Origin of the sequence: Hahella ganghwensis DSM 17046, from assembly GCF_000376785.1 — a bacterium.
Taxonomy (GTDB): Bacteria; Pseudomonadota; Gammaproteobacteria; order Pseudomonadales; family Oleiphilaceae; genus Hahella; species Hahella ganghwensis.
Window position 1 is genome coordinate 1 of record NZ_AQXX01000094.1, and the last position, 47,770, is coordinate 47,770.

Consider the following 47,770-nt stretch of genomic DNA (forward strand, 5'->3'; position numbering starts at 1 on the left):
CTATCTGTTGGCGGCCTTCAGCAATCTGCTGATGGCAAGGAAAGAGCTGCAGGTATAGGGGCAGTGAGCCCAGATGACGCCCCACAGGGGGGGAAGATCCAAAATGGCCGGAAAAACACTCTGAATATTCGGCCATATATCGTCGAGAGTTTGAATTACCTCAGAACCTTGGGGTTATTCAGACTCTCCCTAGATCTTTAATGAAGATTAATAACCTAGTGCCCATCATGCCCTGGCTTTGCCGGAATTTTGTCAGTCGCGCGTTAGTACTCCGGAAAGAATAAAGTATTGGCGTGAACGATGATGTAATTCGAGGTGCAGTATGGTGTGGGAGTATGGAGGACTCTCTCAAGGGGGAGTCGAATCCCATGTGATCAATAATGCGGTGGTGGCGGCTCATCAGCGGGGTTGCCGATATTGGGCTGTGTGTGCTTGATCTGATCCGTCAGCCTTTCCAATTTGCGAGTCAGATTCTCTATTTGTTTTTGCTGCTGATAAACGGTGTCACTTAGAGAATGTATCAAATCATCCTGAAAGGCGACTTTTGTTTCAAGGTCAGTAATTCTTTGGTCCATATACCGCGTCCCAATGCTGAGCATGACAAGAAAGTTTGCAGGGTTCCTGCTATCATATCCCAATCTGTTGCGTCGGTAACTCTTTGACGCCAGATTTTTTACTCACTAACAGTTTGAATATGCTGGAAATTCGTCAGAACACGCTACAATTACTGTACTGGCGGATGTTTAGCTGGTGAGTTTGCCATGAACGCTGCAGAAACAGAGGTATGAGATCTGTGGATCTTGTTGTTCGCCTGGCAGTTACGATAACAGAAAACTTGCATCCAACCGGAGGGATCCCGGATATGATTGCATATAGTCCATTCAGTTAGAGGTTGCCGGTGTTGTTTGAATCTGCGGTGGTCTGGTTGTCTGATTACGTTTGTCATTCAATTCAGCGTAGAGTTTTAGGTAGATGAAGCAAAATCAAATAAATAAATCTATAGTCATTGCAATTGTTTTGGGCTTGGTTGCCCCGTTTGTGTTAACTGGTGTTCTTTCTGCTCTTGGTATGACTCCGCAGTATCTTGTGGATGGAGAGATGAAAGGTTTGACCTCAATGATAGGTAGTGGTGCAGGGATTACTATCTATCTGATTTCTGCAGTTATCTTTGCTGTAGTATCTGTTATCCCGGTCTTCATGGTGGCAAATGTCTCCGATGCGGAAGACGAAGCTGAGCTGGATGACGGAGAAAGCGGTGATGATGATCGCGAAACCGGTGAGGTTAAGTGGTTTAATCCGAATAAGGGATTTGGTTTTATAACCCGCAATAACGGAGAGGAAATTTTTGTTCACTTTCGCTCTATCCGGGGACGGGGGCATCGCTCCCTGAGACAGGGACAAAGTGTGAAATTCCGTACTGTGGAGGGAGATAAGGGCTTGCAGGCGGAGGATGTTTCTCCAGTTCGGAGCTAGGTTGTTTAAGGAACTTTAATTGCCCTGGGTAAAATAATTTAGCAACCGATTTTCAAACAAGGGTAATTTATTAAAAGCAAAAAGGCCCAATCGGGCCTTTTTTTATCGCCAATTGATTTTCTTCTCTCCCTGACTGTTTACTTTCCACCAGAGTTCTGGGGCATCTTCTGCTTCATCTTCTACCCAACTGCTGGCTGAGCAGCGAACCTCAGTTTCAAAGAAAGTGAACGCGGCCTGGGCACAGTCAAGATCTGTGGCCCATGGAGTGGCATCGCTGTCGAAAATAATGCTGGTGAATTTTTTGCCGGCCGCTTCAGGGGTGATAGTGATGGGAATATTCTGATTGTTGAATTGGGCTGAAAGTTTTAATACAGCCCCCTGGGGGATCGGCGATGATACTTCGGACATCTGCGTGCCAAGCCATTCGAGAATACTCTCCAGGGTGGTATTTAGTATGTAAATTTCGATATCGGGGAAACGCTCTGGGATGTTCATGATTAATCCTTGCGTGAAGTCTGTATCAATCGGAGTAGCAGTAGGCTGAGGTATCCGGTCACCGCCATAACGATTCCTGTAATGGAGATCAAAAGCGCCAGCAAGGCAATAATTTCGGAAGACAGAGTCTGCGTCTGGTTGTTAACCAGTAGTAGGGTTCCCATCCCGCAAATCCCCGTAATCCCACCTGTTACAAAGCACTGAAATGCGCGACTTTGATCAATGCCTATTTGTTCCAGCTTGCCGGCAATTTGTCGCCACTTTTGAGGAATCATATTTCCCTTCTTACAAGGAATCAGTCCAATAGGAGGTATTCCATCATGGTTTCATAGATATCTGACAGCTGATCAATTTCATTTGCCAGTACTTGTTCATTTACCCGATGAATGGTGGCATTAATTGGCCCAAGCTCTACAACCTGAGCCCCCGTAGGCGCGATAAAACGCCCATCAGAAGTGCCTCCGCTGGTTGATAGCGTGGTATCTATACCTCTGACCTGACTAATGGCTTTCTGAGCAGCCTCAACCAAGGGGCCCTCGCTGGTGAGAAACGGGATGCCGAACAGGCGCCAGTCGATTTCATAGTTCAGGTCATGTGAATTCAGGATGGTTTCGGCTCTTTCTTTAATGATGTCTGCGGTCAATTCTGTTGAGAATCGCAGATTAAACATCACATCCAACTCACCGGGGATGACATTGGTTGCACCTGTGCCGCCATTAATGTTGGATATCTGGAAGCTGGTAGCTGGAAAGAACTCATTTCCTTCGTCCCAGTGTTCAGAAGCCAGAGAGTGCAAAGCGGGTGCTGCACGATGAATGGGGTTATCTGCGAGGTGGGGGTAGGCAACATGCCCCTGGATTCCTTTGATCTTCAGGTTGGCTCCCAGCGACCCTCGGCGACCGTTCTTGATCACGTCACCTACAGTATGGGTACTGGAAGGTTCCCCGACAATGCACCAATCAATTTTTTCATTGATGGATTCCAGGTATTCAACCACCTTCACTGTCCCATTGACAGCGTGACCTTCTTCGTCACTCGTTATGAGCCAGCCAATAGATCCTTTATGGTTGGGGTGCTTTGTGATGAAACGTTCACAGGCCGTCATAAAGGCAGCCAGGCTGCCTTTCATGTCTGCCGCTCCTCGCCCATGCAAGACACCATCAATAACCGCGGCTTCAAAGGGAGGATGCTCCCAGTGTTCCTCTGGGCCGGTGGGAACAACATCCGTATGCCCGGCAAAAACAAGCAGAGGGCCTGCAGTACCTCTTCGTGCCCAGAAGTTTTCCACTTCCCCAAAGGGGAGGTCGGTCACCTTGAAATCCAGTTTTTGCAATCTCTCGGTCAGCAGTTTCTGACAGCCCGCATCATGCGGAGTGACGGAAGGCCGACGGATGAGTTCCACGGCCAGCTGCAGAGTTGGGGATAGGGTGTCTGACATGGGGGAATAAATTTCCTTTATTTCCGTAGGGGAATTAGTTTCTAGTTGTTCGCGTGCAGAGCTTCGTTCAGCTGAATCGCTGTTTTGTTGGTCACGACTTCCACGCGTCCTGAAACTGAGTTTCTGCGGAACAGCAGGTCATGCTGATTTGCCAGCTCGCGTGCTTTGACTGTGTCAACAACATTGCCCGAATCGTCAATGACTGCCACTTTGGTGCCTGCTGTGATGTACAGACCGGCTTCAATCCGGCAGCGATCGCCCAATGGGATGCCGATACCGGCATTGGCGCCAATCAGTGAATTCTTGCCGACGGAAATGATGATATTACCGCCTCCGGACAAGGTACCCATAGTGGAGCAACCGCCGCCCAGGTCAGACCCTTCTCCGATCATGACACCGGCAGAGATACGTCCTTCGATCATTGAAGTGCCTTCAGTGCCAGCGTTAAAGTTAACAAAGCCTTCGTGCATGATTGTGGTGCCTTCACCAATGTATGCACCCAGACGAACTCTGGCGGTATCGGCAATGCGTACGCCTTTAGGTACAACATAGTCTGTCATTTTGGGGAATTTGTCGACTGAGTTGACCTGCAGATATTCGCCCTTGGCCCGGCTGGCCAGTTGTCTTGCAGGCAGCTCATCCAGGTCGATGGCCCCTTCATTGGTCCAGGCAACATTGGGTAACAGGCCAAATATGCCTTCCAGGTTTATGCCATGGGGTTTAACCAGGCGATGAGAAATAACCTGCAGCTTCAGATAGACCTCAGGTGTGCTGGAAGCCTTATCGTCTGACTCTACAATGGTAATAACGGCTGGACGGGCGGAGCCGATTAGTGATTTTGCGATGGCTGCCTGAGCGGGATCTACGCTTTCAAGTGTCTCGCTAAGGGAGGAGAGCAGGTTGTTATCTGCTTCCATGGCCCGGTTGCCAGAACCTGGAATCAGGTCTGAAGCGACTTGGGAGATTGCTGCTGAAGGCTGCCAGAGTGGCTGGGCGTAAAACACTTCCAACCATTCGCCTTTGCTGTTTTTAGTGCCTACGCCAATGCCAAATGCCAACATATTTAGTACCTTTGATTCTTAACTTGATTGCTTGTAATGGGTTGGAAGTTTACTTCAAACTGTCCAGTTGATCAGGATTGAAACCGACAATTAGCCGTTCCTCTGACTCAATGATTGGGCGTTTGATAACGGAGCTGTTTTGTTCCAGCAAGGTTATTGTGCCGTCAATGGTCTCAATGCTGGACTTTTCTTCCTCGCTTAGTTTGCGCCATGTGGTTCCACGTTTGTTGATGATGCTGTCGGTACCAGCCTGCTCCAGCCAGCGCCGGAGTGAGTCGACAGGGACACCTTGCTTCTTATAGTCGTGGAACTCATGCTCAAGGCCTGCATCATTCAGCCATTTGCGGGTTTTCTTCACTGTGTCGCAGTTGGGGATGCCGTAAAGTTTGATCATGCTTAATCCGGTTTCTACATCTCGGTTATTAATTTCTTAATTCTGTTTGCAGCTTCGATACACTCTTCCACTGTTGCTACCAATGCCATGCGGACATGTTGATCGCCTGGATTGTGTCCTTCTATGGTTCTCCCCAGATAGCGTCCGGGTAAAACAGTGATATGCTGCTCTGCAAATAGTCTTTGGGCAAAAGTTTCATCATCAATCGGCGTCTTCGGCCATAGATAAAAGGCCGCTTCAGGTGCCGCGATTGGCCAGACCGGGTTTAATATTTCGATGACTCGTGAAAACTTTTCCCGGTACAGGTCGCGATTTTTGAACACATGTGCTTCATCCTGCCAGAGAGCGATAGAAGCCAGCTGAGCTGGGATTGGCATAGCGCAGCCATGATAAGTCCGGTATTTCAGGAATTTTGCCAGGATGTCAGCGTCGCCCGCGACAAACCCTGATCGCAATCCGGGCATATTGGAACGTTTGGATAAACTGTGGAATACAACGCATCGGCTGAAGTTATGTCGACCCAGGCTGGTGCAGGCTTGAAGTAAGCCGACCGGCGGTTTTGCTTCATCGAGATAGATTTCTGAGTAGCACTCATCAGAGGCAATGATGAAATCATGTTCGTCTGCCAGAGCGATCAGTTTTTGCAGTACTTCCAGTGGTATGACGCGTCCTGTCGGATTACCTGGGGTACATACGAATAAAAGCTGGCAGTTTTGCCATACTGATGCTGGGACTGATTCAAAGTCCGGCATGCCATCAAGGTGGTCTTCACAGGGGATAAAATGTGGCTTGGCGCCCGCCAGAAATGCTGCGCCTTCATAAATCTGGTAAAAAGGGTTGGGACTGACAACCAGAGGGTTGTCGGCCTGTCGATCCACCATTGCCTGAGTAAATGAGAAGAGTGCCTCTCGGGTTCCGTTAACCGGAATCACCTGATTGTCTGCGTCTACGCCGTCTAAACCGAATCTGTTGGTTAGCCAGTCGGCTATTGCGCTTCGCAGCTCGTCGCTCCCTTTGGTGTTTGGGTAACTGGCCAGCAGGTGAGCATTCCTGTTGAGTGTTTCCAGGGCAAACACAGGAGGTGCATGTTTGGGTTCACCAATGGAGAGCGCGATATGTGGCAATGACGAAGGTGGTGTGACCTGACTTTTGAGCCTGGCAAGTTTTTCAAAAGGATAGGGCTGAAGAAGGTTCAGGTCTTGATTCATAAGGGTAGTGAGTCCCGTGAATTATTGGTCGATATTGTTTTGTTCGTCCAGCTGGGCGCACAAATCATCACGAAGCGCCCGACACAGGTCTGGGTCGCTCAAAGCATCTCCGCCTGGAGTGGTGATGATGAATACGTCCTCAACCCGCTCGCCGAGTGTGGCAATTCGGGCTTTCACCAGCTCGATCTTGTGGTCCAGCAAAATGCCTCCAATTCTCGCCAGTAATCCGGGGCGATCAGGAGTAATGAGTTCCATCACGGTTCGTTGCTGGGTGGTGTCGTTGCTGAAGGTCACTTCTGTAGGGAAGGCAAAATGCTTGAGCTGTCTGGGAGTTCTGCGTTTGACGATCGTTGGATCGTCAAAATCTTTCAGCTGTTGTTTCAGTTCTGCAGCAATAAGGTCTTTGCTGGTATCAGTGCCAGCCTCTGAGGGGGTGACCACAAAATTGCACAGGCTATATGTATCCGAAGAGCTGCTGATTCTTGCTTCATGGATGTTCAGGTGAAGGGATTCCAGAGCGCCGGTGATCGCGGCAAACTGTCCCAGCCTGGAAGGTTGGTAAACCATGATTTGAAGGAATCCTTCGGCTTCACCACCTCTGGCTTCGCGTACCCGGACCAGTGGCTGAAGTGGATCGGGGTGTTGTAGTATGACGGAGGTCTGCCAGGCGATTTCACTGGTGGAATCCTGTAGAAAGTAATCTTCATCCAGCGTTTCCCACAGCGCGTCAATGCGGGAGTCCTCAAAATCCTGTCGATGCAGAATTTCTCGGGCCTCTGACTGGGTTTCTTCGACCCATTTAGCCCTGTCTGGAGGAGCGTCCAGGCCAAGTCGTATTGCCCTTTTGGTTTCGGTATAAAGCTGCCTAAGAAGAGCGGCCCGCCAAGTGTTCCAAAGTTTCGGGTTGGTAGCGCTGATATCGCAGACGGTCAAAGTGTAAAGGTAATCCAGATGCACCTGCGTGTCGATTTTGTTGGCAAAGTCGTGGATCACTTCCGGATCTGATGGGTCTTTTCTCTGGGCTGTCATCGACATCAGCAAGTGGTTCTTGACCAGCCAGGCAACCAGGCTGGTGTCGCGTTGGCTCAGGTGATGGCGCTTACAAAACTCTTCGACATCCACAGCGCCGAGTTCCGAATGATCGCCGCCGCGTCCTTTGGCAATATCATGATAAATGCCGGCAATATAAAGAAGTTCAAGCTTGGGGAGCCGGTGAACTAGTCGAGCTCCCAAGGGAAAATCTTTTTGGCTGTCAGGGCTGCGCAACCGGACCATGTTCTGCACAACGCGTATGGTGTGTGCGTCCACCGTATAAATATGGAACAGGTCATGCTGCATTTTACCGGTGATGCGACCAAACTCTGGCAGGTAATTCCCGAGAATGCCGTAACGCTTCATGGAGGATAGTGTGCGATGCAGTGGATGTGGTGTCCTCAAGATCTCCATGAAAAGTGAGGTGTTCGCCAGGTTTTTGCGGAAGTTGTCGTCAATCAGGTGCCTGTGGGCTCTGATGGATCGAATGGTGCTTGCCCGGATGCCTTTGATTCCCGGATTTTGGGCCATCAGCAGAAAAATTTCGATCAGGGCAAATGGCTGATAGGCAAACACCGGACTGTTAATGGCTTCAATGTAATCATTCCGAACCTGGAATCGACGGTTAAGAGGGCGAATATTTTCCTCGTCGTCAGGATGCAGGATAGCTTCATCATAATACTGAAGTACCACGTCATTCAGCTCACCAAGTGCCAGGGCAAACCGGTAGTATTTCTGCATCATCTGTTCCACGCCCAGGCCTTCTTCATTGTCTGAGTAGCCCAGAAGTGTTGCCAATGTGCGTTGATGGTCGAAAAGCAATCGATTTTCGCTGCGTCCGGCAATCATCTGCAAGCCGTAGCGTAGCTGCCACAGAAAGGTTTCACCCTTTCGCAGCATGGTAAATTCGTCGTCGGTCAGGAAGTCGTAAGTGGCTTCATTACCGGTGCGCTCGAAGCCAAAATGTCGTTTCGTAATCCAGCCGATTGTCTGTATGTCTCTCAGACATCCTGGAGAGGTTTTGACATTGGGTTCCAGATTGTAGTCTGTGTCGCCATATTTACGGTGGCGGGCCAGCTGTTCCTCCTGCTTCGCGAGGAAAAACTTTTTATCTGACCAGGATTCATCTGAATAGGCACGTTCACTTAGGTGGCGACGTAAGGATTCTTCGCCGGCAATTGTGCGGGTTTCCAGCAGGTTGGTCGCAATGGTGATATCTGAGCGGGCCTTTTCGATGGACTCGGAAATGCTGCGAACACTGTGCCCGATATCCAGATTGAGATCCCATAAAGAAGTGACAAAGCGCTCCAGTGTAGATCCTACTGTGTCCAATTCTACATCGTCGCTCAGCAATATCAGTAAGTCGATATCAGAGTGGGGGAGTAGTTCGCCACGTCCGTAGCCGCCAACAGCCAATAGAGCAATTCCGGTATTTTGATGGAGATTGCATGCAACCCATAAAGCTTTTAGTACCTGATCCATGAAGTAGGCTCTGGCGAGAACCAGCTCACGGATAGGGTAGCCGGATTTGTATAGCTCATTCAGGTGCTTGTTGGCGTTTTGGAGAGATTTCTTCAGAAACGCAATGGCGTCTTTCTTGCTGCAAGTAAGCTCGGCGTAGTCATCTGCTGCGAACCGCAGATGGGTTCGCAGGCTTTTATCTACGCTGAGGAAAACTGAAGAAGGCGTGGCTGGACCTGCGGACGGAGAAGTCACTAGACAGTTTCTTCCTTACGTAATGTCAGAATTTCGTGGCCGGTGGCCGTGACCAGAATCGTGTGTTCCCATTGCGCAGAAAGCTTATGATCCTTGGTGACGACAGTCCATCCGTCAGGGAGAAGCTTCGAATGCCGCTTGCCCTGGTTGATCATGGGTTCGATAGTGAAAGTCATGCCTTCTTTAAGTACCATGCCAGTGCCTGGGGTGCCGTAGTGCATGACCTGGGGTTCTTCATGGAAAACGGCCCCTATTCCATGACCGCAATATTCACGGACGACAGTGTAGTGGTTTGATTCCGCATGTTTCTGGATGACGTTTCCGATATCGCCGAGGCGGGTACCCGGTTTTACCAGTTCAATGCCTTTGTACATGCACTCCTGCGTGATTTTTACCAGGCGCTCTGCTGCGATGGACGGTTTGCCGACAAAGAACATCTTGCTGGTGTCGCCATGATATCCGTCTTTGATGACCGTAATGTCGATATTGATAGCGTCGCCGTTTTTCAGGATCTTTTTATCGCTGGGGATGCCATGGCAGATAACATGATTCACGGAGGTGCAGATGGACTTTGGGAATCCTTTATAGTTCAGAGGAGCAGGAATGGCATTCTGCACCTCTGTGATGTATTGATGGCAAATACGATCCAGTTCCCCGGTAGATATCCCTGGCTGTACGTGCTCTTCGATCATTTCCAGCACTTCAGCGGCCAGACGGCCGGCGACGCGCATTTTTTCAATTTCTTCTGGCGTTTTAATCGTTACTTTCATGTCTCTGAGTCGGATTGCGCTAAATCTGGGCGGGCTGACAAGCATTCCGACAGATTCAGTAGGTTATTTCAGGAGGCGTATTGTACCTATATCGTATCCCGATGAGAAATAGGCCAGGGAATAACATTTTTTATCGGGTTGATTGATTTTTTTGGGGGGCGATGCAAAAAGTTGTAAAGGGGGTGGTTTCGGCGTTTTTCTTTTAATATGATCTCCTTTGTGGTATAAAGCGCGCCGGAAATTTGTAGGTGATGCCCCTGGTGGCTCTATACTGTTATTTCCAAAAAAACACACATGTATCGACACATACTTCGGGTGCCTTACGGGTTGGAGTATGGGATGCATGGAGGTTTAACCCAAACTAAAAGAGTAATTAAACATGGCAGAAGTAAGTATGCGCGACCTGCTGAAGGCAGGCGTTCACTTCGGGCACCAGACTCGTTTCTGGAACCCAAAAATGCGCAAGTATATATTTGGTGCGCGTAACAAGATTCATATCATCAACCTGGAGCATACTGTTCCTGCGCTGAATGATGCCCTCAAAGTTGTAGCAGGTCTTGCTGAGAAGAAAAACAAGATCCTGTTTGTTGGAACCAAGCGTGCAGCCAGCAAGATCGTGAAAGAAGAAGCGGCTCGTGCTGGTATGCCTTATGTCAACCATCGCTGGTTGGGTGGCATGCTGACCAACTACAAAACGATTCGTCAGTCCATCAAGCGTCTGCGTGATCTGGAAACCCAGAGTCAGGACGGTACCTTTGATAAGTTGACCAAGAAAGAAGTTCTGATGCTGACCCGTGAAATGGAGAAGCTGGAACGTAGTATTGGTGGTATTAAAGACATGGGTGGTCTGCCTGACGCTCTGTTCGTGATAGATGTGGATCACGAGCGTATTGCCGTTAAAGAAGCTAACAAGCTTGGAATTCCTGTTATCGGCGTTGTGGATACCAATAGTGACCCTGATGGCGTTGACTATGTTATCCCTGGTAACGATGACGCTATTCGCGCAATTCAGGTTTATACCAAAGCTGTCGCGGATACCTGTCTGGAAGGTCTGTCTGTAGCTGCTGGTAGTGGCGATGAGTTCGTTGAGATCAACGAAGCTGCTGAAGCGCCTGAAGAAGCGGCAGAAAAGTCAGAGTAATCTTTGACGTATAGAATCAAAAAAGGGGAGTACTCCCCTTTTTTTTCACGATTTAATACCTGACAAGTGAGGAATTCAAAATGGCGGCTATTTCAGCATCCATGGTAAAAGAACTCCGTGAGCGTACCGGCCTGGGTATGATGGAGTGTAAAAAAGCTCTGGTTGAAGCTGATGGTAACATCGATACAGCTATCGAAAATCTGCGTAAGAGCAGTGGCATGAAAGCGGCTAAAAAAGCTGGTCGTGTTTCTGCGGACGGTGTAGTGGCTGTTAAGGTTGACGATAACAATAAGCAGGCGCTTGTTGTTGAAGTTAATAGTGAGACTGACTTCGTTGCGCGTGATGACAACTTCCTGGCTTTTGTCGATGCTGTTGTGAATAAGGCATTTGAGTCCAAGCAGACAGATGTGGCTGCTTTGATGGAAGGTGAGTTAGAAGATAAGCGTTCCGGTCTGGTGCAGAAAATTGGCGAAAACATCAGTGTTCGTCGTCTGCAGATCGTTGAAGCAGATACTGTGGGTGCATACGTTCACGGTAACAAGCGGATTGCTGTATTGATTGGTATGAAAGGTGGCTCCGAAGATCTGGCTAAGGATCTTGCTATGCACGTTGCTGCGGTGAATCCTCAGTACGTGTCGCGTGAGGATGTTAGTGAAGATGTGATCGCCAAAGAGCGTGAAATTTATTCTGCACAGGCTGAGCAGAGTGGTAAGCCTGCAGAAATCGTTGCCAAAATGGTTGACGGCCGGATTAACAAGTTCCTGGCAGAGATCAGCATGCTGGAGCAGCCTTTCGTTAAGGATCAGGATGTTAAAGTTAGTGACTTGGTGAAAAAAGCCGGTGCCGAAGTGACTGCGATGATTCGTTACGAAGTGGGTGACGGTATCGAGAAAGAAGAAGTAGACTTCGCTGCCGAGGTGGCTGCTCAGCTGAAGAGCTAATACCTTAGCTTGCTTGGATGTTGTGGCGGGAGTGGACTTGTCTGCTCTCGCCACTTTAGTATTGGGGCCGGGAATCATCAGACTTGGTCTCAAATTATTGTATTGGTTTGTCTTGCATCTCAGGGCCAGGGTGGTTTTCCTGGAATCCTGCCCAAGCTGATGTAAACTTACGGCAGCCTTGTCAACGCCAGCTCCATTTCCGGTAAAAAACACGGTTATGTGGGAATGGTTCTGCATAGAAGTCGCCAGACTGCCAAGTATCTCTCATGATGAGTGGCTCCTGTAGTTGTGGGGGGTGTGAGAAAGCAGCCGAGGCTGTGTCAAGCCAAAAGAATTGATGCCACCTGCGTTTTGTGGGTAGTGATCTACGCTGTATAGATTTCAGAGACTTTATTAGCCAGGTTAAAAAGTATGCCATCTCCTACACAAACCCAACCCAAGTATAAACGTGTTCTGTTAAAGCTTTCCGGCGAAGCCCTGATGGGGGACGAAAATTTCGGTATTGATCCAAAGGTATTGGATCGTATGGCGCTGGAAATTGGTCAATTAATTGGTATCGGTGTCCAGGTTGGGTTGGTAATCGGCGGCGGTAATCTGTTTCGGGGAGCTGCATTGCAAACAGCCGGAATGGACCGGGTAACTGGTGATCATATGGGAATGCTGGCGACCGTAATGAATGCGCTGGCAATGCGGGATGCTCTTGAGCGGTCAAATATTTCCACCAGGGTGATGTCCGCAATTCCAATGAGTGGCGTGGTTGAGCATTATGACCGTCGTCGGGCGATCCGGGACCTGAAAGAAGGTGATGTGGTAATATTCTGTGCCGGAACGGGAAATCCGTTTTTTACAACTGATTCAGCGGCCTGTTTACGGGGCATAGAAATAGATGCTGATTTGGTTCTTAAAGCTACAAAAGTGGATGGGGTGTATTCTGCAGATCCCATGAAAGTGTTGGATGCAGAGAAGTACGATCATCTGACTTATGACGAGGTTCTGGAGAAAAAGCTGGGCGTCATGGATCTTACAGCGATTTGTTTATGTCGTGATCACGACATGCCTGTGCGGGTTTTTAATATGAATAAGTCCAGTGCCTTGATCAATATAGTTGTGGGAATGAATGAAGGTACGCTGATCGAAAGAGGGGAATCAGGTGATTAACGATATTAGAAAAGAAACTGAACAGAAAATGAAAAAGGCACTGGAAGCTTTGGGGCATGCCTTCGCCAAGATTCGTACCGGACGGGCCAATCCTGCAATTCTGGATTCGGTGATGGTGTCCTATTACGGTAGCGATACACCTCTGACTCAGGTTGCCAATGTTGTCGTCGAAGACGCCCGTACTTTGTCGGTGACTCCATGGGAAAAATCTTTGGTACCGCAAATTGAAAAAGCGATCATGAAGTCGGATCTCGGTCTCAATCCGTCTACTGCCGGCACGGTTATTCGTGTACCTATGCCGATGCTGACCGAAGACACTCGTCGCGAGCTGGTCAAGCAAGCAAAGAATGAAGCTGAAAATGCACGGGTTTCAGTACGCAACGCCCGGCGCGATGCCAATGGTGATGTCAAAGAGTTGTTGAAGGATAAGGAAATCTCTGAAGATGAAGAAAAGCGTGCACTGGATGAAATCCAGAAGTTGACTGACAAGTATGTTGCTGAAGTTGAAAGGCTATTCAGCGATAAAGAGAAGGACCTGATGGCTGTTTAAAGTCTTAGACCCTCCCAAGCAGGAGCTGGAGGGTCGTTTGTGCGGACAGCCTGACGATGGCTTTCCGTGGAGTTAAGGTTAGTATTGTCGTTCCAAATAAAAATTAGGCCGAGCATTACTACAAAAATAAGCTGGACCCAAGGGTTTAGTGAGGGAGTATTTGATGGTCTCCGCTGAAATTCCAATGACTGCGGATTCGAAGCCTCGACATGTTGCCATCATCATGGATGGCAACAATCGTTGGGCCAAGCAACGCCGGTTGCCGGGCATTGCAGGGCATAAGGCCGGAGTCGAAGCAGTAAGAGCTGTGGTGGAAACCTGCGCGAAACAAGGGGTCGAGGTGCTGACTCTGTTCGCTTTTAGCAGTGAAAACTGGCGTCGCCCTGAAGATGAAGTTGGCGCGCTAATGCGTCTGTTTCTAATTGCGCTACAAAGAGAAGTAAAAAAGCTTCATCGCAACAATATACGTCTCAGGATTATTGGTGATCGGTCGAGGTTTAATGCTGCTCTGCAGTCTCATATGGCTGAAGCGGAAGCTTTGACTGCAAGCAATGACGGCATGACACTGGCTATTGCTGCCAACTATGGTGGGCATTGGGATATCACACAGGCGACCAGAAAAGTGGCGCAGCTGGTTTCTGATGGACAACTGGAACCCAGTGAAATTACTGACGAGCATATTCAACAGTTTGTTGAATTGGGGGACTGTCCTGCCCCTGATTTGTGCATTCGTACTGCCGGAGAGCAGCGCATCAGTAATTTCCTTTTATGGCAGTTTGCCTATACAGAGTTTTATTTTGCGGATGTTTACTGGCCAGACTTCCGTCAAGAGGAAATGGAAAGAGCCCTGCAGGCCTATTCGTGTAGAAAACGTCGGTTTGGGCAGACGGATGATCAGATTGACAGAAAATCTGATTCGGAAGAACCTTTGATAAGTCCACTGGCTAAGTCCTCGTCGTGTTGAAGCAAAGGGTTGTCACTGCCTTAATTATTGCGCCATTATTTCTGGTTGGGGTTTTTGCAACTAATATCCTCGGATTCGCCCTGTTTCTTGGTGGGATCGTAACCGTTGGCGCCTGGGAGTGGGCGAGAATTGCCGGCTGGAATGATCAATTGCCGAGAGTCTCTTTTGCGATCGCAACGGCCGTATGTCTCGTTCTTGCCTGGCACCTTCCGGCTATGGTGGTGTTGGGTGTTGCGCTTGTCTGGTGGATGTTTGCGTTTTATCTTATCCTTCAATTTCCTTCTTCTAGTTCTATATGGCAGCCGGTATGGTTGCGCTGTCTGGCAGGGTTGCTGGTCCTAGTTCCTGCCTGGAAGGCGCTTGTCAGTCTCCGGGCGGGTGTCATGCAGGTTAACCCGGAGATATCTACCGTCTGGCTTGTTCTATACATCTTTCTCATTGTGTGGGCTGCAGATATCGGTGCCTACTTTGCTGGTAAAACCTTCGGTCGGCGAAAGTTGGCACCTGCGGTGAGTCCAGGTAAGTCTGTTGAGGGAGCATTGGGTGGACTGGTTGCTGTCTCCGTACTGCCGTTTGTGGTAGCTCCTTTGCTTCAGATTTCCCCTTCGCAAACAGGTGTTTTGTGGATGATGACGCTTTCTGCCGCAATCTTTTCTATTGTCGGAGATTTGCTTGAAAGCCTTGGAAAACGTGTTGTGGGCATTAAGGACAGTAGTCAGATACTGCCCGGCCATGGCGGTATTCTGGATCGCATAGACAGTGTGACTGCTGCGGCGCCGATATTTGTTCTTTTAGCATTGGCTACGGGTTGGATTCATAGTTGATGAGTGCCAAGAATGTCACTGTGTTGGGGGCTACCGGTTCAATAGGTGAAAGTGCGCTGGATGTTATAGCGCGCCATCCCGACAGGTATCAGGTATTTGCGCTAACTGCCCATCGTAATCTCGATAGGCTATATGAGCTGTGTGTCAGCCATCAACCGGAGTATGCTGTGCTGGCATCTTCTGAAGATGCATTAGATTTTGCCGATCGTTTGAGGCTCTCCGGTCTCAAAACAAAAGTCCTGGCTGGTATTGAGTCATTGGAAGCGGTTGCCAGTGATTGCTCAGTTGATGTCGTGGTTGCTGCGATTGTTGGGGCGGCAGGGCTTAAGCCCACGTTGGCTGCTGTAAATGCCGGAAAGCGGGTTTTGCTGGCCAATAAGGAAGCTTTGGTCATGACGGGACGCTTGTTTATGGATGCTGTCCGACGTCACGGCGCTGAGCTTTTACCTATTGATAGCGAGCATAACGCTATTTATCAATGTCTGCCTGTTGCTGCACAGAGTCTTGCCGAGGGAACTTCCTTGCATCAATGCGGGGTGAAAAGAGTTCTGTTGACGGCATCAGGAGGCCCTTTTCGGGGCTATTCCAAAGATCAACTGGTTAATGTAACTCCTGTAGAGGCATGCAAGCATCCTAATTGGTCCATGGGGCAAAAAATCTCGGTTGATTCAGCCACCCTGATGAATAAAGGGTTGGAGTTGATTGAAGCCTGTTGGCTGTTCGATGTTATGCCGCAGTTTGTGGAAGTTCATATTCATCCTGAGTCGATCATTCATTCGATGGTGGAATACTCGGACGGCTCAATCATTGCTCAAATGGGTAACCCTGATATGCGGACACCGATTGCCTATGGACTTTCATGGCCGGACAGGATTGAAGCTGGAGTCGAGACTCTGGATTTGTTTAAAGTTGCCCAACTGAACTTTTCTCCTCCGGATCGGGAGCGTTTTCCCTGTTTGAGGCTTGCTGAAGAGGCGTTTGCCACGGGAGGCACCGCACCGGCAATTCTCAATGCTGCCAATGAGGTTGCGGTTGCAGCATTCCTGAAAGAAAGCATAGGGTTTACGCAGATTGCAGACGTCATTGAAGATTGTCTTGGAGCTGTTGAGGTTGCAAGTGCGCGTTCGTTGGATGAAGTTCTGGAAGCAGATAAAATGGCTCGAGAGCAGGCACTTTGCAGAATCAAGCGCGTTAGTAATCTAACTGAAATTTAACTCAAATATGGGCCCGGCCACTGACATAGTATCTTCATGATGATCATTCAAACCATTCTCGCCCTTATCGTTACTCTGGGAGTGTTAGTCAGTATCCATGAATTTGGCCATTACTGGGTGGCTCGACGTTGTGGAGTCAAGGTGCTCAGGTTTTCCATAGGCTTTGGCAAACCTTTATACACCTGGAAAGATAAGAACAATACAGAATTTGTGGTCGCTGCATTACCGCTGGGCGGCTATGTCAAAATGCTGGACGAGCGTGAAGGGGAGGTTAGTGAAGCCGATTTGCCATTTGCGTTTAACCGGCAGCCGGTTGGTAGTCGGATTGCGATAGCGGCCGCTGGCCCCATTGCCAACTTTCTGTTTGCCATATTTGCCTATTGGCTGATGTACATGGTGGGAACGCAGACGGTGGTTCCCGTGGTTGGGGAAGTGATTCCACAGTCGGTCTCTGAAAAGGCTGGGTTGCAGGCTGGCAGTGAAATTGTCGGCGTGGATGGTGTTGATACCCTCAGCTGGTCCGACGTCAATATTCAGTTATTACGTCGTTTGGGAGATAGCGGCGGAATAGAGTTGCATGTGCGCTCTCTCGATACGGGAGAAGACGATGTTTACAGGTTGGAGATAAGTCATTGGCTGGCGGGAGTTGTTGAACCTGATCCGATTGAGTCATTGGGTATTACTCCTTTCCGGCCTTCAGTGCCGCCAGTGATCAACGAAGTGGTTCCGGATGGGCGTGCCAGAGCAGCAGGTTTGAAAACTGGAGATCAGATATTATCTATTAATGGTGAGCAGGTCGCCGGATGGAATGAGTTCGTTGACGTCATCCAAGAATCTCCCGAAAAGACCCTCCAGGTTGAAGTTAAGCGTGGTGCAGAGCTGTTAACGCTGGCTCTGACTCCTGCCGGCAGAGAGCAGGACGGCAAGGTGTCAGGCTATATTGGGGCTGGTGTTCAGATACCTGAGTACCCTGAGCATTTATTGAGAACTGTGCAGTTTGGTCCGCTGGCTAGTGTCAGTGAAGCGCTGGGCAAGACATGGGATATGACCGCCATGACTCTCGGGGCGCTTAAAAAAATGCTGGTAGGACTGATTTCGATTGAAAACCTGGGGGGGCCGATTACCATTGCGAAGGTGGCTGGTGCCTCTGCCAGTTCAGGGCTGGAAAGTTTTTTGAGCTTTTTGGCGTATCTGAGTATAAGTTTGGGTGTGTTGAACCTGTTGCCAATTCCTGTATTAGATGGTGGACATCTGCTCTACTATTTTGTTGAGCTGGTCAGGGGTAAACCCATTTCAGAAGAAAAACAGCTATTGGGATTGAAAATCGGTATGGCGATTATTGCATTTGTCATGCTTTTCGCGTTCTATAACGACCTCTCCAGAATGTAGTAACTGGTTATCCTACAAATCTATTTTACGTGTTGTATTCATGAGACTTAGCTTATTTGTTTTCGCCCTGGCGCTCTCTTTTATTGTGCGCGCTTCAGACAAGGAATTCAGGGTAGAGGATATTCGTGTTGAAGGATTGCAGAGAGTATCTGCAGGAAGTGTATTCAGTGCTTTTCCCGTTAATGTAGGGGATGAAGTCGACGGTGATCGTCTGGCCGAAGCCATTCGAAACCTCTTTGCCGCTGGATTGTTTACAGATATCCAGGTTGGGAGGGAAGGCAATACGCTGGTTATTACTGTCGTTGAGCGCCCCTCAATCAGTGAAATTGAAGTGGAGGGGAATAAGAACCTTCCCACTGAAGAGTTATTGAAAGGCCTGAAAACGGCCGGTCTTGCTGAGGGTGAGGTGTTTCAGCGTTCGACGCTGGAGCGGGTTGAGCTGGAAATACTGCGTAGCTATGTGGCTCAGGGTCGGTATAACGCCTCAGTTGACGCTCAGGTGGAAGAGCAGCCCCGTAATAGGGTTAAGTTGAAGATTGATATCAAGGAAGGGCCGGTTTCTGCCATTCATCACATTAATATCGTTGGTAACAGTGCCTTTAATGATGAAGAGTTGCGAGACCTTATTGAACTAAAGCTCACAGGATTCTGGTCGAGCATCTTCAGTAATGATCAGTATTCAAAGGAAAAGCTTAACGGGGACTTGGAGCGCATCCGTTCCCATTATCTTGATAACGGTTATATCAAGTTCAGCATAGAATCCACACAGGTCTCTGTTTCTCCAGATAAGGAGCAGGTCTTCATTACTATTAATGTTCAGGAAGGCCCTCAATTTACTATCCGTGACCTGCACCTCAAAGGGGACCTCAAGGTTGATGAGGAAGAGTTGCGCAAGCTGATCATTGCGGAACCCGGTGATGTGTTTTCCCGTCAGAAGTTAACCTTTATTTCTGACGCGATTTCCAAGCGTTTGGGGAATGAGGGGTACACCTTTGCCAGCGTTAATGCGGTACCTGAACCCCACGAAGACAATACTGCCACTGTGACTTTCTATGTGGAGCCAGGGAATCGCACCTATGTCAGACGTGTTAACTTCCGTGGTAATGTCAGTACCAGTGATGAAGTATTACGACAGGAAATGGTTCAGATGGAGGCTGCTGCTGCCTCGACCGACCTGATTGAACTGTCCAAATCCAAGCTTGAACGTCTGGGCTTCTTTAAGACTGTTACCGTAGAAACTCCTCTGGTGCCGGGAACGGACGACCAGATCGATGTGAACTATACCGTAGAAGAGCAGCCAACCGGCAGTCTTTCAGCCAGTCTTGGGTTTTCTCAGGGAAGTGGCGTCATTGTTGGTGCCAGTATTTCAGAAAAGAATTTCTGGGGTACCGGGCGCCGAGTCTCTTTCGGTGTTAACAAAAGTGCATCGGTCCAGAGTGCGAATTTCTCTTACACAAATCCTTATTACACTATTGATGGTGTCAGTCGTGGCTTCAGTCTGTTCTATAAAGAAACGGATTATGATGAGGAGGATGTTACTTCTTATGTTTCTGACTCTCTGGGTGGGTCCGTAAATTTCGGTTATCCGATTGATCAATACACACGTCTGAACTTTGGCGTTGGCGTGACCCATACCCGAATCAAGACAACGGATTTTCCGGCGTTGGAAATCGTAGATTTTCTTGAGGAGAATGGCCAGAGCTACACGTTTTATGAGACCTCCGCGAGCTGGAGTAGGTCAACTCTGAACCGGGGACTGTACCCAACAAAAGGGATGTCGCAATCATTGACTGCCAAGGTGGCCTTGCCCGAGGTCAGTGACTACACGTACTACAAGGTGTCTTACAACAATGATCAGTATTATCCGATTTCAAAAGATCATGATTGGGCTGTGCACTTGAGAGGCGAGGTCGCCTACGGTGACGGGTACGGAGATCAGGATCAATTACCATTCTTCGAGCATTATCTTGCTGGTGGATTTGGGTCGGTGCGTGGTTATGAGTCCAACTCATTGGGGCCAAAAAGTACCCCTGATCCAGATGAGAGCAACCCGGAAGCAGACCCGTTTGGAGGCAACTTCAAGGTCGAGTCCAGTCTTGAACTGATTTTTCCGTTCGCCATCATGAAAGACCACTCTCAGATCCGCAGTGTTCTGTTCCTGGACGGCGGAAATGTGTTTGATGCCAGCAGAGGCTATGACCCCGCCGTTGACGAGCTGAGGTTCTCAGCAGGTGTGGCATTAACCTGGATAACGCCGATAGGTCCGCTCTCGTTCAGCTTGGGTAAAGCTCTGAACGCTAAAGATGAGGATGAGACTCAGTTCTTCCAGTTCAGGCTGGGGCAAACACTTTAGGTTGAATGATAGTGTTGCTGCCTTGCGGACAAACATATATCTTCCGGCACACGAAAAAGACCGGTACATGAGAAAGAAAAGGAGAAACCAATGAAACCAAGCCAGATTGCGGCCGTTCTGCTCACCGCAGTATTATCTTTTGTCACTATGGCGGCTAGCGCAGAACAAAAAATCGCAGTAGTAGACTTCCGAACAGCCTTGTTGTCTTCCAATGCAGCAAAAGCTTTTGGTGAAGAGCTAAAGAAAGATTTTGTTGATGAAGAGCAACGTTTGCGTGAGGTGGGAGAGGAAGCCCAAAAACTGCAGGATCGGTTAAAGAAAGACGCGGCTATTATGAGTGAGTCTGAGCGGACCCGTCTCAGTACAGAGCTGGAAAGTAAAGCGCAGGAATTTAACTTCCTCAAGAATAAGTATCAGAAAGCTATCAGTAAGCGTGAAGAGCAGTTCCTGCAGGAGTCCAAGCCCAGAGTTGATGAGGCTATCCGGGAAATTGCAGATAAGGAAAAGATCGATCTGATTCTTCCCAGCAAGCTTGTCGTGCATGCCAGCACGGGCATGGACATTACTGCTAAACTTATTGAAGCACTAAATAGCAAGTAACAACTTTGATGGTATTGCAGGATTGATCTGTGTTGCAGTGGACTCTGGCTGAAATTGCCGAAAAAATTGGCGCAACCCTAAATGGGGACGGCAATATTGAAGTTACCGGACTGGCGACTCTGCAGTCTGCCGGTAATTCGGAATTAAGCTTTCTTGCCAATCCAAGTTATGCCAAGTATCTGGAGCACACCAATGCCGCTGCGGTTATTTTGCAACCGGCACTGGCGGACCAGTGTTCGACCAATGTACTGATGATGAGCAACCCGTATATGGGCTATGCTTTGGCCAGTCAACTTTTTGCTCCGGTATTGTCGACAACGAGTGGTATTTCTCCTGCCGCTCATATTGCCGAAGATGCAGTTATTGAAAGTGGTTGTGTAATTGGTCCCAATGCCGTGGTTGAATCTGGTGTTCACATCGGAACCGGGTCTGTTATCGGGCCAGGTTGCTATGTGGGCCGGAATACAAAGCTTGGAAAGGACGTTCAACTGCGCCCCAATGTTACCGTTTATCATGGCGTCAATATCGGCGACCGGGTTCTGGTGCATAGTGGAACAGTCATCGGATCCGATGGTTTCGGGTTCGCTCCCAATCAGGGAGACTGGGTTAAAATTGAGCAGCTCGGCGGTGTCATTATTGGCGACGATGTGGAAATCGGTGCTGGAACGACGATAGATCGCGGTGCGCTTGACGATACTGTCATTGAGCAGGGAGCCAAGCTGGATAATCAGATACAGATTGCCCATAACGTCAGAGTTGGTGCCTACTCGGTGCTTGCTGCCTGCGTCGGGATCTCCGGCAGTTCTGTCATTGGTCGTCATTGTATGATTGGTGGTGGTGTAGGTATTGCCGGGCATTTGGAAATTACTGATCAGGTCCAGATCACTGGAATGACTCTGGTGACACATCACATTAAAGAACCCGGTGTATATTCCTCTGGTACCGCTGTGGAGCCGAATAGAAGTTGGCGAAAAAATGTGGCTCGTTTCCGGCAACTGGATCAGTTGGCCAGACGGGTCAGGGAGCTCGAAAAAAATCGCTGATCCTGATGGATTGGGGATTTCATTCGAAGAATTAAGCGTTCGCGTATTTGTTTTGAGGCCATTGATACATGGAAACCGTTCTGGACATTAATGAGATTAAAGATTACCTGCCGCACCGCTATCCATTTCTCCTGGTAGACAGGGTTGTGGATATTAAGCCGGGTGAGTCTATTGTCGGGTACAAGAATATTTCGATTAATGAGCCGTTCTTTAACGGTCACTTCCCTGATCATCCAATTTTCCCCGGTGTTTTAATTGTGGAAGCCATGGCTCAGGTAGCTGGAGTTCTCGGTTTTGTGACAACCGGCAAGAAACCAGCAGACGGATATACCTACTATCTGGCCGGATCTGATAACGTTCGGTTTAAGCGACCGGTTGTGCCTGGAGATCGATTGATGCTGGAGGCAAATTTTGTCGCTGATAAACGAGGAATCTGGAAATTTAGCTGTAGGGCGCTGGTTGACGACAAACTGGCTTGCTCTGCGGATATTCTGACTGCTGAGAGACAACTTTAATGTCGATACACCCACAGGCGATTGTTGAGAAAGGCGCAAAAATCGCTGCTGACGTAAGCATTGGACCCTGGACATATGTTGGACCCAATGTGGAAATTGGAGAAGGGACGGTGGTCCATTCTCATGTTGTGATTAACGGTCATACCAAGATTGGCCGGCACAATGAGATATTTCAGTTTTCGAGTGTGGGTGAGGCAAATCAGGATAGAAAGTACAAGGGTGAGCCTACGCGGTTGGAGATCGGTGATCACAATGTAATTCGTGAAAGCTGTACTATCCACCGGGGCACTGTGCAGGATGCAGGGGTGACCAGAATCGGTCACCATAATCTGCTGATGGCCTATGCCCATGTTGCACATGACTGTGCTGTTGGGGACAACACGATACTTGCAAATATGGCGACCCTGGCTGGCCACGTACATGTGGGCGACTTTGCAATTCTGGGGGGCGGTACAATGGTCCATCAGTTTTGTAAGATTGGCCAGCATAGTATGTGTGCAGGCGGAAGTATCGTACTCAAAGATGTTCCTGCTTACGTCATGGCGGGCGGCCAGTCTGCCACTGCACATGGTCTGAACTATGAAGGTCTGAAACGCCGTGGATTCTCCAAGGAAGCCTTGCAGGCACTGCGTCGGGCTTATAAAGTCGTTTATCGTCAGAATTTCACTATCGAACAGGCTCTGGATCAATTGAATGACTCTGCAGGTGAATTTGATGAAGTCCAAATATTTGTTGAAAGCCTGAAAGCTTCGACCCGGGGTATTGTCCGTTAGTGTCAATGCCTGATTCTGCTTCCCCCCTTATTATTGGTTTGATTGCTGGTGAAGCCTCAGGTGACTTGCTGGGTGCGGGCCTTATCAGGGAATTGAAGAAGCATTTTCCCAATGCCCGATTTGAGGGTGTTGGGGGCCCTCAGATGATTGAAGAAGGTTTTAACTCCCTCTTTCCCATGGAGCGTTTGTCCGTTATGGGATTGGTTGAGGTATTGGGACGTTTACCTGAGCTGTTCGCCATGCGTCGAAAGCTTCTTGATCACTTCGCAGCCACTCAACCTGCCGTATTTATCGGAATCGATGCTCCTGACTTCAATATCGGCATTGAGTTGCGGTTAAGAGCGAATGGCATCAAAACTGCGCACTATGTCAGTCCATCCGTTTGGGCATGGCGCCAAAATCGTATTTATAAAATCGCCAAGGCCGTCGATTTAATGCTGACCCTGTTGCCCTTTGAGGCGGGTTTTTATCAGCAGCATCAAGTTCCCGTAAAGTTTGTTGGACACCCATTGGCAGAAATGATGCCGGTCAGTCCGGATAAAAGCGAATCACGACGCAAACTGGAGTTGCCGCTTGAGGGTGAGTTGGTAGCTGTTCTTCCTGGTTCTCGTGGCGGTGAAGTTAAGATGCTGGGGCCGGTATTTATTCAAGCGATGCATTGGTTAAGTAAGCGCCGTCCGAAGATTACCTTCGTATTGCCTGCGGCAAATGCCTACAGAAAAAGGCAGATCCAGACTCAGCTGAATGAGGCTGGAGTAGAGCTACCATTGACCATATTGGACGGTCATTCCAGAGAAGCCATGCAGGCGGCGGACTCTATTCTGATGGCATCGGGGACAGCCACATTAGAAGCAATGCTGGCCAAGCGACCAATGGTGGTGGCCTATCGTATGACGCCAATCACATACTGGATAATGAAGCGGTTACTTAAAGCAAAATATATTTCACTTCCAAATCTATTAGCTGACGAGGCGCTGGTGCCTGAGCTCATTCAACATGAAGCGAATCCGGAAGCGATTGGGAAAGCCGTGCTGAGGTCATTGCAAGCTGATCAGAGACTTGCTTTGGAGAAGAGGTTCACTGAGTTGCACTTACAAATCAAACAGGACGCTGACAGGGTTGCTGCTGATTCCATTGCGAAGCTGATCAATTCTTCACTCCCTTCAACTACTGCTTTATCGAAATCATGACGGACTCACAATTTAATCTATTCGATAGTCTTCAGTCAGAAACCAAACTCATTGCGGGTGTTGATGAAGTCGGGAGAGGACCATTGGCCGGTCCTGTTGTGGCTGCAGCAGTGATTCTCGACCCAGATAATCCCATTGTTGGCTTGAAAGATTCCAAGAAGCTCACTCATGCAAAAAGACTGCTTTTAAGAGATGAGATAAAGGAAAAGGCGATAGCGTGGTCAACCGCCTGGTGCACCGTTGAAGAGATTGATGAAATTAATATTCTTCAGGCCAGTTTGGTCGCCATGACGAGAGCTGTTGAGAGACTGATGCCAGCGGCAGAGTTTGCTCAGATTGATGGTAATAAACTGCCAAAGCTGTCTATTCCTGCGGAAGCGATCGTCAAGGGGGATAGTAAGGTTGCAGCAATTTCGGCAGCCTCTATTCTGGCGAAAGTAGAAAGGGATTTGGAGATGGAAAGGCTGGACGAGATTTATCCCGGATATGGACTGGCCGTGCATAAAGGCTATCCAACAGCTCAGCATTTGTCTGCGTTAAAGTCCCAGGGAGTTACTGAAATTCATCGCCGAAGTTATAAGCCTGTTCGTGAGTTATTGGACACCAGGTGATCCCTGGCGGGCATTATTCCAATCCGTCCCCAAGTCTGGTTAGAATGGCTGACTCCAATATCATGACACTATATTTTAGTTGGAGCATCTCAGGATGCTGATGGAATTGTTTGGCTCGGGTCGCGGTGCGTGTAATTAACCGGCTGACTATGTCCTGGGCGGCTGTTGATTGTTACTGGTAATTGTTTAAAAAGTGATGCACCCTCAAGCGGGAGAAAATCCGGACAATGGAGCATAACCAGACGCTGGTGGTTGTCATGGTATTCCTGGCAACGTTTTTTGCTGCGACAAACGCCTCTGCACAGATATACAAATGGGTTGATGAGCACGGTCAGGTTCATTTCAGTGATCAGCCTTTGGAAAAGGGGGCGGAGAAAGTGGAAGTAAAAAACATAATCACGCCTAGTCAAAAGAAAGAAGCCCAGAAAACAAATCAGAACTTCCAGAGAATATACCAGCAGTTTAAAGAGCAGGATAAGGCAAGGGCTGAACAGCAGAAAGAAGCAGAACAGAAGCGCCAGGAAATGGTCTCGTTTTGCGATAATCTGAAGAAGCAAATTAGTATCGTTGACCAGAAATACGCGGTAGTACGATTTGGCGAGGATGGTCGGCATGAGTACCTGAGGGATGATGAAATCTCAGAGTACCGGAATGAAATGAATAATTTATATCAGGAAAAGTGCTCGGGGTTATAAGGTGCAGAGCTTATTTGATATCCAGGGTGCTCTAGTATCGCCGCTGATCAAGCGAAAAAAAGGAATGCAATGCATTCCTTTTTGTCTTGGCTGATCTATTTTGCCAAATCTTTCAGTTTGCCTTTCACGCCGTCCCAATCGGCAGCATCAGGCAGGGGATCTTTTTTCTCAGTAATGTTCGGCCAGGTTCGACACAGGTCGGCGTTAATCTCAATGTATTCTTTCTGATCTTCTGGCAACTCATCTTCTGAGAAGATCGCTTCTGCCGGACATTCCGGTTCACAGAGAGCACAATCGATACACTCATCAGGATCGATAACCAAAAAGTTTGGCCCCTCATAGAAGCAATCCACCGGGCATACTTCAACGCAGTCGGTGTATTTGCACTTAATACAGTTTTCAGTAACAACAAAAGTCATGGTGTGATCCCTATTTTTAATCTTGTCGCAGCATTTGACGGAGCCGGGTATCTGTATTACCGACTTGGTTGACTGCGCAGGAGGTGTATTTTAGTGAACACTCCATACGCAGGCAACCCGCGGTTCCTATCGCTATTACCGGAATAACGGATAAGTGTTATCTGATTGTCCGTTAAGATCTGCATTTGTCTTTTAGTTCGTATAGCAGATCCAGCGCTTCTCTGGGAGTCAGCCTGTCAGGATCAATGTCTGCCAGCGTCTCTTCGACCTCGCTGGGTTCCGTTGTTGCGAACAGATCATCCTGCAGAGGGGCCGCCTGGATTGCTGGTTTCTTCCCTCCGTTTTCCAGGGTTTTCAGTTGTTTCTGCGCCTGGGAGATGACTTTTTGCGGGACTCCTGCCAACTGAGCTACCTGGATACCATAACTTTTGCTCGCCGGGCCTTCATGTACAGTGTGCAGAAAAACGATACGGTCGTTGTGTTCTGTCGCGGTCAGATGAACATTTGCCACTGTCGCATGCTTTTCAGGCAGGGTGGTCAGCTCAAAATAGTGGGTTGCAAACAGGGTGAAGGCACTGATTTTTTGTGCCAGGTGTTCAGCGCAGGCCCAGGCCAGGGAAAGGCCGTCAAAAGTACTGGTACCGCGGCCAACTTCATCCATCAGTACCAGACTGTTGCGAGTGGCATAATGGAGAATATTGGCGGTTTCTGTCATTTCCACCATGAAAGTGGAACGTCCACCGGCAATATCATCAGAGGAACCCATGCGGGTAAATACTCGATCCACGGGGCCCAATAGAGCTTTGGAGGCGGGCACGTAACTGCCGGCATAAGCCAGGATGACAATCACCGCTGTCTGACGCATAAATGTCGATTTACCCCCCATGTTCGGGCCGGTAATGATCAGCATTCTATGCTTGTCGCTCAGATCCAGGTCATTCGGAACGAATGGCTCCTGACTGACTTGCTCGACTACCGGGTGGCGGCCGCCCTCTATATGCAGGATGTCATCCTCAGTAAACTCAGGCGCTGTAAAGTTCAGGCTGACTGCCCGCTCGGCAAAGTTACAAAGGACATCCAGTTCAGCCAACGCCTTTGCGCTAGTTTGCAGTTCGAGCAGGTTTTCTCTGAGGGTGTCGAGCAAGGTTTCGTAAAGCAGTTTTTCCCGACCAAGGGCGCGGCTCTTGGCGCTTAAGGCCTTATCTTCAAACTCCTTCAGTTCAGGAGTAATGAATCGCTCTGCATTCTTCAGTGTCTGACGACGAATATAGTCCGCAGGAGCTTGATCTGACTGGGAACGGCTCAGCTCAATAAAATATCCATGTACCCGGTTATATCCGACTTTCAGGGAAGAAAGCTGGGTGCGTTCTTTTTCCCGTTGCTCGATTTCCACCAGATAAGCGCCAGCGTTCTCGCTGATGCTACGCATTTCATCGAGTTCGGCATCGTAGCCAGCCTTTATAACACCGCCATCTCGGATGACAACAGGCGGATTTTCCTCGATAGCCCGATCAAGCAGCTCTGCCAGTTCCGGAAATGTACTGATCTCCTGAGCCAATTGGCCTATATGGCCTGAGGTCAGTGTTTCAAGTTGTCCCTGTATTCCGGGAAGCAGGTGCAGAGTATCCCGAAGACGAGCCAAATCTCTGGGCCGGGCAGAGCCTAGGGCGACCCTAGAGAGAATTCTTTCGCCGTCACCAACCTGACGCAGAACTTCCCGTAGTTCCTCATATTGGTAGGTCTCCAGCAGCTCGGTGACTGCTGTTTGCCGCAATTTAACCTGATCCTGGTGACGCATGGGCTGATTAAGCCACCGCCGTAACAGTCGACTGCCCATGGCCGTGGAAGTTTTGTCCATGACCCAGGCCAGGGTATACTTGAATTCACCTGTAAGGTTGGCGTCGATTTCAAGGTTTTTCCGGCTGGCGGCGTCCAGAATGATACCGTCCTCCTGGCGCTCTCTTACCATGGAGCGAATGTGTGGCAACTGGGTGCGCTGTGTCTCCTGAGCGTATTGCAGCAGGCAGCCTGCGGCTTCGAGTGCCACCGTCATTTCTTCACAGTCAAAGCCGGTGAGATCCTTGGTCTGAAACTGCTGGCAAAGTAGTCTTTGGGCAGAATCCAGATCAAAATACCAGGGTGGCTGTCGTTGGATGCCTAAATATCCTTCCAGGACTGCATCAAATGGGAACTGTTCGCTGACCAGAATCTCTGCTGGCTTGAGGCGTTGCAGTTCACTTGCCAGCGCATCAACACCGGACACTTCCTGAACCAGGAATCGGCCTCCGCTGATATCCAGGGTAGCAAGACCAAAAAGATCTTTGCGGACGGACAAGCCCATAATCAGGTTGTCTTTTCTTTCCTCAAGAAAGGCTTCGTCGCTTAAAGTTCCAGGGGTGACGATCCGGGCCACCTGTCTTTCCACTGGGCCTTTGCTGGTGCTGGGGTCGCCGACCTGCTCACAAATGACCACAGATTCACCCAGGCGAACCAGTCGTGCAATGTAGCTCTCAGCAGCATGAAAAGGGACGCCTGCCATAGGAATCGGCTGTCCGGCTGACTGCCCTCGCTGGGTTAGAGTAATGTCCAGAAGTTCTGCGGCCTTTTTGGCATCATCGTAGAACAACTCATAAAAGTCCCCCATCCGATAGAAAACTATCTGATTCGGGTGCTTAGACTTGATGCCCAGGTACTGGATCATCATGGGGGTATGTTGGGATTTTTCCTTTGCTGCGGCGGTCATTTGGTCCAGTTTTATAGTATCTTGTTGAGAAATATAAGATTCGTATGCGGGGTGCGGGTCGAGAAATTATCAACCGGCGAACGGGCAATTGTAAGGGATCGCACCGGGGTTGATAAAGCCAAATCGCCCCTTGAAACTGAAAATGTCCCTAACGCATGTTCATCGGGTATTCGGCTGATCAGAGTCAGCAAAAATAAAGAACAAACAATAATGAGGTGGGAATGAATACAGCGAAAGTTGATCAATTGGCGGCAGAGCTCGGACTGTTGCTGCAGCAGAAAGGATATAAAGTTGCCACGGCTGAGAGTTGTACTGGCGGTGGGATCTCTTTTGCCATTACCAGTGTGGCGGGGAGCAGTCATTGGTTTGAGCAGAGTCTGGTGACTTATTCCAACGAAGCCAAGCAGCGTTGTCTGGGGGTCTCTGAGGAAACTTTAAGAGTCCATGGCGCAGTGAGTGAGGCAACGGTGACGTCCATGGTCAAAGGCTTGGCGGATATTACCCAGGCTGAGTTGTGTATCGCTGTCAGTGGAATTGCCGGGCCGGGAGGGGGGACTCTGGACAAACCTGTGGGAATGGTTTGGCTTGCGTGGTGCCTGCGAGGGAAAGTTGAGCCGCAGTGTTTCCATTTCGAAGGGAATCGGGATGAAGTCAGAGAGTTTTCGATTGAGCAGGCGTTGCAGGGGGCGATATCCCGTCTTGAGAGCGAGCGGTAACTGGAGGCCTCTCTTTGGTCAGAAAAGATGAATAAAATATCTGATAAAGGCTGGTAATCGATGTCCTGAATATGGATAATGCTGTCAATTTATACAGTAAATGGTCTGTCGCAAGAACAAGCAAAAGGAATCTTCACTGTTTCATGAAATGGTGTTGCTTGGAGCTTCCAGTTTAGGTAGATGTCATGAATTAGTAGATGTCATGAAGTAAGGGACATCTCAGGGACAGAAACAGGCCAGAGATCAGCGCAGTCAGAATAGCAGAACTTAAAGAGGTTAATAATGGACGACAATCGTAAGAAGGCTCTCTCCGCCGCACTCTCCCAAATTGAACGCCAGTTTGGCAAAGGCGCTGTCATGAGAATGGGGGATCAGCCCCGTGAAATGATCCCGTCAGTGTCTACGGGTTCCCTGGGGTTGGATATTGCATTGGGAATTGGTGGGCTGCCTTTTGGACGTATTGTCGAAATATACGGTCCTGAAAGCTCTGGTAAAACCACACTGACTCTTCAGGTCATCGCGGAAGCCCAGCGTCAGGGGAAAAACTGTGCTTTTGTGGATGCGGAACATGCTCTGGATCCCATTTATGCTGAAAAGCTGGGAGTTGATATTGATCAGTTACTGGTTTCTCAGCCGGACACCGGTGAGCAGGCTCTGGAAATTGCCGATATGCTGGTTCGCTCAGGTGCTGTGGACGTTATCATCATCGACTCCGTGGCAGCTCTTACACCTAAAGCTGAAATTGAAGGTGAGATGGGAGATTCCCATGTTGGTCTCCAGGCCAGGTTGATGTCTCAGGCACTGCGTAAACTGACAGGCAGTGTAAAACAGGCCAACTGTTTGATGATCTTCATTAACCAGATTCGGATGAAGATCGGTGTGATGTTCGGTTCTCCTGAGACCACTACCGGTGGTAACGCGTTGAAGTTTTATGCTTCTGTCCGTCTGGATATTCGCCGGGTCGGTTCTGTGAAGGATGGGGATGAAGTTGTTGGTAACGAGACTCGCGTGAAAGTGGTCAAGAACAAGGTTTCGCCGCCGTTCAAACAGGCTGACTTCCAGATAATGTACGGCCGGGGAATCTATCACACGGGTGAAATTATCGATATTGGCGTGAAAGAAGGATTCGTGGACAAGGCTGGCGCCTGGTACAGCTATAAAGGGGACAAAATTGGTCAAGGTAAGGCCAATGCCTCCAGATATCTGGAAGAAAACCCTGAGATTGCCAACGAAATTGAAACCTCCATTCGTGAGAAAATGATGCCGGCCCCGGTGCAGAAGGAAAAAGAAGCCCCTGTTGCTGAATTGGGTGCAGCTGAGTAACTTTTAAGACATCAAGTCAATGAATGGCAGCCACACCTGCCATTTGTTAAAAAAGATGAGCAGCTCAAAGAGTATTTGGGCCGCTCATTTTTTATTTGTACTTTGGAAACGGATCTTCCTGAGAATCGGCGACCAGTGAAAGCTTTCGGTATTCTGTTGGTGTCATGCCTTTGAGGGTATGGAATCTCCTGTTGAAGTTAGAAATATTGGTGAAGCCAACGTCAAAGCAAATATCCGTGACTGGAAGATCACTGTGTGCCAGAAGGTCGCAAGCCTTTGTAATCCTTAAGCTGTTAACGAATTCAACAAATCGTCTGCCAGTAGCCTGGCGGAAAAACTTGGAGAAGTACGTGGGTTTCATTCCGATATGTTCTGCCACTTCCTCCAGGCTGATATCCAAGTTGTAGGAAGCCAGAATGTAGTTCAGTGCCTGGTTGACTCTTTGCTGGTTTTTTTCGCCTCTGACAGAAAGAAACTTTTCGCTGGAAAGTAAGTGGTAATCACTTGTTTCTGCCAATTCGACCATTAATTTCAAAAATACTGAAAGTCTCATTAGGCCCGTTGTGTTCGATATTTCCTGAAAATATCGAAAGGCATTCTGAATTGTGCTTTTCCCATGAAACTCAATCCCAAAACGCGCTCTGTGCATTAATCCCTGCAGCGATAACATTTCCGGGAAAACTGTAAAGGCTTCCTGAAGCCATTCTTCAGTGAAGTTGAGCACCATATCGCGATCTGGATAGTGCTCGCCCCCTGTTGTCTGAGTGACCCAATTATGAGGAAGGTTGGGGCCTGTGAGAATCAGGTTTCCAGGGTAAAAGTTTCCAATGTAGTCGCCAATGAAAACTTTTCCAGAGCTCTCAGTGATCAAATGTAATTCGTATTCTTTATGGTAATGCCACCGCACCAATGGGTCAGGGAATCCATGTTGCCGGTAAAGAATAGAGTTAGGGCTCTGCTCATTTATCAGTTCATAAGAGGGTTCGGCCTGGCGTCCGGTTAGTGTTTTCATCGTCGTTAAAATCTGGCAAATAGGGCAGTTTCCTGCTCAAAGGTATATCGCTATGCCGTTCAATTTACAACCAGAAGTAATACTATTTTTACTCAGCAAAATGTGCTGTTTTGTTTTTTAACTATCTGATAATTAAGTATAATACTCGATTTATTCGAGATTATTTGTGATTTGATGAAATATTGAAAAGTGCAATAAAGTATAGAAAGTAGGTGGGTTTTGGATTTGTTTTAGATTGACCAGCGGAGTGTAATGGTATCACCTTCCATGCTCCCTGGCGCTTACGGGTTTCAGGGAGGGGTAAATAACAAAGATAAAAACGGCTGATTGATAGTCAGCTATGGAGCGCGACAATATGAAAGTAAAACTGATCCATACTCTTATGGCCTCAACCTTGGCCTTTTCCTCTCTTGCGACTTCTGCTGCAACGACCGTCACCATTGGTACAGTCAACAATGGGGACATGATTCGAATGCAGGAACTCTCCGATAAATTTGAGAAAGAAAACCCTGATATCAAACTGGAATGGGTTGTGTTGGAGGAAAATGTCCTGCGCCAGCGCCTGACCACAGATATCGCCACAAAAGGTGGCCAACTTGATGTCATGACCATCGGAATGTATGAAGCCCCTATCTGGGGAGAACGGGGCTGGCTATCGGTCATGGATAATCTGCCGGCTGATTATGATGTAAATGATATTTTTCCCTCGGTCCGGAACGGGCTTTCAGCCAATGGTACTCTGTTTGCACTGCCGTTTTATTCCGAGAGTTCAATGACCTATTATCGCAAAGACCTGTTCAGTGATGCCGGACTCTCCATGCCCGAGCGTCCTACCTGGAATCAAATTCGCGATTTTGCCAAGGCCCTGCATAAGCCGGAACAGGATCAGTTCGGTATATGCCTGCATGGTAAAGCCGGGTGGGGGGAGAACATGGCCCTGGTGACTACGATGGCAAACACTTTTGGCGCGCGTTGGTTTAATGAAAGCTGGCATCCGGAATTCAACGGCTCTGAGTGGCATGAAACTGTCAGCTTCTATGTGGAACTGGTCAGCAAATATGGCCCACCGGGCGCCTCTTCCAACGGTTTTAACGAAAACCTGGCACTCTTCAATTCTGGTAAATGTGCCATGTGGATGGATGCCACGGTTGCTGGGTCTTTTGTGACTGATACTTCTCAGAGTAAGGTAGCGGATAAAGTCGGATTTGCCTTGTTCCCGAAACAGGTGACTGATAAAGGCGCAGGCTGGTTATGGTCGTGGGCTCTGGCGATTCCGGTAAGCTCTGATGCCAAAGATGCCGCGAAAAAATTTGTCACCTGGGCAACCTCAAAGGAATACAGCAAGATTGTCGCCCAGGAACATGGTATTGCCAACGTTCCTCCGGGCAGCCGTGCATCCACCTATGAAAACCAGGATTACATGAAAGCGGCACCATTCGCAGCGAAGACTCTGCAATCGATGGATAACGCCGATCCGCAAAATTCCACACTGAAACCTTCTCCTTACGTTGGCGTCCAGTTTGCTGCAATTCCCGAGTTCCAATCGATTGCGACTCAGGTCGGCAAGTTTGTTGCTGGAGCGTTGGCCGGAAAAATGTCTGTCGATCAGGCGTTGAAGAACTCTCAGTCTGTGACTGAGCGTGAAATGAAGCGGGCCCGCTATTATTAATCTTATGTCCGGATACTCTCTGTAACCTGGAAGTATCCGATGGAGACACCACGAAGCCTGAGTTTTCCTCGGGCTTCGTTATCCAATAAAGATAAAAGAGCTAATCGAATGAGTACTTCAAGTATTCGGGCCGGTAGCCCGGCTGTTCACACAACTTCAGGTCCTTCCAGTGTTCAGGGAGAACACCGTCGCAAGAACCGTATCGGCCTGGCTATGTTGTCACCTTCTGTCCTGGTCTTACTGATCTGGATGGCAGTACCTCTTGCCATGACCATCTACTTCTCACTGATTCGTTATAACCTGCTGTACCCAGGAGATAACGAGTTCGTCGGTCTGGAAAACTATTACTATTTTCTGACTGATGCCGGGTTTACTTCCGGTGCCCTGAATACCCTCTGGCTGGTCGGCTCCGTGCTGTTGATCAGTGTGATTGCCGGAGTATTGATTGCAGTGCTCGTGGATAACGCTTTCTGGGGAAGGGGGATTGTCAGGGTGATGCTGATCTCTCCGTTTTTTATCATGCCGACAGTGAGTGCGCTGGTATGGAAAAACCTGCTGCTGCACCCTGTGTCGGGCGTATTTGCTGCGGTCTGGCGATTCTTCGGCGCGACTCCGATTGACTGGTTCTCTGAATATCCTCTGGGGGCCATCATTATGATTGTGTCCTGGCAATGGATTCCATTTGCGGTGCTGATTCTGATGACTGCAATGCAGTCCCTGGATCAGGAGCAGAAAGATGCTGCCCGTCTGGACGGTGCGGGCCCTATTAACGTCTTTATTCATATCACGCTGCCTCACCTGGCGCGACCAATTGCTGTCGTCGTGATGATAGAGACGATCTTCCTGCTGTCGATATTCGCCGAGATCTTTACCACCACCGGAGGGGGACCTGGCTATGAGACCACCAATCTGGCGTTTCTGATATACACCCAGGCACTGCTGCAGTTTGATGTGGGCATGGCTTCCTCTGGCGGTCTCATCGCGGTGGTGATCGCCAATATTGCCGCATTCCTGCTGATTCGCATGATCGGCAAGAATCTGACTGATAAATCTTAAGGCCAGGAGAAAGTCAATGTTATCCCTCAAACAAGCCCGTCAATTGCAGACGGTACTTCTGGGCCTGCTGGCCTGGGGTGTAGCGCTGCTGATCTTCTTTCCGATTTTCTGGATGGTGCTGACCAGTTTCAAAACTGAAATTGATGCTTTCTCTACACCTCCCCAGCTGTTCTTCAGTCCCACGCTGGAGAACTACCTGCAAATTGACAGTCGCAGTGACTACTTCCACTTTGCCTGGAATTCAGTTGTGGTGTCTTTCGGTTCCACCTTATTTGGCATGTTGCTGGCGGTACCGGCGGCCTATTCCATGGCGTTCTTCGAGAGTAAACGCACCAAATCCACTCTGCTGTGGATGCTGTCCACCAAAATGCTGCCCCCGGTAGGGGTGCTGGTCCCCATCTACCTGTTGTTCAAAGACAGCGGCCTGCTGGATACCAAGGTAGGTTTGGTGATCATCTATACCCTGATTAATCTGCCAATTATGGTCTGGATGATCTACACCTACTTTAAGGAAATCCCTAAGGATATTCTTGAAGCTGCTCGCCTGGACGGGGCGACCGCCACCCAGGAAATCACCCAGGTATTGTTGCCCATCAGTAAAGGTGGACTGGCCTCTACCGTTTTGTTGTCACTGATTCTTAGCTGGAACGAAGCCTTCTGGTCTCTCAACCTGACAGCTTCCTCTGCCGCGCCTCTGACTGCTTTGGTTGCCTCCTACTCCAGCCCCGAAGGGTTGTTCTGGGCCAAGCTTTCAGCCGTTTCCACTTTAGCCTGTGCTCCGATCCTGATCTTTGGCTGGCTAAGTCAGAAACAACTGGTGCGGGGATTGTCGTTTGGTGCCGTTAAATAATAAGAGGAATTCTCCATGTCTGATCTGAAAATCAGAAATCTGAAAAAGGTCTTTGAAGGCCTGGAAATCATCAAAGGGGTGAACCTGGATATCAACGACCATGAGTTTGTCGTGTTCGTGGGTCCATCCGGTTGCGGTAAGTCGACGCTGTTAAGACTTATTGCTGGCCTGGAAGAAGTGACCAGCGGCAGCATTTATCTGGATGACCGCGAGATTACTGATCTGGCACCGGCCAAGCGGGATCTGGCGATGGTGTTCCAATCCTATGCTCTGTATCCACACAAGACTGTACGCAAGAATATGTCTTTTGCGCTGGATCTTGCCGGCGTGGACAAGGCAGTGATCGACCAAAAGGTCAATGATGCCGCCCGGATTCTGGAGCTGGACCATTTACTGGATCGTAAGCCGAAGGCACTGTCCGGTGGACAGAGGCAGCGTGTGGCGATTGGGCGTGCCATTGTGCGTCAGCCCAAAGTATTTTTGTTTGATGAGCCGCTTTCCAACCTGGATGCTGCTCTAAGGGTGCAGATGCGTCTCGAACTGGCCCGGCTGCATCAGGAACTCAACGCTACCATGATCTATGTGACCCATGATCAAGTGGAAGCCATGACACTGGCTGACAAGGTCGTTGTGCTTAATGGCGGTCGGATTGAGCAGGTAGGGAGTCCATTGGAACTTTACCACTACCCGGTTAATCAATTCGTCGCCGGGTTTATCGGGACACCGAAGATGGCATTCCTGAAGGCCAGGGTTAAAGGGGCAAGTCCCCATAGTGTGAGTCTAACCTTGGAGTGTGGTCCTGAATACACATTGGAATTGGATGGCAGCCAATTGAACGTCGGTGAGGAAGTGACTCTTGGAGTCCGTCCGGAACATATACAGGTTACACAGTCAGCGGACAGCCCCTTCAAAGTCCACCTCGATGTGGCAGAACACCTCGGCGCAGATACCTATTGCTACGTGAAAGCGAGCACTGGGGAAACCCTGACAGTTCGTGCACCGGGCGATTTTGAACCCGGCCTTGGTGATCAGGTGGGACTGCAGCCCGACCTTGCCCGTTGTCATCTGTTCGATGGTCAGGGTGTCGCCATTCCAAAACCTGGCGCGCCAGCCCAGGCAGCCTGAATAGCCTTAACAATCTGGCCGGTCCCTAGAAAGATTTACGGCCAGGATACCGCCAGCAAGTTTTAAACGCGCATATTAATGTTTACAGGCCGCTTTTCAGGGCAGGGCCAGAGGTGTTTGAGAAATGACTAAATTAAGCGCAGCGTCTTTTTCCAGCCTGGACGGAAAGATTATTCGTCCGGTATACGAGCGTGAAGAAATTAAACAGGGAATTGTGCATGTGGGGGTAGGAGGTTTTCACCGTGCCCATCAGGCGATCTATACCGAACAGTTGCTTAATGGTGGTGATGCCCGAGAGTGGGGAATCTGCGGCGTAGGGCTTCGTCCTGAAGACCAGGCTATGAGAGATGCTCTGGCGGCTCAGGACTACCTCTATACGCTGTTTGAGCTGGGGGACAGTGAGGACACCCAGGTGCAGGTGGTAGGAGCGATCGGGGATTTTCTGTTGGCCTCCGATAGCCCGCAAAGGCTACTTGAAAAGCTGGCTTCGCCAGAGACCCGAATCGTGTCTCTGACTATCACAGAAGGAGGCTATTGTACTGATGACAGCACAGGCGAATTCAATGCCCATCTGCCGCAAATTGAATATGATCTGATGCATCCTGATACGCCCAAAACCATCTTCGGTTATCTGACTGCGGCACTGGCGTTGCGGCGTGAACGAGGTATAAAACCGTTTACTGTGATGTCCTGTGACAATCTTCCCCACAATGGCGAGGTTGCCCGTAAGGCATTGTTGTCGTTTGCCAGACTGAGAAATGCCGAGCTGAGTCGGTGGATAGAGGAAAATGTGTGTTTCCCCAACGCGATGGTGGACAGAATCACGCCAATGACCAGCGACGAACATCGGGATCAACTGAGGTCTGCGACGGGGATTGAAGACCAATGGCCGGTTGTCGCGGAACCTTTTATTCAATGGGTTCTTGAAGATAAGTTTTGTAATGGTCGCCCTGAATGGGAAAAGGTTGGCGTTCAGTTTACAGACGATGTAACGCCTTACGAGGAGATGAAAATCCGATTGCTTAACGGGAGTCATCTTGCCATGACTTATCTTGGGTTTCTGCTGGGTTACCGTTTCGCCCATGAAACCATGGAAGACCGGCTCTTGCAGCGATATGTCAGGACCTATATGGATGAGGATGTGACGCCGACATTGTCTGCAGTTCCGGGAATTAACCTGGAAGGATACAAGGATACGCTGATCGAGAGATTCTCCAACCGGGCTATTTGTGATCAATTAAGCCGAATCTGTTCGGATGGCTCCTCCAAGTTTCCAAAGTTCGTGCTTCCAACACTGTTGGATATGATCGAGCAGGGTAAACCATTGGAGCGTGTGGCTTTGATCATTGCAGCCTGGGCGCATTACCTGCGTGGTGTGGATGAAAAGGGCGAGCATTATTCGATTCCTGATCCCCGTGCAGGCTGGTTGCAGGAGGCCATCGAGGGGTCTGCGGATCTGGTGGAGAGTTTCCTGGGGTTGGAGGACGTTTTCGGAAAGTCAATTCCGTCCAGCCGGGAGTTCATCGAGGCGTTCAGACTGCAACTGGAGCGATTGCAGCAGCTCGGAGTCAAAGCGACATTGGAGATGACGCTTACTGGCTGAGATTGCAAGCCTGAATCTAATCTCAAAAGTTAACAACCAAGGTATTTCTGACAGAGTAAATTCCATGCCCAATTTACTTGAACAATTGAAACAGCGGAGCATTGTGGTGGCTGATACGGGAGATATTTCGGCAATCCAGCAGTTTTCTCCCCAGGATGCAACAACCAACCCCTCACTGATTCTCAAGGCGGTTCAGTCTGGCCAGTATGATGACTTAATTGATGCAACGCTCGAGCGGGTGCTTTCTGAGTCAGTGATTGAAACCGATATGATTGAAAGCGCCAGCGATGAGCTGATTGTTGCCATGGGATGTATCATTCTTCAGCACGTTCCGGGTCGTGTCTCCACTGAAGTGAATGCACGATTGTCATTTGACCAGGAAGGAAGTATCGAGAAAGCCAGAAAGTTGATTGCGCTCTATGAAAAGGCGGGTATTCCCCGTCAGCGAATCCTGATCAAGCTGGCGGCCACTTGGGAGGGAATCCGGGCGGCGGAGATTTTGGAAAAAGAGGGTATTCAATGCAATCTCACGCTGATATTCAGCTTTGTGCAGGGGCGTGCCTGTGCAGAAGCCGGCGTTTACCTGATTTCTCCCTTTGTTGGCAGAATCCTGGATTGGTATCGAAAACAAACGCCTGACACCGCGTTTTCGCCAGAACAGGAGCCGGGAGTTCTTTCTGTGAGAAAGATATATGAGTATTTTCGGCGTCAGGAATATCCGACGATTGTGATGGGTTCCAGCTTCAGAAATACGGGCGAGATACTGGCACTGGCAGGTTGCGACAGACTGACCGTCAGCCCGGCTTTGTTGCAGGAACTTACCGAAAGTGACGGGAAGCTGGAGCAGGCGTTGGTGCCGATTAACCCTGATGGTCACCGGCCTGATCCCCTAAGTGAATCCGAGTTTCGCTGGTTGATGAACGAGGATGCCATGGCGACAGAAAAACTGGCTGAAGGGATTCGGGGGGTTGAGCAGGACCAGGTTCGTCTGGAAACGCTTTTGAAAGAGCGGATATCGCAGCGAGAGCCTGTACTCTGAGGTGTCTATGTATTTAGGAATCGATTGCGGAACCCAGGGAACCAAAGCTGTTATTCTGGATGCTGACTCCGGCATGATCGTCGGTGAGGGATATGCACCTCACCAGGTGATCAGCTTGGCCAATGGACGTCGGGAGCAGGATACTGAATGGTGGGTCGACGCGCTGATTTTGAGTTATCGGGCAGCGCTTTCCCAGGCCGGAATCTCCAGCAGGAATATCCGAGCTATTGGAGTTTCCGGACAGCAGCACGGAATGGTGATCCTGGACAAAACCGGGACTGTGATTCGGCCAGACAAGTTGTGGTGTGATACTGAAACCTCCCAGCAAAACGTTGAACTCCTGGAACTTCTGGGAGGTGAGTCCGGCTCGATCAGTGAGTTGGGACTGGTGTTGGCGACCGGTTACACACTTTCGAAACTGTTGTGGCTGAAACAGAATGAACCGGTGTGTTTTCATCGGATTGCACATATTCTGCTGCCCCACGATTATCTTAACTATTGGCTGACCGGGAATATCGCGACTGAATTCGGTGACGCTTCCGGAACCGGTTACTTTGATATCAGGACGCGCCAGTGGAATCTGGACGTTCTGGCATTGGTGGACAGCAGTGGGCGCCTGGCAAAAGCTCTTCCTCCCTTGCTTGAAGCTCATCAAACTTTTGGGACTGTGCGAACAAAGGTGGCCAAGTTACTTGGGCTGGACGCGAATGTGATTGTGTCCAGTGGCGGTGGTGACAATATGATGGGGGCTATTGGTACGGGAAATATCCACGATGGTGTAGTCACCATGAGTCTCGGTACCTCCGGAGCGGTGTATGCCTGTTCTGCAGAACCGCCCTTGAAGTCGCATCCCCTGGTGGCTTCCTTCTGCTCGTCGAGTAATGGGTGGTTACCGCTGATCTGCACAATGAACCTGACCGGGGCTGCGAACAGGGTCCGAAATCTTTTCGGGTATGACCTGGAGGAGTTCAATCGCAGGGCAGCAAGCGCGCCAATTGGGGCGGAAGGAGTGACGATGTTGCCTTTCTTCAATGGCGAGAGAGTTCCTGCATTACCAGAAGCCAATGCCAGTTTATTGGGTATGCACAGCTCAAACCTGAACCCTGAAAATTTGTGTCGGGCTGTGTTGGAGGGCACAACGTTTGGTTTGCGTTATGGCCTGGATTTGCTTCGTGACATGGGAATTCAAGCGAATGAGATTCGTCTGATTGGTGGAGGGGCCAAAAGTTCGTTCTGGCGGCAGATGATAGCAGATACCATGAATGCCAAAGTGATCTGTCCTGTTCTGGGGGAGGCTGCCGCCTTGGGTGGGGCTATTCAGGCGGCCTGGTGTGAATCTCACAATAACGGTAATCCATTGGGCTTGGCCGATTTTTGTCAGCGTTATGTCAGGCTTGATGAAAGCAGCGTGATCGATCCTTCCGCGTCTTCAGTTGAGGCTTACCAGCAGGCCTATGATCTTTATCGCCAGCGTCTTGCCGAGGCATATCCGCAGGCCTGATCGGGGAATTGTGGGGTTCAGGTGCCAGTTCCGGTCTCAAGATCAGCCTGCAGACGTTGGGTCGTCTGCATTCTGTATTCCCTAGGGGTAATGCCTTTGAGTTCCTGAAAGCGTCGGTTAAAATTCGCGACGTTATTAAAGCCTACCTGAAAGCAGATACTGGCCACTTTTTCATTGGTTTCGGCCAGCAGGCCGCAGGCTTTGCTGATTCTCACCCGGTTAACAAACTCTATAAAGCGGTTACCGGTTGCTTTGCGAAAGAAACGGGAAAAATGGCTCTCAGTCATCCCAACCAGATCGGCGGTTTCCCCCAGCGTTATCGGCATTTCAAAGTTATTGATCACGTACTCCACTACGGTATTGATTTTCCGCTGCATGGCATCATTGGTATTGGAGTAAATTTGCATCGTGGAGAGTTGGCGGTAATTGCTCCATTGCGAGAGTTCGTCCAGAAAACTCAGAAAATGGACAATTCTGGAAAAGCCGGTCGATTCCCGGATCTTTTCAAATCGTCTTTTGGTATGGGCGGGATCTACCCCTCGAAACTCAATGCCCGATTTGGCGCGCTCCAGCATCGGAAGAAGAAGACTCATTTCCGGAATAACACTGATACTTTCTTCTATGGTTTCATGATTGAACTGCACCACCATATCACGCAAATCCACATGGGAATCCGGATGATTCTTGCTAATCCAGTTGTGTGGAAGCCGAGGGCCAGTCAGTACCAATTGGCCGGGATGGAACAGTCCGACGTAATCGCCGATAAACACGTTGCCTGTGGTCGCGGCAATAAAATGAAGTTCATATTCGTCATGGGCGTGCCAGCGAATTAATTCGCTGGGAAAACCGTGTTCCAGATAACGGACGGTTTCACCATTGGGATCGGTAATCTCAATTTCAGGAGTACCTTCGGTCATTTTACGCATAGGCTCGGCCCTACCTGATGGAACAACGTGGGTCTGATTGTTATTGTCGAGCTTATCCTGCCATTTACCAACAGGGGGGCTCATTTTATCCCCAGCGGCATTGTCGATCGCTTATGTATACTGACTACACCGCATTCTCTCTGCTTTGCAGAGTAAAATGAGACTCCAGCATGTGCGTCATATGAAGCGTCAACAGATCCTAAGTGATCGCGTTTAATATGCCTCAGAATGCAGAATAACGCTAATACCCTTAAGCCTAATAGTTATACATTTTTGCGCTTGATATCAATAATAAGTGACAATCGATGTGGTTTTAGTACTGGTATTTGGTAGATCCGGCGGTCGCCCCATCCCTAAATGAACCAAGGAGCCTTTGCGATAAGGAGGGATAAAGTATTAGGCCAAAGGAAGGGCAACCGGCATATTCCAGTGTGCTGTCACCTCCATTGCTGTTGAACGGTGTTCCATTGTTCCTGATTCAACCATTTGTCCGCCATGGGAAAAAAGATGGTTTCTTCGGCTTCCAGATGGTCAAAATACTGGGCAATGTAGTCATTGATAACGCTGCTGAGTTCCTCGGCGCTACAGCCCTGATCTTTGCACTGTGACTGAAGATTGGAAATGATGCGCCCAAAAGCGGCATGATCATTGGCAATCTGTTCAACACGTCCGTGTATCGGGGCATCAGTCGTCATCAGTGCCTGTCTGATTAACTCTTCATTGAAGTGATGACTCATTTCCTTGTCACTTCTCAGGCTTTTAAGCATCTCAATAATGATTTCCCTTATGTCCCCGGACTTTGTTCTGGCAAGCTCTTTGTTCAGTTCCGCAATTTCATCGATGATGGTAGTCACATGCCGGTGATAATTAAGCAATTCTTCCAATAGTGTGTGCATACGTCACCTCCTTCGCATCCGCACTTGTGAGTTGATCCTATATTCGTAACTATAGAATATCCTGAGGTTGGGGATTTGATATTAATCATTCCAGGCGTCAAAACACGATTGACACAAGTCAACCATGATCTCGGAGTTTCTATCTAGACTGACCTGAAGCTAGACTGATCTTGAGATAGTTGGCCGTTGATAGAGCTTGGGATCCTATATTTGCCATCCCGGAGCACCAGGGCCAGGTGAGTCGTTGAAGCCTAACAAATTGTGAAAAACGGGACGGTTGGAAAACATAAGGACGACCGAAATGCGCAAAGTAATGGTTGTATTGGTGATCCTGATGGGAGCCGCTGGACTGTTGTTCTGGAAAGGGACTGCTGACCCGCTGAAAGTGTCCCTTCACAGAGTGGATCAAGGATCCGTGGAGGACACCGTTGCCAATACTCGTGCCGGTACGGTCAGGGCATGTCAGCGTTCCAAGCTGTCGATGCAGACCGGAGGAACTGTGGACGCTTTGTTGGTTGAGGCCGGTGACCGAGTGGAAAAAGGGCAGTTATTACTTCGGTTGAGTGATCAGGAGTATCAAGCTGCTGTGGATCAGGCGAAGGCGAATCTTCAGGTGGTTCTGCAGAAGCGGGCTGAAATCTGTTTCGGCGCAGATCGTGATCTCAGAGAGCAGAGTCGTCAGGAAAGGCTGGCAGCCAAAAAGCTTACCTCTGAAGAAGCCCTGGATTCTGCAAAAACCCGGGCGGCCATGTCGTCTTTGGCCTGTAAAGCTGCGGAAGCTCAAATCGAGGAGGCCAGGGCACTGGTCAAGCTGAGTGAAGTCAATCTTGACCGCACCCGGCTAGTAGCGCCGTTTGCTGGTGTGGTGGCGGAAATCAACGGTGAAATCGGTGAGTATGTTACCCCATCTCCTCCGGGTATCGTGACCCCCCCGGCGGTGGATCTGATTGATGATCAGTGTCTGTATGTCCGGGCGCCGATTGATGAGGTGGACACAGCCAAAATCAAGGTGGGGATGCCGGCCAGGGTCACGTTGGACGCCTTTCGTGGTTTGTCTCTTTCCGGCAAGGTCTCCCGAATCGCCCCCTATGTCCAGGATTATGAAAAGCAGGCTCGGACAGTTGATGTCGAGGTTCAGATTGATGATGTTCCAGAGGATCTTAATTTGCTGGTGGGATACAGCGCAGATATTGAGGTGATTCTGGAACATCACGAAGACACCACCCGAATTCCCACTGAGATGATTATGGAAGGGAATACTGTTCTGCGATTCGATCCGGCATCGAAAACTCTCGAAAAAGTGACGTTTACCCCAGGACTGAGTAATTGGGTGTTCACTGAAATTACGGCAGGTCTGGAGCCAGGTGATCATATTCTGGCGGCTCTGGATACTGAAGGCGCTGTTGAAGGAGCTGAGGTCATGCCTGAAGGTGCGACTGCTGCCGTGTCGGATAACCAGAGATGACTTTCATGTCCTCTCCGGTAGAAGCGGCTGACCTGGTTGAGCTCAAATCAGTGGACAGGCATTTTCAGTTGGGGGACCAGACCGTCAAAGCTCTGGATGCCGTCGACCTCAGTATTTCCTGTGGGGAATATATCTCGGTCATGGGGCCTTCCGGATCCGGTAAATCGACTTTGTTGAATATTCTGGGGTTATTGGACCAGCCAAGCCGTGGTGAATATATCCTCGATGGTATTTCCACTACGACCCTGAAAGACAAAGCCAGGGCGGCCTATCGACAAAGTGAAATTGGTTTTGTGTTTCAGTCCTATCATCTGATTCCCCGCATGACGGCCCGTGCCAATATGGAACTTCCGTTGATGCTGGCGGGCATTTCCCCCAAAGAGCGGGCGGCTCGTATCAAGCCGTTGATGGAAAGACTCGGGATTGCCGACAGAGCAGAACACCTGCCCAAGCAACTGTCCGGGGGGCAGAGACAGAGAGTGGCCATTGGCCGTGCCATAATGATGAAACCCAAACTTCTCCTCGCAGATGAGCCTACCGGCAATCTGGATACAGCCTCGGGTACAGAGGTGGTGAAACTTCTGGAGGAACTGAACCGTGAGGGAATCACGCTGATCGTTGTGACGCATGATTTGGAGTTGGGTAAGCGGGCACGCAGGCAGATCCGTATGGTGGATGGTCGAATCGCCCAAGATGTCTTAGCCGGGAACTGATCATGAAGCTCTCGGATATGGCACGTTTTAACTGGTTGGTGGTCAGCAGGCACCGGTTTCGTACAGCGATGGTCATGCTGGCGTTGATTATCGGTGTGAGTGCGGTGAACTTGCTGATTGGTCTGGGAGAGGGGGCTCGCCTGTTTATTCTCGGGGAGTTCAGTTTTCTGGGCAAAAACACGTTGATCGTCATGCCCGGGAAGAAAGAAACCACCGGAGGGATGCCGCCGATCAGTGGTGAGTCGCCACGGGAACTGACTTTAAGAGACAGCCAGGCTGTTCAACGACTGCCTGAAGTGCGCTTGATGGCACCATTGGTCGTGGGTTTTGCTGAACTCTCCTATCAAGGGCGACTGCGGGAAAGTCTGATTGTGGGAACCAGTCGGGATTTCATGCAGATTCGGAAGCTCATCGTGCAGCAAGGCCAGTTCCTGCCTCAGTCCGAATTGGAAGAAGCCAGAGCCGTAGCCGTGATTGGGCGCAAGCTGAAAAGGGAATTATTTGGGCCGGAACCGGCACTGGGGCGTTGGCTGAGGGCTGGTGACCGTCGCTTCCGGGTGATTGGTGTCCTGTCCAGCAAGGGGCAGTCATTGGGTATGGATTTCGATGAGGTCATGCTGGTGCCGGTAGCCAGCGCCCAGGCATTGTTCAATCAGGAAGGGCTATTTCGCGTTTTCGCTGAAGTGAGGTCTTATGACTACGTAAACAACGCGAAGGACCGGATATTATCAGTGATCACTGAACGACACGACGGGGAAGAAGATGTCACTGTCGTCACCCAGGATGCCCTGCTTGCCTCGTTCGATGAAATTCTCAGAACTTTAACCTTGGCGGTGGGTGGAGTCGCAGCCATCAGCCTGATTGTCGCCGGTGTACTGATTATGAATGTGATGCTGATCAGCGTCAGTCAGCGAACGGATGAAATCGGCCTGCTTAAGGCTCTGGGAGCCGACGGCACGACCATAGAACGATTATTCCTGTCGGAGGCCATACTGCTGGCTTTATTGGGGGGGATATCAGGACTGTTATTGAGCGAAGCCATACTGGCCATGGGAAGATCCTTCTATCCCGATGTACCTTTGGGCTCGCCGGTGTGGGCGAAAGTGGCTGCTTTCCTGACCGCCATCCTGACCGCCCTGATCTTTGCTTATATACCTTCGCGCCGGGCATCAGCGATGGAGCCGGTTGCTGCCTTGAACGAAGGTAAAGGAGTGTCCTGATGAGCCTGACGGATTCCCTGCGCTGGGTCATGGCAACGCTCAGATTCGGACGTGCTCGCTCGGCATTGACGGCTGTTGGAATTGCCATCGGGATCGCGGCGGTATCGTTGCTGACGTCTATCGGGGAAGGCGTCCGGACCTATGTCATGGAGGAGTTTTCTCAGTTTGGTACCAGAATTATCGCAATTACTCCGGGTAAGAATATTACGGGAGGCATGGGGGGGCTATTGAGCTCTGTCAGACCGTTATCCATTGAAGACAGCCATGTGCTGGCCAGATTGCCCTTTGTCGACTTTGTGGTGCCGGTGGTTCAGGGCACCGGGGAAATTGAATACGGTCAGAAGGGACGTAACGTAGATGCATTCGGTGTGGGGGCGGATATGCCATCCGCCTGGCAGTTTGCTGTGGCACAGGGGCGTTTTTTGCCGCGGACTCAGCCAGGAGCACGCAGCAGTCCTTATGTTGTTATCGGACACCGGGTCAAGCGGGAACTGTTTGCTGACAATAATCCGTTGGGGAAACTGGTCCGGGTCGGCGGTATGCGGTTTCGTATTATCGGTGTCATTGAGCCCAAAGGAGATATGCTGGGCTTTGATCTGGATGATGCACTCTATATTCCGGCAGACCTTGCCTTGGAAATGTTCAACCGGGACGGACTCATGGAAATCGATGTGGTGTTTTCTCCGGCAACGGATTCGACCACCATGTCTGCCCATATCATTAACGCTCTTAAATCACGTCATGGCAGGGAAGACTTCACACTCATTACCCAGGATCAGATGTTATCCAGCCTGAACAGTGTGCTGTCAGTGCTCACATTATCAGTAGCTTTGTTGGGATCGATATCACTGCTGGTTGGCGCCGTGGGGATACTCACAACGCTAACCACCAGTGTTCGTGAACGTCAAAGTGAAATAGGTCTGCTCAGTGCCCTTGGGGCGACTCGCCGGCAGGTGATGAGTCTGTTTTTGGGGGAGGCCATAGCACTATCGACCTTCGGGGGAGTTTGCGGCCTTCTGTTGATGTTTGTGGTGGTGGTCATTACCAGTCTTCTGGCGCCGGGGTTTCCGTTGCAGGTCCATTTGCCTTTTGTGGTCGGTGCCCTGGTTCTTTCTGTGCTGATTGGCCTGGTCGCCGGAGCTTTGCCTGCCTACCAGGCATCGTCTCTGGATCCGATAGTCGCATTGAGATCAGAGTAAGCCACGAGCCTGCCTGAAATGTATTGCCTTTGAGGTCATGTGTGCGATTAAAGGGCCGCCAGTGATTGTTTCAACTCTCTTAACCGGTCGATAATGGGTTGGCGTATACTCCGGTAATCAAAATAGAGCTGATTGATATCCTCCTCCAGGCGTCGCTTCCGTTCGTGGTAGGCGACCCGACGATAGGGATGTTGGTACGAGATATCTGAATTAGCGCCTCTGAGGTGCTTTTCCAGTGCATCCTCCAAACGGGCTTTGTCGTCCTCGTAGGATGCCGTAAGTTGTTCCAGAGCCTGTTCCTGGCCTCTTATTTGCCTTTGTAACTCTGCAATCCGCCGGTCCCGATTGAGCTCTTTACTGAGTTCGATCATTTTTTCAGTCGCCAGGCCTTGCTGGCCAGGAGTCTCTGGCGGGAGTTCAATGGTCTCAGCCTGTTCACCGCATGATTCGTCCGCGTAGATAGTTCGTAAGCGTCCGGCTATCACAGGTTGACCGGACCGCTCCAGTTGTGAGGCAGTAATTCAGCAATGGCACTGTTCTTCTGCGTCGGCAGACGCGCCAGTACATCTTTCAGATAAGCATAGGGATCATGTCCGTTCAGTTTGGCCGATTGGATCAGACTCATTACTGCCGCTGCCCGCTGACCACTGCGCAGCGATCCGGCAAACAACCAGTTGGAACGACCCAGCGCCCAAGGCCGGATCTGGTTTTCCACCCAATTATTGTCGATGGGCACGGCGCCATCCT

47 protein-coding genes are annotated in these 47,770 nt (G+C 49.7%); 31 read left to right on the plus strand and 16 right to left on the minus strand.

The features are described 5' to 3' along the window. On the plus strand, positions 1–201 hold a 201-nt coding region (locus tag F566_RS37290), incomplete at its 5' end, for a hypothetical protein (protein WP_033415964.1). A 173-nt stretch (positions 202–374) separates the two neighbouring features. On the opposite strand, the gene F566_RS0107950 is transcribed toward F566_RS37290, so the two are convergent. Next, positions 375–575 carry a SlyX family protein gene (locus tag F566_RS0107950; protein WP_157496707.1) on the minus strand — a complete coding sequence of 67 codons (201 nt, stop codon included), beginning with the start codon at positions 573–575 and terminating at the stop codon, positions 375–377. Between the two features lie 523 nt (positions 576–1,098). On the opposite strand from F566_RS0107950, the gene F566_RS37910 reads away from it, so the two are divergent. Further along, complete coding sequence (locus F566_RS37910; RefSeq protein WP_281169100.1) at positions 1,099–1,473, plus strand: cold-shock protein; 375 nt, start codon at positions 1,099–1,101, stop codon at positions 1,471–1,473. Between the two features lie 102 nt (positions 1,474–1,575). On the opposite strand, the gene F566_RS0107960 is transcribed toward F566_RS37910, so the two are convergent. The 8 genes from F566_RS0107960 to map are packed head-to-tail and all read right to left on the minus strand — an operon-like array spanning position 1,576 to position 9,587. Next, entirely contained in the window at positions 1,576–1,968 is a 393-nt protein-coding gene (locus tag F566_RS0107960; RefSeq protein WP_020406462.1) for a hypothetical protein, read from the minus strand. Between the two features lie 2 nt (positions 1,969–1,970). Further along, complete coding sequence (locus tag F566_RS0107965) at positions 1,971–2,243, minus strand: hypothetical protein (protein ID WP_020406463.1); 273 nt, start codon at positions 2,241–2,243, stop codon at positions 1,971–1,973. Positions 2,244–2,263: 20 nt separating this feature from the next. Further along, the gene (gene dapE, locus F566_RS0107970; protein WP_020406464.1) at positions 2,264–3,406 is read right to left on the minus strand and encodes a succinyl-diaminopimelate desuccinylase; all 1,143 of its coding nucleotides are present in this window, start codon (positions 3,404–3,406) and stop codon (positions 2,264–2,266) included. Positions 3,407–3,447: 41 nt separating this feature from the next. Beyond that, positions 3,448–4,467: a 2,3,4,5-tetrahydropyridine-2,6-dicarboxylate N-succinyltransferase gene (gene dapD, locus F566_RS0107975; protein WP_020406465.1), complete on the minus strand. Its 1,020-nt coding sequence runs from the start codon at positions 4,465–4,467 to the stop codon at positions 3,448–3,450. Between the two features lie 49 nt (positions 4,468–4,516). Beyond that, on the minus strand, positions 4,517–4,861 hold the full coding sequence (locus tag F566_RS0107980; RefSeq protein WP_020406466.1) for an arsenate reductase: 345 nt from the start codon (positions 4,859–4,861) through the stop codon (positions 4,517–4,519). A gap of 14 nt (positions 4,862–4,875) precedes the next feature. Then, positions 4,876–6,069 (minus strand): succinyldiaminopimelate transaminase, encoded by a 1,194-nt coding sequence (gene dapC, locus F566_RS0107985; protein ID WP_020406467.1) that lies wholly within the window; start codon positions 6,067–6,069, stop codon positions 4,876–4,878. A 21-nt stretch (positions 6,070–6,090) separates the two neighbouring features. Further along, a complete protein-coding gene (locus F566_RS0107990; RefSeq protein WP_020406468.1) occupies positions 6,091–8,817 on the minus strand; it encodes a [protein-PII] uridylyltransferase in 2,727 nt (908 codons plus the stop codon). Continuing rightward, positions 8,817–9,587, minus strand: a complete 771-nt coding sequence (gene map / locus F566_RS0107995) for a type I methionyl aminopeptidase (RefSeq protein ID WP_026179842.1) — start codon at positions 9,585–9,587, stop codon at positions 8,817–8,819. The genes F566_RS0107990 and map overlap by 1 nt, the downstream gene beginning before the upstream one ends. Positions 9,588–9,966: 379 nt before the next feature. Between map and rpsB the strand changes: the two genes are divergently transcribed. The 16 genes from rpsB to F566_RS32280 all read left to right on the plus strand — a co-directional run bounded on the left by rpsB (position 9,967) and on the right by F566_RS32280 (position 25,548). After that, positions 9,967–10,728, plus strand: coding sequence for a 30S ribosomal protein S2 (rpsB, locus tag F566_RS0108000; RefSeq protein ID WP_020406470.1), 762 nt, complete (start codon positions 9,967–9,969; stop codon positions 10,726–10,728). 80 nt (positions 10,729–10,808) lie between these two features. Further along, a complete protein-coding gene (gene tsf / locus F566_RS0108005) occupies positions 10,809–11,669 on the plus strand; it encodes a translation elongation factor Ts (RefSeq protein ID WP_020406471.1) in 861 nt (286 codons plus the stop codon). Positions 11,670–12,080: 411 nt separating this feature from the next. Beyond that, positions 12,081–12,827, plus strand: a complete 747-nt coding sequence (pyrH, locus tag F566_RS0108010) for a UMP kinase (protein WP_020406472.1) — start codon at positions 12,081–12,083, stop codon at positions 12,825–12,827. Further along, complete coding sequence (gene frr, locus F566_RS0108015) at positions 12,820–13,377, plus strand: ribosome recycling factor (RefSeq protein WP_020406473.1); 558 nt, start codon at positions 12,820–12,822, stop codon at positions 13,375–13,377. The genes pyrH and frr overlap by 8 nt, the downstream gene beginning before the upstream one ends. Positions 13,378–13,540: 163 nt before the next feature. Continuing rightward, on the plus strand, positions 13,541–14,341 hold the full coding sequence (uppS, locus tag F566_RS0108020) for a polyprenyl diphosphate synthase (RefSeq protein WP_020406474.1): 801 nt from the start codon (positions 13,541–13,543) through the stop codon (positions 14,339–14,341). Beyond that, entirely contained in the window at positions 14,335–15,165 is an 831-nt protein-coding gene (locus F566_RS0108025) for a phosphatidate cytidylyltransferase (RefSeq protein WP_020406475.1), read from the plus strand. Before uppS ends, F566_RS0108025 begins: the two co-directional genes overlap by 7 nt. Next, positions 15,165–16,379 carry a 1-deoxy-D-xylulose-5-phosphate reductoisomerase gene (ispC, locus tag F566_RS32270; protein WP_020406476.1) on the plus strand — a complete coding sequence of 405 codons (1,215 nt, stop codon included), beginning with the start codon at positions 15,165–15,167 and terminating at the stop codon, positions 16,377–16,379. The genes F566_RS0108025 and ispC overlap by 1 nt, the downstream gene beginning before the upstream one ends. Positions 16,380–16,415: 36 nt before the next feature. Beyond that, complete coding sequence (gene rseP / locus F566_RS0108035; RefSeq protein ID WP_020406477.1) at positions 16,416–17,768, plus strand: RIP metalloprotease RseP; 1,353 nt, start codon at positions 16,416–16,418, stop codon at positions 17,766–17,768. Positions 17,769–17,808: 40 nt separating this feature from the next. Continuing rightward, positions 17,809–20,121 (plus strand): outer membrane protein assembly factor BamA, encoded by a 2,313-nt coding sequence (gene bamA / locus F566_RS0108040; protein ID WP_020406478.1) that lies wholly within the window; start codon positions 17,809–17,811, stop codon positions 20,119–20,121. 90 nt (positions 20,122–20,211) lie between these two features. After that, positions 20,212–20,721: an OmpH/Skp family outer membrane protein gene (locus F566_RS0108045; protein ID WP_020406479.1), complete on the plus strand. Its 510-nt coding sequence runs from the start codon at positions 20,212–20,214 to the stop codon at positions 20,719–20,721. Between the two features lie 29 nt (positions 20,722–20,750). Next, entirely contained in the window at positions 20,751–21,764 is a 1,014-nt protein-coding gene (lpxD, locus tag F566_RS0108050; RefSeq protein ID WP_020406480.1) for a UDP-3-O-(3-hydroxymyristoyl)glucosamine N-acyltransferase, read from the plus strand. 68 nt (positions 21,765–21,832) lie between these two features. Next, a complete protein-coding gene (gene fabZ, locus F566_RS0108055; RefSeq protein WP_020406481.1) occupies positions 21,833–22,279 on the plus strand; it encodes a 3-hydroxyacyl-ACP dehydratase FabZ in 447 nt (148 codons plus the stop codon). Next, positions 22,279–23,052 carry an acyl-ACP--UDP-N-acetylglucosamine O-acyltransferase gene (lpxA, locus tag F566_RS0108060; RefSeq protein ID WP_020406482.1) on the plus strand — a complete coding sequence of 258 codons (774 nt, stop codon included), beginning with the start codon at positions 22,279–22,281 and terminating at the stop codon, positions 23,050–23,052. Before fabZ ends, lpxA begins: the two co-directional genes overlap by 1 nt. 5 nt (positions 23,053–23,057) lie before the next feature. Next, on the plus strand, positions 23,058–24,242 hold the full coding sequence (gene lpxB, locus F566_RS32275; RefSeq protein WP_020406483.1) for a lipid-A-disaccharide synthase: 1,185 nt from the start codon (positions 23,058–23,060) through the stop codon (positions 24,240–24,242). Then, on the plus strand, positions 24,239–24,853 hold the full coding sequence (rnhB, locus tag F566_RS0108070) for a ribonuclease HII (RefSeq protein ID WP_020406484.1): 615 nt from the start codon (positions 24,239–24,241) through the stop codon (positions 24,851–24,853). The genes lpxB and rnhB overlap by 4 nt, the downstream gene beginning before the upstream one ends. 227 nt (positions 24,854–25,080) lie before the next feature. Next, the gene (locus F566_RS32280; protein ID WP_020406485.1) at positions 25,081–25,548 is read left to right on the plus strand and encodes a DUF4124 domain-containing protein; all 468 of its coding nucleotides are present in this window, start codon (positions 25,081–25,083) and stop codon (positions 25,546–25,548) included. A 95-nt stretch (positions 25,549–25,643) separates the two neighbouring features. Here the strand turns inward: F566_RS32280 and fdxA are convergent, their stop codons facing one another. Both fdxA and mutS read right to left on the minus strand, forming a co-directional pair. After that, positions 25,644–25,967 (minus strand): ferredoxin FdxA, encoded by a 324-nt coding sequence (gene fdxA / locus F566_RS0108080; RefSeq protein ID WP_020406486.1) that lies wholly within the window; start codon positions 25,965–25,967, stop codon positions 25,644–25,646. A 172-nt stretch (positions 25,968–26,139) separates the two neighbouring features. After that, positions 26,140–28,710 (minus strand): DNA mismatch repair protein MutS, encoded by a 2,571-nt coding sequence (gene mutS / locus F566_RS0108085; RefSeq protein WP_026179844.1) that lies wholly within the window; start codon positions 28,708–28,710, stop codon positions 26,140–26,142. 221 nt (positions 28,711–28,931) lie between these two features. On the opposite strand from mutS, the gene F566_RS0108090 reads away from it, so the two are divergent. Then, positions 28,932–29,426 carry a CinA family protein gene (locus F566_RS0108090; RefSeq protein ID WP_020406488.1) on the plus strand — a complete coding sequence of 165 codons (495 nt, stop codon included), beginning with the start codon at positions 28,932–28,934 and terminating at the stop codon, positions 29,424–29,426. A 282-nt stretch (positions 29,427–29,708) separates the two neighbouring features. Then, positions 29,709–30,749 carry a recombinase RecA gene (gene recA / locus F566_RS0108095; RefSeq protein WP_020406489.1) on the plus strand — a complete coding sequence of 347 codons (1,041 nt, stop codon included), beginning with the start codon at positions 29,709–29,711 and terminating at the stop codon, positions 30,747–30,749. Positions 30,750–30,840: 91 nt separating this feature from the next. On the opposite strand, the gene F566_RS0108100 is transcribed toward recA, so the two are convergent. Then, positions 30,841–31,761 carry an AraC family transcriptional regulator gene (locus F566_RS0108100; protein WP_020406490.1) on the minus strand — a complete coding sequence of 307 codons (921 nt, stop codon included), beginning with the start codon at positions 31,759–31,761 and terminating at the stop codon, positions 30,841–30,843. Between the two features lie 355 nt (positions 31,762–32,116). On the opposite strand from F566_RS0108100, the gene F566_RS0108105 reads away from it, so the two are divergent. From F566_RS0108105 to xylB, 7 genes are all read left to right on the plus strand, one after another. Beyond that, complete coding sequence (locus tag F566_RS0108105) at positions 32,117–33,430, plus strand: ABC transporter substrate-binding protein (RefSeq protein WP_020406491.1); 1,314 nt, start codon at positions 32,117–32,119, stop codon at positions 33,428–33,430. A gap of 213 nt (positions 33,431–33,643) precedes the next feature. Beyond that, positions 33,644–34,486: a carbohydrate ABC transporter permease gene (locus F566_RS0108110; RefSeq protein WP_211210626.1), complete on the plus strand. Its 843-nt coding sequence runs from the start codon at positions 33,644–33,646 to the stop codon at positions 34,484–34,486. A 16-nt stretch (positions 34,487–34,502) separates the two neighbouring features. Then, the gene (locus F566_RS0108115) at positions 34,503–35,336 is read left to right on the plus strand and encodes a carbohydrate ABC transporter permease (RefSeq protein ID WP_020406493.1); all 834 of its coding nucleotides are present in this window, start codon (positions 34,503–34,505) and stop codon (positions 35,334–35,336) included. A 15-nt stretch (positions 35,337–35,351) separates the two neighbouring features. Further along, positions 35,352–36,461, plus strand: a complete 1,110-nt coding sequence (locus F566_RS0108120; RefSeq protein ID WP_020406494.1) for an ABC transporter ATP-binding protein — start codon at positions 35,352–35,354, stop codon at positions 36,459–36,461. Positions 36,462–36,585: 124 nt separating this feature from the next. Beyond that, positions 36,586–38,064, plus strand: a complete 1,479-nt coding sequence (locus F566_RS0108125; protein WP_020406495.1) for a mannitol dehydrogenase family protein — start codon at positions 36,586–36,588, stop codon at positions 38,062–38,064. 64 nt (positions 38,065–38,128) lie between these two features. Next, complete coding sequence (gene tal / locus F566_RS0108130) at positions 38,129–39,103, plus strand: transaldolase (protein ID WP_020406496.1); 975 nt, start codon at positions 38,129–38,131, stop codon at positions 39,101–39,103. 7 nt (positions 39,104–39,110) lie between these two features. Then, entirely contained in the window at positions 39,111–40,604 is a 1,494-nt protein-coding gene (gene xylB, locus F566_RS0108135) for a xylulokinase (protein ID WP_020406497.1), read from the plus strand. 17 nt (positions 40,605–40,621) lie between these two features. Here the strand turns inward: xylB and F566_RS0108140 are convergent, their stop codons facing one another. Then, positions 40,622–41,614 carry an AraC family transcriptional regulator gene (locus F566_RS0108140; protein WP_020406498.1) on the minus strand — a complete coding sequence of 331 codons (993 nt, stop codon included), beginning with the start codon at positions 41,612–41,614 and terminating at the stop codon, positions 40,622–40,624. 353 nt (positions 41,615–41,967) lie between these two features. Next, entirely contained in the window at positions 41,968–42,426 is a 459-nt protein-coding gene (locus tag F566_RS0108145; RefSeq protein WP_020406499.1) for a hemerythrin domain-containing protein, read from the minus strand. Positions 42,427–42,727: 301 nt separating this feature from the next. On the opposite strand from F566_RS0108145, the gene F566_RS0108150 reads away from it, so the two are divergent. Genes F566_RS0108150 through F566_RS0108165 form a run of 4 tightly spaced genes read left to right on the plus strand, consistent with a single transcriptional unit; the run spans position 42,728 to position 47,023 of the window. Continuing rightward, on the plus strand, positions 42,728–43,891 hold the full coding sequence (locus tag F566_RS0108150) for an efflux RND transporter periplasmic adaptor subunit (protein WP_020406500.1): 1,164 nt from the start codon (positions 42,728–42,730) through the stop codon (positions 43,889–43,891). Next, positions 43,888–44,604: an ABC transporter ATP-binding protein gene (locus F566_RS0108155; protein ID WP_020406501.1), complete on the plus strand. Its 717-nt coding sequence runs from the start codon at positions 43,888–43,890 to the stop codon at positions 44,602–44,604. Before F566_RS0108150 ends, F566_RS0108155 begins: the two co-directional genes overlap by 4 nt. A gap of 2 nt (positions 44,605–44,606) precedes the next feature. Next, entirely contained in the window at positions 44,607–45,824 is a 1,218-nt protein-coding gene (locus F566_RS0108160; RefSeq protein ID WP_020406502.1) for an ABC transporter permease, read from the plus strand. Continuing rightward, positions 45,824–47,023, plus strand: a complete 1,200-nt coding sequence (locus tag F566_RS0108165) for an ABC transporter permease (protein WP_020406503.1) — start codon at positions 45,824–45,826, stop codon at positions 47,021–47,023. The genes F566_RS0108160 and F566_RS0108165 overlap by 1 nt, the downstream gene beginning before the upstream one ends. A 47-nt stretch (positions 47,024–47,070) precedes the next feature. Here F566_RS0108165 and F566_RS0108170 read toward each other — a convergent pair whose 3' ends face one another. Both F566_RS0108170 and F566_RS0108175 read right to left on the minus strand, forming a co-directional pair. Next, positions 47,071–47,508, minus strand: coding sequence for a hypothetical protein (locus F566_RS0108170; RefSeq protein WP_020406504.1), 438 nt, complete (start codon positions 47,506–47,508; stop codon positions 47,071–47,073). Then, positions 47,505–47,770 (minus strand): transposase domain-containing protein (locus F566_RS0108175; protein WP_020405954.1); only part of this gene is annotated, 266 nt, incomplete at its 5' end. The genes F566_RS0108175 and F566_RS0108170, both read right to left, overlap by 4 nt.

Bases quoted from the DNA above. Each gene is read 5' to 3' on its own strand.
- lpxA (WP_020406482.1), top strand. From the start codon at position 22,279: ATGTCGATACACCCACAGGCGATTGTTGAGAAAGGCGCAAAAATCGCT.
- F566_RS0108090 (WP_020406488.1), top strand. From the start codon at position 28,932: ATGAATACAGCGAAAGTTGATCAATTGGCGGCAGAGCTCGGACTGTTG.
- mutS (WP_026179844.1), bottom strand. From the start codon at position 28,710: ATGACCGCCGCAGCAAAGGAAAAATCCCAACATACCCCCATGATGATC.
- tal (WP_020406496.1), top strand. From the start codon at position 38,129: ATGCCCAATTTACTTGAACAATTGAAACAGCGGAGCATTGTGGTGGCT.
- F566_RS0108150 (WP_020406500.1), top strand. From the start codon at position 42,728: ATGCGCAAAGTAATGGTTGTATTGGTGATCCTGATGGGAGCCGCTGGA.
- recA (WP_020406489.1), top strand. From the start codon at position 29,709: ATGGACGACAATCGTAAGAAGGCTCTCTCCGCCGCACTCTCCCAAATT.
- dapD (WP_020406465.1), bottom strand. From the start codon at position 4,467: ATGTTGGCATTTGGCATTGGCGTAGGCACTAAAAACAGCAAAGGCGAA.
- F566_RS0108110 (WP_211210626.1), top strand. From the start codon at position 33,644: ATGTTGTCACCTTCTGTCCTGGTCTTACTGATCTGGATGGCAGTACCT.
- ispC (WP_020406476.1), top strand. From the start codon at position 15,165: ATGAGTGCCAAGAATGTCACTGTGTTGGGGGCTACCGGTTCAATAGGT.
- F566_RS0108160 (WP_020406502.1), top strand. From the start codon at position 44,607: ATGAAGCTCTCGGATATGGCACGTTTTAACTGGTTGGTGGTCAGCAGG.
- map (WP_026179842.1), bottom strand. From the start codon at position 9,587: ATGAAAGTAACGATTAAAACGCCAGAAGAAATTGAAAAAATGCGCGTC.
- bamA (WP_020406478.1), top strand. From the start codon at position 17,809: ATGAGACTTAGCTTATTTGTTTTCGCCCTGGCGCTCTCTTTTATTGTG.
- F566_RS0108045 (WP_020406479.1), top strand. From the start codon at position 20,212: ATGAAACCAAGCCAGATTGCGGCCGTTCTGCTCACCGCAGTATTATCT.
- dapC (WP_020406467.1), bottom strand. From the start codon at position 6,069: ATGAATCAAGACCTGAACCTTCTTCAGCCCTATCCTTTTGAAAAACTT.
- rseP (WP_020406477.1), top strand. From the start codon at position 16,416: ATGATGATCATTCAAACCATTCTCGCCCTTATCGTTACTCTGGGAGTG.
- F566_RS0107960 (WP_020406462.1), bottom strand. From the start codon at position 1,968: ATGAACATCCCAGAGCGTTTCCCCGATATCGAAATTTACATACTAAAT.
- F566_RS0108100 (WP_020406490.1), bottom strand. From the start codon at position 31,761: ATGAAAACACTAACCGGACGCCAGGCCGAACCCTCTTATGAACTGATA.
- F566_RS0108105 (WP_020406491.1), top strand. From the start codon at position 32,117: ATGAAAGTAAAACTGATCCATACTCTTATGGCCTCAACCTTGGCCTTT.
- F566_RS0108145 (WP_020406499.1), bottom strand. From the start codon at position 42,426: ATGCACACACTATTGGAAGAATTGCTTAATTATCACCGGCATGTGACT.
- F566_RS0108165 (WP_020406503.1), top strand. From the start codon at position 45,824: ATGAGCCTGACGGATTCCCTGCGCTGGGTCATGGCAACGCTCAGATTC.
- dapE (WP_020406464.1), bottom strand. From the start codon at position 3,406: ATGTCAGACACCCTATCCCCAACTCTGCAGCTGGCCGTGGAACTCATC.
- F566_RS0108140 (WP_020406498.1), bottom strand. From the start codon at position 41,614: ATGAGCCCCCCTGTTGGTAAATGGCAGGATAAGCTCGACAATAACAAT.
- F566_RS0108125 (WP_020406495.1), top strand. From the start codon at position 36,586: ATGACTAAATTAAGCGCAGCGTCTTTTTCCAGCCTGGACGGAAAGATT.
- F566_RS0108120 (WP_020406494.1), top strand. From the start codon at position 35,352: ATGTCTGATCTGAAAATCAGAAATCTGAAAAAGGTCTTTGAAGGCCTG.
- F566_RS37910 (WP_281169100.1), top strand. From the start codon at position 1,099: ATGAAAGGTTTGACCTCAATGATAGGTAGTGGTGCAGGGATTACTATC.
- fabZ (WP_020406481.1), top strand. From the start codon at position 21,833: ATGGAAACCGTTCTGGACATTAATGAGATTAAAGATTACCTGCCGCAC.
- fdxA (WP_020406486.1), bottom strand. From the start codon at position 25,967: ATGACTTTTGTTGTTACTGAAAACTGTATTAAGTGCAAATACACCGAC.
- F566_RS0107950 (WP_157496707.1), bottom strand. From the start codon at position 575: ATGGACCAAAGAATTACTGACCTTGAAACAAAAGTCGCCTTTCAGGAT.
- xylB (WP_020406497.1), top strand. From the start codon at position 39,111: ATGTATTTAGGAATCGATTGCGGAACCCAGGGAACCAAAGCTGTTATT.
- tsf (WP_020406471.1), top strand. From the start codon at position 10,809: ATGGCGGCTATTTCAGCATCCATGGTAAAAGAACTCCGTGAGCGTACC.
- pyrH (WP_020406472.1), top strand. From the start codon at position 12,081: ATGCCATCTCCTACACAAACCCAACCCAAGTATAAACGTGTTCTGTTA.
- lpxB (WP_020406483.1), top strand. From the start codon at position 23,058: ATGCCTGATTCTGCTTCCCCCCTTATTATTGGTTTGATTGCTGGTGAA.
- F566_RS0107980 (WP_020406466.1), bottom strand. From the start codon at position 4,861: ATGATCAAACTTTACGGCATCCCCAACTGCGACACAGTGAAGAAAACC.
- F566_RS0107965 (WP_020406463.1), bottom strand. From the start codon at position 2,243: ATGATTCCTCAAAAGTGGCGACAAATTGCCGGCAAGCTGGAACAAATA.
- F566_RS32280 (WP_020406485.1), top strand. From the start codon at position 25,081: ATGGAGCATAACCAGACGCTGGTGGTTGTCATGGTATTCCTGGCAACG.
- F566_RS0108115 (WP_020406493.1), top strand. From the start codon at position 34,503: ATGTTATCCCTCAAACAAGCCCGTCAATTGCAGACGGTACTTCTGGGC.
- uppS (WP_020406474.1), top strand. From the start codon at position 13,541: ATGGTCTCCGCTGAAATTCCAATGACTGCGGATTCGAAGCCTCGACAT.
- rnhB (WP_020406484.1), top strand. From the start codon at position 24,239: ATGACGGACTCACAATTTAATCTATTCGATAGTCTTCAGTCAGAAACC.
- rpsB (WP_020406470.1), top strand. From the start codon at position 9,967: ATGGCAGAAGTAAGTATGCGCGACCTGCTGAAGGCAGGCGTTCACTTC.
- F566_RS0108155 (WP_020406501.1), top strand. From the start codon at position 43,888: ATGACTTTCATGTCCTCTCCGGTAGAAGCGGCTGACCTGGTTGAGCTC.